4 protein-coding genes (1 of these 4 only partly in view) are annotated in these 57,671 nt (G+C 74.7%); all 4 read left to right on the forward strand.

Features of this window, described 5'->3' with window-relative positions; translation table 11 throughout:
- Positions 1–87 precede the first annotated feature (87 nt).
- Positions 88–13,764, forward strand: coding sequence for a type I polyketide synthase (locus AB0M30_RS29870; RefSeq protein WP_364590238.1), 13,677 nt, complete (start codon positions 88–90; stop codon positions 13,762–13,764).
- A 144-nt stretch (positions 13,765–13,908) separates the two neighbouring features.
- On the forward strand, positions 13,909–38,937 hold the full coding sequence (locus AB0M30_RS29875; protein ID WP_364590241.1) for a type I polyketide synthase: 25,029 nt from the start codon (positions 13,909–13,911) through the stop codon (positions 38,935–38,937).
- Between the two features lie 27 nt (positions 38,938–38,964).
- Complete coding sequence (locus AB0M30_RS29880; protein ID WP_364590244.1) at positions 38,965–48,267, forward strand: type I polyketide synthase; 9,303 nt, start codon at positions 38,965–38,967, stop codon at positions 48,265–48,267.
- 53 nt (positions 48,268–48,320) lie between these two features.
- Positions 48,321–57,671, forward strand: partial view of a type I polyketide synthase gene (locus AB0M30_RS29885; RefSeq protein ID WP_364590247.1) — the 5' portion only. 2,079 nt of this gene lie beyond the right edge of the window; only the first 9,351 of its 11,430 coding nucleotides appear in the window; its start codon is at positions 48,321–48,323; its stop codon lies beyond the right edge, outside the window.

The raw sequence follows: 57,671 nt of genomic DNA on the forward strand, positions 1-57,671 counted from the left end.
ACCGATGCCAATTAAGAATAATGCCCCCCCACCACCATCAAAATTTAAAAAACCGCCACCTCCCCGCGTGCCGATACGGAGAAACCGATGCCGAACCCCGCTGACAAGATCGTCGAGGCGCTGCGTGCTTCGCTCAAGGAGGTCGAGCGGCTGCGCGAACAGAACCGGGAGCTGGTCACCGCCTCGAACGCGCCGATCGCGATCGTCGGGATGAGCTGCCGGTTCCCCGGCGGCATCGGCTCGCCCGAGGACCTGTGGGAGGTGCTCGCCGAGGGCCGCGACGTCATCTCCGGCTTCCCCGCGGACCGCGGCTGGGACCTCGGCTCGCTCTCCGGGCCGGGGCACGCCCAGGGCGGCGGGTTCCTCTACGACGCGGCGGACTTCGACGCCGGGTTCTTCGGGATCGCGCCGCGGGACGCGCTCGCCATGGACCCGCAGCAGCGGCTCCTGCTCGAGGGCGCGTGGGAAGTGCTGGAGCGGGCCGGGATCGACCCGGCGAGCCTGCGCGGCAGCCGGACCGGGGTGTTCGTCGGGCTGATGACCCAGTACTACGCCTACGTCCGGCGGGACTGGGACCAGGACCTGGCGGGCCGGTTCCTCGCGGGCAACGCCTCGTCGGTCGCCTCGGGCCGGCTCTCGTACACCTTCGGCTTCGAGGGCCCCGCGATCACGGTGGACACCGCTTGTTCGTCGTCGCTGGTGGCGCTGCACCTCGCCGCGCAGGCCCTCCGCCAGGGCGAGTGCTCGCTGGCGCTGGCCGGCGGGGTCACGGTGATGGCCACCCCCGGGGCATTCCAGGAGTTCAGCGAGCAGGGCGGGCTCTCGCCGGACGGCCGCTGCCGGGCGTTCGCGGCGGCGGCGAACGGGACGGGCTGGAGCGAGGGCATCGGGATGCTCGCGCTCGAACGGCTCTCCGACGCCCGGCGCAACGGTCATCAGGTGCTCGCCGTCGTCCGCGGTTCGGCGGTGAACCAGGACGGCGCCTCGAACGGCCTCACCGCACCGAGCGGCCCTTCGCAGCGCAGGATGATCACCGCGGCGCTCGACAACGCGGGTCTCAAACCGGCCGACATCGACTTCGTCGAGGCCCACGGCACCGGCACCACGCTCGGCGACCCCATCGAGGCGCACGCGCTGCTGGCCACCTACGGCAAGGACCGGCCGGCGGGCCACCCCCTGCGGCTCGGCGCCGTCAAGTCGAACCTCGGGCACACCCAGGCCGCCGCCGGCGTCGCCGGGGTGATCAAGACCGTGCTCGCGATGCGGCACCGGCAGCTGCCGAAGACGCTGCACGTGGACGAGCCGTCCCCGCAGGTCGACTGGTCGGCGGGGGACGTGCGGCTGCTCACCGAGGCCGAGCCGTGGCCGGAAACGGGCAAGCCGGCCCGGGCCGGGGTGTCGGCGTTCGGCGTCGGCGGCACGAACGCCCACGTCGTGCTGGAAGCGGCGCCGGAGGAGGCAGCGGAGGCCGGGGTGACCACGGTGTCTTCGGTGGTGCCGTGGCTGCTTTCGGCCAAGACCGCGGCCGCCCTGCGTGCGCAAGCCGGTGCTTTGCGGTCCATTGTGGACACGGAAGACGCGGCGGTGGTGGGCTCTGCGCTGGCCTCGGCGCGGGCGCGGCTGGAGCACCGCGCGGTGGTACTGGCCGATGACCGGGCCGCGGCGCTGGCCGCGCTGGCGGACGGCGAGCCGGCTCCCGGTGTGGTGTCGGGTGTGGTGGCGGAGGGGAGTTCGGCGTTTCTCTTCTCCGGTCAGGGTGCGCAGCGGCTGGGTGCGGGCCGGGAGCTGTACGACTCGTTCCCGGTGTTCGCCGGCGTGGTCGATGTCGTGTGTGCGCACGTGGATGGCTTGCGCGCGGTGATGTTCGGCGAGGACGCCGAACTCTTGAACCAGACGAAGTACACGCAGGCAGCGTTGTTCGCCATCGAGGTGGCGTTGTTCCGGCTGGTCGAATCGTGGGGCATCCGGCCGGACTTCCTGGTCGGGCATTCGATCGGTGAGCTGGCGGCGGCGCATGTCGCGGGTGTGTTCTCTCTGGAGGACGCGTGTGCGTTGGTGGCTGCGCGCGGCCGGTTGATGCAAGCGCTGCCCGCCGGTGGGGTGATGGTGGCGGTGCAGGCCACCGAGGCCGAGGTGTTGCCTCTGTTGGTCGAGGGTGTGTCGGTGGCGGCGGTGAACGGTCCGTCGTCGGTGGTGCTCTCCGGCGATGAGGACGCGGTCGCCTCGGTGGTCAAGCAGTTCGAGGGGCGCAAGACTCGTCGGTTGTCGGTGAGTCATGCGTTCCATTCGGCTCGGATGGAGCCGATGCTGGCGGAGTTCCGCCGGGTCGCCGAAGCGCTGACCTATCACGCTCCTTCGATTCCGGTCGTGTCGAACGTGACCGGGACACTGGCCGAGGAGCTGACCTCGCCGGAGTATTGGGTCCGGCACGTGCGGGGAACGGTCCGGTTCCACGACGGCGTGACCTATCTGGCTGAGCAGGGGGTGACCCGGTTCCTGGAACTGGGTCCGGACGGTGTGCTGACGGCGATGGCGGCGGAATCCGTCGAGGGAACGTTGGTCTCGGCGCTGCGCAAGGACCGCGCCGAGGAAGAGAGCCTGCTGACGGCGGTGGCGTCGCTGTACGTCGCCGGGCAAGACGTCGACTGGGCGGCGCTGTTCACCGGCGCCGCCCGAATCGACCTGCCCACCTACGCCTTCCAGCACCAGCGCTACTGGCCGGACGCCGACGACACCGCCGCGCCGGTCGACTTCGCGCCGGGCACCGTCGTCGACGACGCTTTCTGGAGCGCCGTCGACCGCGCCGACCTCGACACCCTCGCCGAAACCCTGGGACTGTCCTCGTCCGAGCAGCGGTCCTCCCTCGCAGCGATGGCCCCCGCGCTCGCGTCGTGGCGCCGGCGCACCCAAACGGCGTCCACAGTGGAATCCTGGAACTACCGGGTCCGGTGGAAGCCGGTGCTCCAGGCGCGCGCCGACAAGGTCGAACTGCCGGGCCGCTGGCTGCTCGTGGTGCCGCCTGCCGAGACAGCCGCGGGCCTCGTCGCCGACGTCGAGGAAGCGCTGCGCGAGCACGGCGCCGAAGTCGTGCGCGTCGAGCAGGTTCCCGGCGAACCGGCCCGCCTCCGCGACGTGGCCGCCGACGCGGCCGGCGTTCTCTCCCTGCTCGCGCTGGACGAAACCCCCACCGGCGACGCCGGGGTCTCCCGCGGGCTCGCGGGCACCCTCACCCTGATCCAGGCGCTCGGCGACGCCGGTGTCACGGCGCCGCTGTGGTGCGCCACGAGCGGCGCGGTCTCCGTCGGCCGGTCGGACCGGCCGGCCCACCCGGAGCAGGCCGCGACGTGGGGCCTCGGCCGCAGCGCGGCGCTGGAGCACCCCGACCGCTGGGGTGGCCTGATCGACCTGCCCGGGACCCTCGGCCGCCGGGACCGCGCCCGGCTCGCGGCGGCCCTGCGCGGCATCGGCGACGAGGACCAGCTCGCCGTCCGGCCCTCGGGCACGCTGGTCCGCCGCCTCGTCCCCGCCACGGACGCGGGCCCGGAGCCGACCGGCGGCTGGCAGCCGGCGGGGACCACGCTGATCACCGGCGGCACCGGCGGTCTCGGCGCACTCCTCGCCCGGTCGCTCGCGGAGCGCGGTGCCGAACACCTCGTGCTGGCCGGCCGCCGCGGTCGCGACGCGGCCGGCGCCGCCGAGCTCGAAGCCGAACTGAGCGCGCTCGGCAGCGACGTCACGATCGCCGCCTGCGACGTGGCGGACCGCGACGCGGTCGCCGAGCTGCTGGCCCGCATCGACACCGAGGACCGGCCGCTGCGCTCGGTGATGCACGCCGCGGGCGCCACCCGGTTCACCGCGCTCGCCGAGACGACCGTGACCGAGCTGGCCGGCCTGCTGGCGGGCAAGGCCGGTGGCGCGCGGCACCTCGACGAGCTCCTCGCCGGCCGGGAGCTGGACGCGTTCGTCCTCTTCTCCTCGATCGCGGGCGTGTGGGGCAGTGGCAACCAGGGCGCCTACGCGGCGGCGAACGCGTTCCTCGACGCACTGGCCACCGACCGCCGCGGCCGTGGCCTCGCCGCGACGTCGATCGCCTGGGGACCGTGGTCGAGCGCCGGCATGGCCGCCGACGACGCGACCGAGGCCGAACTGCGGCGGCGCGGGCTCGCCGCGATGCCGCCGTCGCTCGCCCTCACCGCGCTCCTGAACGCCACCGGCCGCGCCGAGCCCGCGCCGGTCGTCGCCGACGTCGACTGGCCCGCGTTCGTCACCGGCTTCACTTCGGCCCGGCCGAGCGCGCTGCTCGCGGACCTGCCGGCGGCCCGGGAACCCTCGGCCGGCGGCACTCCGGGGCAGCCGTCCTCGTGGCGCGACGAACTGACGGCCCTCCCCGCACCGGAGCGGGAACGGCGGCTGCTCGACCTAGTGTGCGCCGAAGCGGCCGCGGCGCTCGGGCACACCTCGGCGGACGCGGTCGACTCCGCACGCGCGTTCCGCGACCTCGGGTTCGACTCGCTGTCCGCGGTGGAGCTGCGCAACCGGCTCGCCGCGGTCACCGGGCTCGAACTCGGCGTCGGCCTCGTCTTCGACCACCCGACCCCCGCCGAACTGGCCCGGCACCTGCGGGCCGAGCTGGACGGGGCGACCGAGCACCGGCCCATCGCGGCTCCGGTGGCGAAGGCCGGCACGGACGACGAGATCGCCATCGTGTCGATGGCCTGCCGCTTCCCCGGCGGGGTGGGCTCGCCGGAAGACCTCTGGCGGCTGGTGGCCGAGGGAGCCGATGCAGTGGCCGGCTTCCCGGTCGACCGGGGCTGGGACCTGGCGGGGCTCTACGACCCCGATTCCACCAGGCCGGGCACCTCGTACGCGAACACCGGCGGCTTCCTGTACGACGCCGGCGAGTTCGACCCGCTGTTCTTCGGCATCTCGCCGCGCGAGGCACTGGCGATGGACCCGCAGCAGCGGCTGTTGCTCGAAGTGTGCTGGGAGGCGGCCGAGCGGGCCGGCATCCCGCCGGCCACGCTGCGCGGCGGCACCGGCGGGGTGTTCATCGGTGCGTCGTCGTCCGGGTACGCGGCGGGCGCGTGGGACCCTGCCGACGAAGCGACGGCGCACCTGCTCACCGGCACGTCGTCGGCGGCGTTGTCCGGCCGGATCGCCTACACCTTCGGGATGGAGGGGCCGGCCGTCACGGTCGACACGGCGTGCTCCTCCTCGCTGGTGGCGCTGCACCTCGCGGCGCAGGCGCTGCGGCAGGGCGAGTGCTCGCTGGCCGTGGTCGGCGGCGTGACCGTGATGGCGGGGCCGGGCGGGTTCATCGAGTTCAGCCGCCAGGGCGGGCTGGCGAGGGACGGCCGCTGCAAGCCGTTCTCGGCCGCCGCCGACGGCACCGGCTGGGGCGAGGGCGTCGGTGTCCTGCTCGTCGAGCGGCTTTCGGACGCGCGGCGGAACGGGCACCCGGTGCTCGCCGTCGTCAAGGGCTCCGCGGTGAACTCCGACGGCGCGTCCAACGGCCTGACCGCCCCCAACGGGCCATCGCAGCAGCGGGTGATCCGGCAGGCGCTCGCGAACGCGGGCCTCGAACCGTCCGATGTGGACGCTGTCGAGGCGCACGGGACGGGCACCACGCTCGGCGACCCGATCGAGGCGGAGGCGATCCTGGCGGCCTACGGCCGGGACCGGGACGTTCCACAGTGGATCGGCTCCGTCAAATCGAACCTCGGGCACACCCAGTCCGCGGCCGGCGTCGCCGGGATCATCAAGATGGTGCTCGCGATGCGGCACGGGATCCTGCCGAAGTCGCTGCACGCGGAGACGGCGACCCCGCACGTCGACTGGTCCGCCGGCAACGTGCGGCTGCTGACCGAGGCGCGGGACTGGCCCGAGACCGGCCGGCCGCGCCGGGCCGCCGTGTCGTCCTTCGGCCTCAGCGGAACGAACGGCCACGTCGTCCTCGAACAGGCGCCCGAGGAGCCGGCCCGGCCCGAGGCCGCGGCGGTGGGTTCGCTCGTCCCGCTGGTGGTGTCGGGCCGTGGCGATGCGGCTCTGCGTGCGCAGGCGGATCGCCTGCTGTCGTTCGTGGACGGTCGTCCGGAGCTGGGCGTGGCGGAGCTGGGTGCGGCGCTGGTGTCGTCGCGGGCGGTCTTCGAGGACCGCGCGGTGGTGCTGGCGGCCGACCGGTCGGAGGCGTTGGCCGGGCTGGCTTCTCTGGCCGCCGGTGAGTCGGCTGCCGGAGTCGTGTCGGGTGGTCGTTCGGCGTTTCTGTTCTCGGGTCAGGGTGCCCAGCGGTTGGGCGCCGGGCGGGAGTTGTATGACGCGTTCCCGGTGTTCGCGGACGTCGTGGACGCGGTGTGTGCGCATGTGGACGGTGAGCTGGATCGTCCTCTGCGTGAGGTGATGTTCGGTGACGACGCCGAGCTGCTGAACCAGACGGTGTACACCCAGGCGGCGCTGTTCGCCGTCGAGGTGGGTTTGTTCCGCCTGCTCGAGTTCTGGGGGATGACCCCGGATTTCCTGGTGGGGCATTCGATCGGCGAGCTGGCGGCAGCGCACGTTGCGGGCGTGTGGTCGTTGGAAGATGCGTGTGCGTTGGTCGCGGCACGTGGCCGGTTGATGCAAGCCCTGCCCATCGGCGGAGCAATGGTCGCGGTGCAGGCTACCGAGGCCGAGGTGCTGCCTCTGCTGGTCGAGGACGTGTCGGTGGCGGCGGTGAACGGCCCGTCATCGGTGGTGCTGTCCGGTGATGAGGACGCGGTCGACGCGGTCGTCCAACGTTTCGAGGGCCGGAAGACTCGCCGGCTGTCGGTGAGTCACGCGTTCCATTCGGCCCGGATGGAGCCGATGCTGGCGGAGTTCCGCCGGGTGGCGGAATCGTTGACTTATCACGCGCCTTCGATCCCGGTCGTCTCCAATGTGACCGGGACGCTGGCCGAAGAACTTTCCTCGCCGGAGTATTGGGTCCGGCATGTGCGCGGAACGGTCCGGTTCCACGACGGCGTCAGCTATCTGGCCGAGCGCGGGGTGACCCGGTTCCTGGAACTCGGGCCTGATGGTGTGCTGACCGCGATGGCGGCGGAATCCGTCGAGGGCACGGTGGTGTCGGCGCTGCGGAAGGACCGGGCCGAGGAAGAGAACCTGCTGGCGGCGGTGGCTTCGCTGTACGTCGTCGGGCAGGACGTCGACTGGTCGGCGCTGTTCACCGGTACCGCCCGGATCGACCTGCCCACGTATGCCTTCCAGCACCAGCGCTACTGGATCGACGCGGCTCCGGCCGGCCGGGCCGCGATCACCGCGGAATCCACGTACTACGAGGAGCGGTGGCAGCCGGTCGCCGGGCGCACCGCCGAACCCGGGGCGCCGTGGCTGCTCGCCGCCGCCGAGGACGAGGTCGCCCGCCGGATCGCGGAAACCCTGGCCCAGCAGGGCATCGAGGCCAGGACCGTGCCGGTGGGACCGGGTGACGGGCCACTCGCCCTCGCTGAGCGGCTGCGGGACGCGGCCACCGGCGAGCCGGTCGCCGGAATCCTGTCGCTCGCCGCGTTCGACCCCGCGGCCGGGCTCGCGGCGACCACGGTGCTGCTCCGCGCGCTCGACGACGCCGGCCTCGACGCCCCGCTCTGGTGCGCCACCACGGGAGCCGTCTCGGTCGGGGACACCGACGACGTCCGGAACCCCGCGCAGAACGGGATCTGGGGCCTCGGGCGGGTCGCCGCGATGGAGCGGCCGGACCAGTGGGGCGGGCTCGTCGACCTCCCCGCCCGGATCGACACCGGCGCGGTCGCCGTCCTGGCCGGCGTGCTGACCGCCCCCGGCGGCGAGGACCAGTTCGCGATCCGCGACGCGGGGTTGTTCGTGCGCCGGCTCGCCCACGCCGAGCTCGCCGACCCGCCCGAGGCCGGGCCGTGGCGGCCGAGCGGGACGGTCCTCGTCGTCGGCGGCACCGGCGCGCTGGGCGCGCAGACCGCGAAGTGGGCCGCCCGCACGGGCGCCGCACACCTCCTGCTCACCAGCAGGCGCGGGCCCGATGCGCCCGGCGTGCCCGAGCTGACGGCCGAGCTCGAGGAGCTCGGGGCCGAGGTCACCGTCGTCGCCTGCGACGCGGCCGACCGGACCGCGCTCGGCGAGCTGCTGGCCGGCATCCCCGAGCGGCACCCGCTGACCGCGGTCGTCCACGCGGCCGGCGTCGTCGACGACGGCGTGCTCGCGTCGCTGACGCCCGAGCGGCTCGCCGGCGTCCTCGGCCCGAAGGTCGACGCCGCCCGCCACCTCGACGAGCTGACCGACGCCCTCGACCTCGACGCGTTCGTGCTGTTCTCGTCGTTCGCGGGCACGTTCGGCGGGCCGGGGCAGGGCGCCTACGCCGCCGCGAACGCCACCCTCGACGCGCTCGCGCAAGCCCGCCGCGCCCGGGGCCGGCGTGCGACCTCGATCGCCTGGGGACCGTGGGCCGGCGGCGGGATGGCCGCCGAGCAGTCGGCCGCCGAACGGCGGCACCGCACCGGCATGACCCCGCTGACGCCCGAAAAAGCGTTCACCGCCATGCAGCGCGCGGTGACCGACGGCCGGCCGCTGCTCGCCGTCGTCGACGTCGACTGGTCGCGGATCCCGCCGATCCCGCTGGTCGCCGACCTGCCGGAAGTCGCCGCGGCGGCCGAGCGAGCGAAGTCCGCGACCGCCGAGCCGGCGCTGCGCCGCGAACTGGCGGGGCTGCCGGCGAACGAGCGGACCCGCCGGGTCCGCGAGCTGGTCGCCGCGCAGGTCGCGCGGGTGCTCGGCTTCGCGTCCGGAGACGACATCGGCGTGTCGAAGCCGTTCTCCGACCTCGGCTTCGACTCGCTGACCGCGATCGAGCTGCGCAACGCGCTCGGCGCCGCGGCCGGGCTGAGCCTGCCCGCGACGCTGATCTACGACTACCCGACCACCGCGGCCCTCGCGGACCACCTGCGCGACGAGCTCACCGGCACCGCCGCCGAGGAAACCCCGGTCGCGGCGGGCGCCGCCGCCGACGAGCCGATCGCCATCGTCGGGATGAGCTGCCGGTTCCCCGGCGGCGTCGACTCGCCGGAGTCGCTGTGGCGGCTGCTGGCCGAGGGCGCCGACGCGATCGCGCCGTTCCCCGCGGAACGCGGCTGGGACCTCGAATCGCTGTACGACCCGGACCCGGACCACGCCGGCACCTCGTACGTGCGGGAGGGCGGCTTCCTCAGCGGCGTCGCGGACTTCGACCCGGCGTTCTTCGAGATCTCGCCGCGCGAGGCGCTGGCCATGGACCCGCAGCAGCGGCTGCTGCTGGAGACCGCGTGGGAGACGATCGAGCGGGCCGGGATCGACCCGCGGTCGCTCAAGGGCAGCAGCACCGGCGTCTTCGCGGGCACCAACGGCCAGGACTACGGCTCGCTGCTGCACCATTCGGAAGACCGCGTCGACGGCTATCTGGCCACCGGCAGCTCGGCCAGTGTGGTGTCGGGACGGCTCTCCTACACCCTCGGTCTCGAAGGGCCGGCGGTGACGGTGGACACGGCGTGCTCGGCGTCGCTGGTGGCCCTGCACCTCGCCGCGCAGGCGTTGCGCAGCGGCGAGTGCGACCTGGCGCTCGCCGGCGGAGCGACCGTCATGTCGACGCCGTCGGTGTTCATGGAGTTCAGCCGGCAGCGCGGGCTCTCGACGGACGGCCGCTGCAAGCCGTTCTCCGACGACGCCGACGGCACCGCGTGGGGCGAAGGCGTCGGGGTGCTGCTGGTCGAGCGGCTGTCGGACGCCCGCCGCAACGGACACCCGGTGCTGGCCGTCGTCCGCGGTTCGGCGGTGAACCAGGACGGCGCGTCGAACGGCCTGACCGCGCCGAACGGTCCTTCGCAGCGGCGGGTCATCCGCCAGGCCCTCGCGAACGCCGGGCTCGAACCGTCCGATGTGGACGTCGTCGAGGCGCACGGCACCGGGACGACACTGGGGGACCCGATCGAGGCGCAGGCGCTGCTCGCCACCTACGGACAGGACCGGACCGCGCCGCTGTGGCTCGGGTCGATCAAGTCGAACATCGGGCACACCCAGGCCGCCGCCGGCGTGGCGGGCGTGATGAAGATGGTGCTCGCCCTGCACCACGGGACGTTGCCGCGAACGCTGCACGTCACCGAGCCGTCGTCGCACGTGGACTGGTCGGCGGGTTCGGTCGAGCTGCTGACCGGCTCGCGGGAGTGGACACCGGGCGAGCGGGTCCGGCGGGCCGGGATCTCCTCGTTCGGTGTGAGCGGCACGAACGCGCACGTGATCGTGGAGGAACCGCCGGCGGCCGAGGAGCCCGGGAGCGACGGCGGCTCCCGCCCGGTCGTGGCCTGGCCGCTGTCGGCCCGCTCCGGCGAGGCGTTGCGCGCGCTGGCCGGATCGCTGGCTTCGCGGCTCGCCGACCGGCCGGACCGCCCGGTGGACGTGGGCTTCTCGCTGGCGACCGCGCGGTCTTCCTTCGAGCGCCGGGCCGTCGTGGTAGGCGCCGACCCGGCCGGGTTGCTGGCCGGTGTGACGGCGCTCGCCGAGGGCAAGGCGGGCGCGGTGGAAGGCAGCGCGGACGTCGACGGCCGGACGGTCTTCGTGTTCCCGGGCCAGGGTGCGCAGTGGGTCGGAATGGCGCTGGAGCTGGTGGAGTCTTCGCCGGTGTTCGCGGCGCGGATGACGGAATGTGCGGAGGCGCTGGGGGAATTTGTCGATTGGTCGCTTCTCGATGTGCTCGCCGACGCGGAGATGTTGGCGCGGGTCGACGTCGTGCAGCCGGTGTCGTTCGCGGCGATGGTGTCGCTGGCGGCGTTGTGGCGGTCCTACGGGATCGAGCCGGACGCTGTGGTGGGCCATTCGCAGGGCGAGATCGCCGCGGCGTGTGTGTCCGGGGCGCTTTCGCTCGCCGACGCCGCCCGGGTGGTGGCGTTGCGGAGCCGGGCGATCGATGAGTCGTTGTCGGGCAAAGGCGGCATGGTGTCGGTCGCGCTGCCCGAACCGGTGGCGCGGGAGCGGATCGCCCCGTGGGGTTCGCGGATTTCGGTTGCGGTGGTGAACGGTCCGTCGTCAGTCGTGGTGTCGGGCGAAGTCGCGGCGTTGGAAGAGCTGGTGGCCTCGTGTGAGGCCGACGATGTGCGCGTCAAGCGGATCGCGGTGGACTATGCGTCGCATTCGGGGCAGGTGGAGGACCTGAAGGGCCGGTTGCTGGCCGATCTGGCGCCGATCCGGCCGCAGCCGGGGAACGTGCCGTTCTTCTCGACGGTGACGGGGGATTGGCTGGACACGGCCGAGCTGGACGCCGGCTACTGGTTCACGAACCTGCGGGACACGGTGGTGTTCGAGTCGGCTGTTCGTACGTTGTCCGGTGCGGGGTACGCGGCGTTCGTCGAGGTGAGCGCGCATCCGGTGCTGACGATGGCGGTGCAGGAGACCCTGGAAGAGGCCGGGAGCGGCCCGTCGGTGGCCGTCGGCACGTTGCGCCGCGGCGAAGGCGGCCTGGACCGGTTCTTGACCTCGGTGGCCGAGCTGCACGTGCGGGGCATCAGCCCGGATTGGGACGCCGTGTTCGCGGCACACGAGCCGCGACGGGTCGACCTGCCGACGTATCCCTTCCAGCGACAGCGGTACTGGCCGACCATCGCCGTCGGCTCGGCGCCGGTGAAGGCCGGGGAGCCCGCCGACGCCGAGTTCTGGAACGCCGTCGAAAGCGGCGATCTCGCCTCGCTGGCCGGCGAACTGGCCGTCGGCGAGGGCGAGCTCGGCGCGGTGCTGCCCGCGCTGTCGACCTGGCGGCGCAAGCACCGGGAAACCGCCACCATCGACTCCTGGCGGTACCGCATCGCCTGGAAGGCGAAGCCGGAAGGACCCGCCCCGGCGCTCGGCTCGCGGGTGTTCCTGCTCGTGGTCCCCGCGACGCTGCGCGAGCACGAGCAGGTGCGAGGCTGTGTCGACGCGCTCACCGCGGCGGGCGCCGAGGTGACGACGATGGCCGTCACCGGCCGCGAGGCCCTCGACCCCGCCACACTCGCCGGGCACGCCCCCGACGGCGTGCTGTCCCTGCTCGGTCTCGACGAAGAGCCGGACCCGGCGCAGCCGACGCTGTCCCGCGGCCTCACCGCGACCCTGCGCCTGATCCAGGCGCTCGGCGAGGCCGGCGTCACGGCGCCGCTGTGGCTCGCGTCCCAGGGTGCGGTGGCCACGCACCGCGCCGACCACCTCGTCTCGCCGGGCCAAGCGCAGCTCTGGGGGCTCGGCCGGGTGTTCGGCCTCGAACACCCCGACCGCTGGGGCGGGCTCGTCGACCTGCCCGCGTCGTGGGACGCGACCGCGCACCGGCGGTTCGCGGCCGTCCTGTCCGGTGTGGACGGTGAGGATCAGGTCGCCGTGCGCGACTCCGGGGTCTTCCTGCGCCGGCTCGTGCACGACCCGCTCGGCGACCGGGTCCCCGGCCGCGCCTGGGCACCCACCGGCACGGCCCTGGTGACCGGCGGCACCGGCGCCATCGGCGGGCACCTCGCGCGGTGGCTCGCCCAGGCCGGCGCCGAGCACCTGGTGCTGACCTCACGCGCCGGTTCGGCCGCGCCGGGCGCGACCGAGCTCGCGGCGGAACTGGCCGGCCTCGGCGCCCGGGTGACGATCGCGGCGTGCGACGTCGCCGACCGCGACGCGCTGGCGAACCTCCTGGACAAGCTCGCCGCCGACGGCGAGCAGGTTCGCACGGTGATCCACGCCGCCGGTGTCTCGACCCCGGCCGTGCTCGCGTCGACCACCCCGGCCGAGGTCGCGGCCACGATGGCGGCGAAGGTCGCGGGTGCGCGCAACCTCGACGAACTGCTGGCCGACGAACACCTCGACACCCTGGTGTTCCTGTCGTCGAACGCGGGGGTCTGGGGCAGCGGCAGCCAGGGCGCGTACGCGGCGGCCAACGCCTTCCTCGACGCGCTCGCCGAACATCAGCGCTCGCGTGGGGTACGGGCGACCTCGGTCGCCTGGGGCGCTTGGGCCGGCGGCGGGATGGTCTCGGACCAGGCGGACGAGGAGCAGCTGAGCCGGCGCGGTGTCCACGCGATGCCGACCGAGCTGGCGCTGGCCGCGCTGCGGCAGGTGCTCGACCACGACGAGACCTTCGTCGCGGTCGCCGACGTCGACTGGGCCTTGTTCGCCCCCGGCTTCACCATGGCACGGCCGCGGCCGTTGCTCGACGAGCTGCCCGAGGTCCGCGCGGCCCTCGCGGAGGCGGAGCCCGCCGTGGCGGGGGACCGGGGCGCGGCGCTCACCGCCGAGCTCGCCGGCCTCCCGCCCGCCCAGCGGCGCCGGGTCCTGCTCGACCTCGTGCTCGACCACGTCGCCGCGGTGCTCGGCCACGCCGCCGGCAGCGCGCTCGACCCGGACCGGCCGTTCAAGGAGATCGGGTTCGACTCGCTCACCGCGGTCGAGCTCCGCAACCGGCTGACCGGGGCCACCGGGCTGAAACTGCCCGCGTCGCTCGTGTTCGACCGGCCGACGCCGAACGCGCTGGCCGAGTTCGTCGACGGCGAGCTGGGCGGCGGCGGCGAGGTGTCGGTGCTCGCCGAGCTGGAGCGGATCGAGTCCCTGATTTCAAGAATTTCCCCAGATGATGGTGCGCACCCCCTCGTCCTCTCCCGCCTTCGGACCATGCTGTCGGTGTTGGGTGAAGGTCAGGACAGGACGGATGGCGCCACCGTTGCGGAGAAGCTCGACTCAGCCACCGACGACGAGATTTTCGAGTTCATCAACAAGGAGCTCGGCCGGTCTTGACCCCACATGGCGGACATTTCGCCGTGTGGCCAACGACAAGACCCGAGGCGAGCCGGCCGCGATCGCGGTCCCGGCTCGCCCCAGCCGCATGCTTTCGGCCGTTTCGGCATCCACCCGGCGCAGTAGTGCACAGGCGAGGTTCGCATGGTGAACGAGAACAAGCTTCGCGAGTACCTGAAGCTGGTCACGGCGGATCTCCACGAGACCCGCCGCAGGCTCGAAGAGCTGGAGTCCGGCGCGCGCGAGCCGATCGCGATCGTCGGGATGAGCTGCCGGTTCCCCGGCGGGGTGCGTTCGCCGGAAGAGCTGTGGGCCCTGCTGTCCGACGGGGTCGACGCGGTCGGGCCGTTCCCCGCGGACCGCGGCTGGGACCTCGACGCGCTGTACGACCCCGACGGTGCGCGGCCCGGCTCCAGCTACGTCGCTGAGGGCGGTTTCGTCGACGGTGTCGCGGACTTCGACCCGTCGCTGTTCGGGATGTCGCCGCGCGAGGCGACGGCGACCGACCCGCAGCAGCGGCTGCTGCTCGAGGCGTCGTGGGAGCTGTTCGAACGGGCCGGGATCGATCCGCTGTCGGTGAAGGGCAGCCCCTCGGGGGTGTTCATCGGCGCGGGCCCGTCGGGCTACGGCCACGGCGCGCAGGCGCAGGAGGACGTCGAAGGCCACCTGCTGACCGGCAACTCCGGCAGTGTGCTGTCGGGCCGCATCTCCTACACCTTCGGGCTCGAAGGACCGTCGGTCACTGTGGACACCGCGTGCTCGTCTTCGCTGGTGTCGCTGCACATGGCCGCGCAGGCGCTGCGCAACAACGAGTGCTCGCTCGCGCTGGCCGGCGGGGTCATGGTGATGGCGGCCCCCGAAGGGTTCGTGGAGTTCAGCAAGCAGGGCGGGCTCGCGCGGGACGGGCGGTGCAAGCCCTTTTCCGACGACGCCGACGGCACCGGCTGGGCCGAAGGCGTGGGACTGGTGCTGGTCGAGCGGCTTTCGGACGCCCAGCGCCGCGGCCACCGCGTGCTCGCGCTGCTGCGCGGCTCGGCCGTCAACTCCGACGGCGCGTCCAACGGGCTCACCGCCCCCAACGGCCCCTCGCAGCAACGGGTCATCCGGCAGGCGCTCGCCGACGCCCGGCTGAGCATCGCCGACGTCGACGCGGTGGAGGCGCACGGCACGGGCACCAAGCTCGGCGACCCGATCGAGGCGCAGGCGCTGCTCACCACGTACGGGCAGGGGCGCGAGGCCGCCGAACCGCTGTGGCTCGGTTCGGTCAAGTCGAACTTCGGGCACACGCAGACCGCCGCGGGCGTCGCCGGCGTGCTGAAGATGGTGCTGGCGCTCCAGCACGGGATCCTGCCGAAATCGCTGCACGGCGACCGGCCGTCGACGGAGGTGGACTGGACCGCGGGGAACGTCCGGCTGCTCACCGAGGCCCGGCCGTGGCCGGCGACCGGCAGACCGCGGCGCGCCGGCGTCTCCGCCTTCGGGGTGGGCGGCACGAACGCGCACGTCGTTCTCGAACAGGCTCCGGATGAAGAAGCGGAGGCCGGGGTCACCACCGCGTCTCCGGTCGTGCCGTGGCTGGTTTCGGGCAAGACCGCGGACGCCCTGCGCGCACAGGCGCGCGCGTTGCGTTCCACTGTGGACATAGAGGACCCGGTGGCGGTGGGCTTCGCGCTCGCCTCGACGCGGGCGCGGCTGGAGCACCGTGCGGTGGTGCTGGCCGACGATCGCGCCGCGGCGCTGGCCGCGCTGGCTGCTGGTGAGTCGGCCGCCGGTGTGGTCTCGGGTGTCGTTTCGGGCGGTCGCTCGGCGTTTCTCTTCTCCGGTCAGGGTGCGCAGCGGCTTGGTGCGGGCCGGGAGCTGTATGAGTCGTTCCCGGTGTTCGCGGGTGTGGTGGACACGGTGTGTGCGCACGTGGACGGTTTGCGCGAGGTGATGTTCGGCGAGGACGCCGAACTGTTGAACCAGACGGTGTACACCCAGGCGGCGTTGTTCGCCATCGAGGTGGGTTTGTTCCGCCTGCTCGAATCTTGGGGGGTGACCCCGGATTTCCTGGTGGGGCATTCGATCGGTGAGCTGGCGGCAGCACACGTTGCGGGTGTGTTCTCTCTGGAGGACGCGTGTGCGTTGGTGGCTGCGCGTGGCCGGTTGATGCAGGCGCTGCCCGCCGGTGGCGTGATGGTCGCGGTGCAGGCTACGGAAGCTGAAGTGCTGCCGTTGCTGGTCGAGGGTGTGTCGGTGGCGGCGGTGAACGGCCCGTCGTCGGTGGTGCTCTCGGGTGATGAGGACGCGGTTGAGTCGGTCGTGGCCCGTTTCGAGGGCCGGAAGACTCGCCGGTTGTCGGTGAGTCATGCGTTCCACTCGGCCCGGATGGAGCCGATGCTGGCCGAGTTCCGCCGGGTCGCCGAGACGCTGACCTACCACGCGCCGTCGATTCCGGTCGTGTCCAATGTGACCGGAACGCTGGCCGAAGACCTGACCTCGCCGGAGTACTGGGTCCGGCACGTGCGCGGCACTGTGCGGTTCCACAACGGCGTGACTTACCTGGCCGAGCACGGGGTGACCCGGTTCCTGGAGCTGGGTCCCGACGGTGTGCTGACGGCGATGGCGGCGGAATCCGCCGAGGGCACACTGGTCTCGGCACTGCGCAAGGACCGCGCCGACGTCGAAGCCCTGCTGACGGCGGTGGCTTCGCTTTACGTCGTCGGCCAAGACGTCGACTGGACCGCGCTGTTCACCGGCACCGCCCGCGTCGACCTGCCCACCTACGCTTTCCAGCGCCAGCACTACTGGCTCGGCACCGCGCCCGCCGACCGGGGACCGGTCGCGAGCGGGGGCGGCGCTGACGGTGACTTCTGGGACGCCGTCGAACGCCGGGACGTCGACACGCTGACCGCGGAACTCGGGCTCGGCGACGACGGCCGGAGCACCCTGGACCAGCTGCTGCCGGTGCTGTCGTCGTGGCGCCGCAAGCGCGACGAGCAGAGCCTGGTGGACTCCTGGCGCTACCGGGTGACCTGGAAGCCGCTCACCGGCGACCTCCCCGAGCCGGCTCGCGGAACCTGGCTGGTCGTGGCGCCGCCGGGCGAACCCGCCGACCGGCTCGTCGTGGGGATGCGTGACAACGGCCTCGCGGTCGTGCACTTCCACCCCACCGAGACCAGCCGCGAGGCGCTCGCGGCGCAGCTTCGCGAGGTGGTCGAGGACAACAAGGAAACACCGTTCGACGGGGTGCTTTCCCTGCTGGGCCTCGACGAGAGCCCGCATCCGGAGTTCCCCGAACTGGCCATGGGACTGACGCTGAGCGTCACGCTCCCGCAGGCGCTCGGCGACGCCGGGATCGACGCGCCGCTCTGGTGCGCGACCCGCGGCGCGGTCTCGGTCGGCCGCTGGGACGGCGTGCTCCGGCTCGGCCAGGCGACGCTCTGGGGTGTCGGCCGGGTGACCGGGCTCGAGTTCCCCGACCGCTGGGGCGGCCTGCTCGACCTGCCGGCGGAGCTCGACGCCCGCGCGGTGCGCCGGGTGTGCGGCGTGCTGACCGGTGCGGGGGAGAACGACCAGGTCGCGGTCCGGCCCTCGGGCGTCTTCGGGCGGCGGCTCGGCCGGGCCGAACCGGCGGGCGACGAGGTGTGGCGGCCGCACGGGACCGTGGTGATCACCGGGGGCACGGGCGCGCTCGGTGCGCGGGTCGCGCGGTGGGTCGCCGAGGCGGGCGCCGAGCACGTGGTGCTGTCGTCGCGGCGGGGCATGGACGCGCCGGGCGCGGCGGAGCTGAAGGCCGAGCTGGCGGCGACCGGCGTCCGGGTGAGCGTCATGGCCGCCGACGTCGCCGACCGCGCGGCGTGCCGGGCGTTGCTGGTCTCCGCGGGCCTGGACATCCCCGTGTCGGCGATCGTGCACGCGGCGGGGGTGCTGGACGACGGCGTGCTGGACTCCGTGACCCCCGAGCGGCTCGCGGGGGTGGTGCGGGCGAAGGCGCACGCGGCGCGCAACCTGCACGAGCTGTCGGTCGAGCTCGACCTGGAACTGGACGCGTTCGTGCTGTTCTCGTCGTTCGCCGGCACGGTCGGCGCGGCGGGACAGGGCAGCTACGCGGCGGCCAACGCCTACCTCGACGGGCTGGCCGAGTACCGCGCGGCTTCCGGGCTCGCGGCGACGTCGATCGCCTGGGGCCCGTGGGCGGGCAGCGGCATGGCCACCGACGAGAAGGTCGACGCCCGGATGCGGCGCGGCGGCACGCCGCCGATGGCCGCCGAAACGGCGCTGCTGGCGCTCCGGCAAGCGGTCGCGCACGACACGTTCGTCGCCGTCGCCGACGTCGAGTGGGAACGGTTCGCCCCCGGCTTCACCGCGGCCCGCCCGAGCGCGCTCATCGGCGACCTCCCCGAGGCCCGCCGCGTCTTCGCCGACGCGGCCGCCGACGACACCGGGCACGGTCCCTCGTCCGTGCCGGACCGGATCGGCTCGCTACCGCACGCCGAGGCCCGCCGCGCGCTGCTCGACCTCGTGCGCGCCCACGCCGCCGCGGTGCTCGGCCACCCCGGACCCGAACACATCGAGCCGGGCCGGGCGTTCCGCGATCTCGGCTTCGACTCCCTGACCGCCGTCGAGCTGCGCACTTCCCTCGGCGCGGCCACCGGGCTGCGGCTGCCGGCCACGATGGTCTTCGACTACCCGAACGCCACCGTCCTGGCCGGCTACCTCGCCGGCGAACTGCTCGGCTCGCCCGCGGACACCGGCGAGCAGCCGACCGTGCCCGCCGCCCTCGACGCCGACGCCGATCCCATCGTGATCGTCGGGATGGGGTGCCGGTTCCCCGGCGGGGTGCGTTCGCCGGAGGACTTCTGGGGCCTGCTCGAAGCGGGTGCCGACGCGATGAGCCCGTTCCCCGCCGACCGGGGGTGGGACGGCGAGGGCATCGGCGGTTTCCTCGACGGCGCCGCGGAGTTCGACGCGGACTTCTTCGGGGTCTCGCCGCGCGAGGCGGTGGCGATGGACCCGCAGCAGCGGCTGCTGCTCGAGACGTCGTGGGAGGCGCTCGAAGACGCCGGCATCGATCCGCTGTCGCTGCGCGGCGACTCGGTCGGCGTCTTCATGGGGTCGAACGGCCAGGACTACCCGTGGCTGCTGCTGGGCACCGACGCGGACTCCGGCGGCTTCGCGGGCACGGGCAACGCGGCGAGCGTGCTGTCCGGCCGGGTCGCGTACGTGCTGGGTCTCGAAGGACCCGCGGTGACGGTGGACACGGCGTGCTCGTCGTCGCTGGTGGCCCTGCACTGGGGGGTCGAGTCGCTCCGGACCGGCGGCTGTTCGCTCGCGCTGGTCGGCGGGGTGACCGTGATGTCGACGCCGGGCTCGTTCGTGGAGTTCGACCGGCAGGGCGGGCTGGCGCCCGACGGCCGGGTGAAGGCGTTTTCCGAGGACGCGGACGGCACGGCGTGGGCCGAGGGTGTCGGCGTGCTCGTTGTGGAGCGGCTGTCGGATGCGCGGCGCCGTGGGCACTCGGTGCTGGCGGTGGTGCGCGGGTCGGCGGTGAACCAGGATGGTGCGTCGAACGGGCTGACGGCGCCGAACGGCCCGTCGCAGCAGCGGGTGATCCGGGCGGCGCTGGCGTCGGCCGGCGTGACGGCGTCCGAAGTGGACGCTGTCGAGGCGCACGGGACCGGCACGACACTGGGCGATCCGATCGAGGCGCAGGCGTTGCTGGCGACGTACGGGCGCGACCGGGAGCAGCCGTTGTGGCTGGGGTCGGTGAAGTCGAACATCGGGCACACCCAAGCCGCCGCGGGCGTCGCCGGCGTGCTCAAGATGGTGCTCGCACTGCGCCACGGCACGCTGCCGAAAACCCTGCACACCGGCGAAAAGTCGTCGCACGTGGACTGGTCGGCGGGTTCGGTCGAACTGCTGACGGGGGACCGTCCGTGGCCCGCCGGTGACCGGCCTCGCCGGGCCGGCGTGTCGTCGTTCGGGCTCAGCGGAACCAACGCGCACGTGATCCTGGAAGAAGCCCCCGCCGTCGCGGCGGCCGGGCAGCCGGCTCCGGAGCGGCCGGACGGCCTGGTGCCGCTGGTGCTGTCGGGACACGACGACGTGGCGCTGCGGGCCCAGGCCGCCCGGCTCGCCGCGGTGCTGGACGGAGCGGCGCAGCCGCCGCTGGTGGATGCCGGGTGGTCGTTGGCGACGTCGCGGGCCGCGCTCGGCTGCCGTGCCGTGGTGCTGGCGGCCGACCGGGCGGAGGCGTTGGCGGGGCTGGCCGCGCTGGCCGCCGGTGAGCCGGCCGCCGGTGTGGTGTCGGGCGTGGTCGCGGAGGGGAGTTCGGCGTTTCTCTTCTCCGGTCAGGGTGCGCAGCGGCTGGGCGCGGGTCGGGAGTTGTATGAGGCGTTCCCGGTGTTCGCGGACGCGGTGGATGCGGTGTGCGCGCACGTGGACGGTGAGCTGGATCGTCCCCTGCGTGAGGTGATGTTCGGTGACGACGCCGAACTGTTGAATCAGACCGTGTATACGCAGGCGGCGTTGTTCGCTGTCGAGGTGGCGTTGTTCCGGCTCGTCGAATCCTGGGGTGTGAAGCCGGATTTCCTGATCGGGCACTCGATCGGCGAGCTGGCGGCGGCCCATTGTGCGGGCGTGCTGTCGTTGGCGGACGCGTGTGCGCTGGTGGCCGCGCGTGGCCGGCTGATGCAGGCCCTGCCCGCCGGTGGCGTGATGGTCGCGGTGCAGGCCACCGAGGCCGAAGTGTTGCCGTTGTTGGGCGAACGCGTGTCGGTGGCCGCGGTGAACGGCCCCTCATCGGTGGTGCTCTCCGGCGATGAAGACGCAGTCGACTCAGTCGTAGAGCAGTTCGAGGGCCGGAAGACTCGTCGGCTCTCGGTGAGCCACGCGTTCCATTCTGCTCGGATGGAGCCGATGCTGGCGGAGTTCCGCCGGGTCGCGGAAACCCTCACCTACCAAGCCCCTTCGATTCCGGTCGTGTCCAATGTGACCGGAACGCTGGCCGAAGAACTGACGTCGCCGGACTATTGGGTCCGGCACGTGCGCGCAACCGTGCGGTTCCACGATGGCGTGACCTCTCTCGCCGAGCGCGGGGTGACCCGGTTCCTGGAGCTGGGCCCGGACGGTGTGCTGACCGCGATGGCGGCGGAATCCGTGGCGGGCACGCTGGTTTCCGCACTGCGCAAGGACCGGGCCGAGGAGCGGAGCGTGCTGACGGCGGCCGCGGCGCTCGCGGTGTCGGGGCAGCAGGTGGACTGGTCGCCGTTGTTCCCCGGCGCAGCCCGGATCGCCCTGCCCACCTACGCCTTCCAGCGGCGGCGCTACTGGCCGGAGCGGGCGGCGGGCACCACCGCGCCGGTATCCGGCCCGACCGACACCGCGTTCTGGACGGCCGTCGAAAACGCGGACCTCGACGCGCTCGCCGGCACCCTCGACGTCTCGGAAGAAGCCACGCAGGAGTCGCTCCGGACGCTGCTGCCCGCGCTCTCCTCCTGGCGGCGCAAGCAGGACCGGCAGGCGAGCATCGACGGCTGGCGCTACCGGATCGGCTGGCAGCCCGTCACCGGGCTCGAATCGGCCACTGTGGACAGTGAGCTGCCCGTCGTCGTGCCGCCCGGGCGGCACGCCGCCGAACTCGCCACCGCCATCGGCGGCACCGCGATCGAGTTCGGCACCCTGGACTTCGCCGGCCGCCTGCGCGACGCCGTCGAGGCGTACGGCCAGGGCGTCGTGCTCTCGCTGCTCGCCGTCGACGCCGAGCCGCACCCCGGCCGGCCGTCCGTGCCGGCGGGACTCGCGAACACCGTGTCGTTGCTGCGTACCGTCGAGGACGCCGGACTCGACGTGCGCATCTGGTCGGTCACCACGGAGGCCGTCTCGATCGGCCGCTCCGACGCGCCGCCCGTGCCCGCCAAGGCCGCGGTCTGGGGTCTGGGCCGGGTCGCGGCGCTCGAACAGGCCCGGCGCTGGGCCGGGCTCGTCGACCTGCCCGTGCGGCCGGACGAGCGCGCGGTGCGCCGGCTGGCCGCCGTCCTCGCCGGCTCGGCCGAGGACCAGCTGGCCATCCGCGACTCCGGCGTGTTCGCACGCCGGCTCCGGCACGCGAGCTTGCCCGCGACCGGGCCCGGCTGGACGCCGCGCGGAACGGTCCTGATCACCGGCGGCACGGGTGCGCTGGGCGCGCACGTCGCCCGGTGGGCCGCCGCGCACGGTGCCGAACACCTCGTGCTGACCGGACGGCGTGGCCCGGCCGCGCCCGGCGTGGCGGAGCTCGAAGCCGAGCTGACCGGGCTCGGGACGCGGGTGACCGTCGCCGCCTGCGACGTCGCCGACAAGGCCGAACTGACCGCGCTCGTCGAACGCCTCCGCGCCGAGGGCGCGGACATCCGCGCGGTCGTGCACGCGGCGGGCACCACCGAGGGCACCGCGCTCATCGACTCCACCGTGGACGATCTGGCCGCGATGATGCGGGCCAAGGCCGAGGGCGCCGCCCACCTCGACGAGCTGTTCGGCACCACCGCACTGGACGCGTTCGTCCTCTTCTCGTCGATCGCCGGCACCTGGGGCAGCGGCTGGCAGTCCGGCTACGCCGCCGCGAACGCGTTCCTCGACGCGCTCGCCGAACGCCGCCGCGCGGCGGGCCTCGCGGCGACCTCGATCGCCTGGGGTCCGTGGGGCGGCGACGGCATGGCCGCGTCGGCCGACGAACAGCGGCGCCTCGCGCGGCAGGGCCTGACGGTGCTCGACCCCGGGACCGCGCTCGACGCGCTGGCGCAGGCGGCCGGCGCGGACGAGCCCACCTGCGTGGTCGCCGACGTCGACTGGGCGCGCTTCGTGCCCGGGTTCACCGCCGTGCGGACGAGCCCGCTGCTCGACGCGGTCCCCGAAGCCGCCGCGGCCATCGCGGGCACGGCCACCGGGCCGGCCGCGTCGGACGGTTCCGCGCTGCTGGCCAAGCTGCGCTCACGCACCGAACGCGAGCGAGCCGGCCTCGTGCTGGACCTCGTCCGCACCGAGCTCGCCGCCGTGCTCGAGCACGGCGGTGCCGGCACGATCGCCGCCGACCGCGCGTTCCGGGACCTCGGCCTCGACTCGCTCACCGCGGTGGAGCTGCGCGACCGGCTCGCCGCCGAGACCGGGGTCGGCCTGCCCGCCGCGGTGGTGTTCGACTACCCGAACGCCGCCGCCCTCGCCGAGCACCTGCTGAGCGAGCTGATGGGCTCCGCGGACGTGGCCGGCCCCGCGTTGCCGGCCGCCTCGGCGGCCGACGACCCGATCGTCATCGTCGGCATGAGCTGCCGGCTGCCCGGCGGCGTGCTCGGCCCCGACGACCTGTGGCGGCTGGTCGCCGACGGCGCCGAAGGGCTCTCGACGTTCCCCGCCGACCGCGGCTGGGACGTCGATGCGCTCTACGACCCCGAACCGGGCGTCGAGGGCAAGACCTACTCGGTGACCGGTGGTTTCCTCGACGGCGCCGGGGAGTTCGACCCGCTGTTCTTCGGGATGAGCCCCAAGGAGGCGCTGGCCACCGACCCGCAGCACCGGCTGCTGCTGGAGACCGCGTGGGAGCTGTTCGAACGCGCCGGGATCGACCCGCACTCGATGCGCGGCAGCCAGACCGGCGTGTTCGTCGGCGCGGGCGCGTCCGGCTACGGCGCCGGGCTCGCCGAGGTGCCCGAGGGGCTGTCCGGCCACTTCCTCACCGGCAACTCCGGCAGCGTGGCCTCCGGCCGGATCTCCTACACGCTCGGCCTCGAAGGGCCGACGCTGACCGTCGACACCGCGTGCTCCTCGTCGCTGGTGGCCCTGCACCTCGCCGCGCAGGCCCTGCGGGACGGCGAGTGCACGATGGCGATCGCCGGCGGCGTGACCGTGATGGCGACCCCCGCGTCGTTCCTCGAGTTCAGCCGCCAGCGCGGGCTGGCCGCCGACGGGCGCTGCAAGCCGTTCTCCGCCGGCGCCGACGGCACGGGCTGGTCGGAAGGGGCCGGGCTGCTGCTGGTCGAACGGCTTTCGGACGCGCGCCGCCACGGGCACACCGTGCACGCGGTCCTGCGCGGCTCCGCGGTCAACTCCGACGGCGCGTCCAACGGCCTCACCGCGCCGAACGGTCCCGCCCAGCAGCAGGTCATCCGCAGGGCCCTCGCCGACGGCGGCCTCTCGCCCGCGGACGTCGACGCGGTGGAAGCCCACGGCACGGGCACGACGCTCGGCGACCCGATCGAGGCCGGGGCCCTGCTGGCGACCTACGGCCAGGACCGGCAGGAGCCGTTGTGGCTCGGCTCGGTCAAGTCGAACATCGGGCACACCCAGGCCGCTTCCGGTGTCGCGGGCGTCATCAAGATGGTGCTGGCCATGCGGCACGGCGTCCTCCCGCCGAGCCTGCACGCCGCGGAACCGACCCCGCACGTCGACTGGTCCGCCGGCAACGTGCGCCTGCTCGCCGAGGCGACCCCGTGGCCCGAGCACGACCGGCCCCGGCGGGCCGGCATCTCGTCGTTCGGCATCAGCGGCACCAACGCGCACGTCGTCATCGAAGCGCCGGCGGCCGTCCCGGCCGACGCCGAGCCCGCCGAAAGGCCGGTGCCGCCGGTGCTCGCCTGGCCCGTCTCCGGCCGGACCGCCGCGGCCTTGCGTGCGCAGGCGGACCGGCTGCTGTCCGCGCTCGACGGCACGCCGGTGGAGGCGGCCGACCTCGCCTACGCATTGGCCACGACCCGTTCGACGTTCGAGCACCGCGCCGTGGTGCTCGGGCGGGACACGGCGGACCTCGCGGACGGCCTCACGGCGCTGCGTGCCGGTGCGAAGGCGCCCGGCGTGCTCAGCGGGTCCGCGACGGCGGGCGGCCGCACCGCCTTCCTGTTCTCGGGCCAGGGCTCGCAACGCCCCGGCATGGGCCGCGAGCTGGCCGGGGCCTTCCCGGCGTTCGCCGACGCCCTCGACGCGGTCACCGCGCACCTGGACCTGCACCTCGACCGTCCACTGAAGACAGTCATGTTCGCGGAGCCGGGTAGCGAGGACGCGGAACTGCTGAGCCAGACGGCCTATACGCAGCCGGCGCTGTTCGCCATCGAAGTGGCGCTGTTCCGGCTCGTCGAGTCGTGGGGGCTGACCCCGGACCACCTCGTCGGCCACTCCATCGGCGAGCTCGCCGCCGCGCACGTCGCCGGGGTGCTTTCGCTGCCCGACGCGGCGAAGCTGGTCGCCGCGCGGGGCCGGCTGATGCAGGCGCTCCCCGCCGGGGGCGCGATGGTCGCGCTGCAGGCCGCCGAACACGAGATCGTCGCCGCCCTGGACGGCCGCGGTGCCGAGGTGTCCGTCGCCGCGGTCAACGGCCCTTCGGCGGTCGTGATCGCCGGCGACGAGGTGGCGACGCTGGAGGTGGCCGCCGGGTTCGAGGCGATGGGCCGGATGACGAAACGGCTGCGGGTGAGCCACGCGTTCCACTCGCCGCGGATGGCCCCGATGCTCGACGAGTTCCGCGCGGTCGCCGCGTCGCTGACCTACGGCGAACCGGCGATCCCGATCCGCTCGAACGTCACCGGCGAGCCCGCGAGCGCTCGCGAGCTCGGCAGCCCCGAGTACTGGGTGCGGCACGTCCGGGAAGCGGTGCGCTTCCACGACGGGATCCGCGGCCTCGCCGAGGACGGCGTGACCCGGTTCGTCGAACTGGGCCCCGACGCCATCCTCACGCCGATGGCCGAGCAGTGCCTCGACCCGCTGCCGCCGGACACCGTGGTGGTGCCGCTGCTGCGCCGCGATCGCGGCGAGCCGGACGCGCTGCTCACCGCACTCGGCCGGCTGCACGTCAGCGGACCGGCCCCCGACTGGGGCAAGCTGCTCGGCGGCCCGGGAGCCCGGCGCGTGGAGCTGCCGACCTACGCCTTCCAGCACGAGCGGTTCTGGCTCGAAGCCACCGACGGTGGTGGCGATCCGGCCGCGGCCGGGCTGACCGCCTCCGGGCACCCGCTGCTCGGCGTCGTCACGGCCGTCGCGGGTTCCGGGGAGACGCTGTTCAGCAGCAGGCTGTCCGTGCGCTCCCAGCCGTGGCTGGCCGACCACGTCGTCGGCGGCCGGGTGCTGTTCCCCGGCACCGGCTACGTCGAGCTGGCGCTGGGCGCGTGCGAAGTGCTCGGCTGCGACACCGTCGAGGAGTTGGTCCTCGAAGAGCCGCTGACGCTGCCCGAGACGGGCGGGGTCCGGCTGCAGGTCCGGGTCGGAGCCCCCGACCCGGCCGGCGTCCGTTCGTTCGCCGTGTTCTCCCGTCACGAGGACGGCGACGGGACGTGGGCGCGGCACGCGAGCGGCACGCTCCTGCGCGATGGCGCCGGGCGCACCGGGACTTCGCTGGCCGAGTGGCCGCCGCCGGGCGCCGTGGCGATCCCCGTCGACGACCACTACGCCAGCCGCGCCGACGGCGGGTTCGACTACGGCCCCGCCTTCCGTGGGCTGCGGGCGGCGTGGCGGCTCGGCACCGTCGTCTACGCCGAGGTCGCGCTGCCCGAGTCCGCCGGTGCGGCCGGGTTCGGCCTGCACCCGGCGTTGCTCGACGCGGCCTTGCAGGCGCTGGCGTTCCTGCCCGCCGACGCCGGGGCAAGCGGCCCGAGGCTGCCGTTCTCCTGGCGCGGGATCACCCTCGGCGCCGCCGGGGCGAGCGCGCTGCGCGTGCGGCTTTCGCCGTCGGACGGCCCGAGCGGGGTCGCCGTCACGCTCGCCGACCCGGCCGGGCGGTTCCTCGCCTCGGCCGACGAGCTGGTGCTGCGCACCGTCTCGGCCGAACAGCTGGCCGCGTCCGGGGACGCCGGCCGCGGCGCGCTCTACCGGCTGGACTGGCAGGCCGCCGAGGGCGGGCTCACTCCGGTTCTGCTCGACGCCGATCTCGCGACACTGGCTTCGCAGGAGCGAACGGTCCCGGTAGCCGTCGCAGTGTCCACAGTGGATGAAGTGACCCCGCTTGTCGAGGCTTGGCTGGCCGAAGCCGGGTTCGCGGGCGAGACGCTGACGTTCGTCACCACCGGGGCCGGTGCGGACGGCGAGTGGACCGAGGACGGTGCCGCGATCTGGGCGCGCGTCCGCGCTGCCGAGGCGGCGCACCCCGGCCGGTTCGCCGTCGTCGACACCGACGGGACGGCGGTCGTGGTGCCCGGCGAGCCGGAAACCGTGGTGCGGCAGGGTGCAGTGCTCGTCGCACGGCTGGTGCGCGCCGCCGTCGAGGCCGTCGAACCGGGTGGCCCGGTGCTGCTCGCGGACGCCGGTGCCGACGACGTGGCGGCACCGCTCGTACGACGGCTGCTCGGGCTCGGCCACGGGCCCGTGCTGCTCGCCGCGGGCTCGGCGCGACGTGCGGCGGAGCTGGGCGAAGAACTGGACGGCCTCGACGGGGTGTCCGTCGTCGAGACCGATCTAGCGGACGCCGCGTCGGTTTCGGTGCTGGTGACCGAGCACGCCGTGACCACCATCGTCCACACGGGAACGGATTCCGGCACGCTGCGAGCCGTCGAAACGGCGACCCCGGCGTCGGCACGGCTGCTGCTCCTGGCGGCCGGGCCCTCGGCCCCGGTCGACGAACTGGCCCGGCGCCGTCGCACGGACGGCGGGTTCGCGGTCGTGGTCCGCCGCGGCGTGGCGGACCGGCCGTGGCTGCGCCCGCTCACCGCCGGTGACGTGGCGGTGCTCGCCGCCCGTGCCCTCGGGGCGGCCGATTCGCCGGTGCTGCCGATGGACGTCGACCAGAGCGTCCTCAATGGACAGACGGTGCCGGCGCCGCTGCGCGCGCTCGTGCGCCGGGCCCGGGCCGTGCCGGAGACCGTCGTCGGCGACGCCGGGGTCGGCCTGCGCGAGCAGCTCGTCGCCGTGGCCGCCGAAGACCGGCACCCCGTCCTGCTCGACCTCGTGCGCGAGCAGGCCGCGATCGTGCTCGGCTACTCCGGACCCGAGGCGGTGGAGCCCGGCCGCGCGTTCCGCGACCTCGGCTTCACGTCGCTGAGCGCGGTCGAGTTCCGCAACGCGATGAACGAGGTCACCGGGCTCCGGCTCGCCGCGAGCCTCGTGTTCGACTACCCGACCCCGGCCGGGCTCGCCCGGCACCTCGAGGAGGAACTGGTCGGCGCCCCGGCGGGCGCGAGCGGGCCCGCGGTGACCGCGCCGGTCGACGACGAACCGATCGTGATCGTCTCGATGGCCTGCCGCTACCCGGGTGGCATCCGCACCCCCGAACAGCTGTGGGAGGTCGTCGCGGCCGGGTCCGACGAGATCACCGGGTTCCCCACCGACCGCGGCTGGGACCTCGACGCCCTCTACGACCCCGACGGCCAGACCCCGGGCACCTGCTACACCCGCGAAGGCGGCTACCTGCACAACGCGAGCGAGTTCGACGCCGCGTTCTTCGGGATCAGCCCGCGCGAGGCGGTGGCGATGGACCCGCAGCAGCGGCTCCTGCTCGAAATCAGCTGGGAGGCGCTGGAACGCGCGGGACTGACCCAGGAGGCGTTGCGCGGCAGCAAGACCGGCGTCTTCGCCGGCGTGACCTACCAGGACTACGGCTCGCTGCTCATGCACGCGGTGGAAAGCTCCGAAGGCATGCTCGGCACGGGCAACTCGCCGAGCGTGCTCTCCGGCCGGGTCGCCTACACCCTCGGGCTCGAAGGGCCCGCCGTCTCGATCGACACGGCCTGTTCGTCGTCGCTGGTCGCCCTGCACTGGGCTGCGCAGGCGCTGCGGGCGGGTGACTGCTCGCTCGCACTGGCCGGCGGCGTGACCGTGATGTCGAGCCCGGTTTCGCTCATCGAATTCAGCGCGCAGAAGGCACTCGCCCCAGACGGGCGCAGCAAGCCGTTCTCGGCCGACGCCGACGGCGCGAGCTGGGCCGAGGGCGCCGGTGTCCTGCTGCTCGAACGGCTCTCGGACGCGCGGCGCAACGGGCACCGCGTGCTCGCCGTCGTCAAGGGGAGCGCGCTCAACTCCGACGGTGCGTCCAACGGGCTGACCGCGCCCAACGGGCCGTCGCAGCAGCGGGTCATCCGGCACGCGCTCGGCAACGCGGGCCTGACCCCCGCCGACGTCGACGTGCTGGAGGCGCACGGGACGGGCACCGCGCTCGGCGACCCGATCGAGGCGGGCGCCGTGCTCGCGACCTACGGCAAGGACCGGCCGGCGAACCGGCCGCTGTGGCTCGGCTCGCTCAAGTCCAACATCGGGCACTCGCAGGCGGCCGCGGGCGTCGGCGGCGTGATCAAGATGGTGCAGGCGATGCGGCACGGCATCGTCCCGCCGACCCTGCACGCCGAGACACCGACCCCGCACGTCGACTGGTCCTCGGGTGCCGTGGAGCTGGCGACCGAAGCGCGGCCGTGGCCCGAGACGGGCGCGCCGCGGCGCGCGGGCGTCTCGTCGTTCGGGATGAGCGGCACCAACGCGCACGTGATCATCGAGTCGGCCCCGGACGAGCCGGCGCGGCACGTCGAGCCGGCGGGCGGCACGGTCGCGTGGCCGGTCTCGGCGCGGTCGGCCGGTGCCCTGCGGGCGCAGGCCGGGCAACTGTTGTCCATTATGGACGGACAGGACCCGGCCGCGATCGGCAAGGTGCTCGCGACGGGCCGGACGCACTTCGAGCACCGCGCGGTGCTCGTCGGCGACGACCTCACCGGGTTCCGGCGCGCGCTGCGGGCGTTGACCGACGAGCGGGCGGACAGCGGCCTGGTCACCGGGGTCACGGCCGCGCGCGGCAAGGCCGTGTTCGTGTTCCCCGGCCGGCAGGCGGGCCGGCCCGGGGTGGTGTCGCAGCTGCTGACCGAGTCGGCCGTGTTCGCCGACCGCCTCGGCGAGTGCTCGGACGCCATCGCCGAGGCCACCGGCTGGTCGGTCCTCGACGTGCTGCGCGGGGTGGAAGGAGCCCCCTCGCCCGAGCGGATCGACGTGGTGGAGGCGTGCGCGTTCGCCGTATCGGTGGCGCTCGCCGAGTTGTGGCGAGCGCACGGCGTGCGGCCGTCGGCGGTGCTCGGCTACGCCGACGGCGAGCTCGCCGCGGCCTGTGTCGCGGGCGCGCTTTCCCTGCGTGACGCGGTGAAGGTGCTCGTCGCGCGGGGCCGGGTGCTGACCGGCACGGACGCGGCGGCGCTGGTGGTGCTGGCCCGGGCGGAGCTGGACGTGCTGCTCGGCGAGACCGGCGGCCGGGTGCGGCTCGCAGCGTCGCACGGGCCCGCGGAGGCTGTGGTGTCCGGTGCCCCCGGCGCGATCGAGGAGTTCATCGAGGCCTGCCGGGCCCGTGGCGGCCAAGCTCGTTCCGTGGCCGCCGCGCACACGCCGGACTCCGTGGACCCCACCGTGGCCGACCGGCTGCTGGCGGAGCTCGGCGACGCCGGCTTCGAGGCCGCCGAGCCGCGGTTGCCCGTCCTCTCGACGGTGACCGGCGAACCGGCGGGCGTGCTGGACGCCGGGTACTGGGCCCGCGCCCTGGGCGCTCCGGTGCTGCTCGACGCCGCCGTCCTCGCGGCGACACGCGAAGGTGGCGTGTTCGTCGAGGTGAGCGCCGACGCGGTGCTCACGACGGCGGTCGAGGACGTGGCGCGCGGTGCGGGCGAGGACGAGACCGGGCCGCTGGTGGTCGGCACCCTCCGCCGCACGCAGGCCGACCTGAGGCGGTTCCTGCTTTCCCTCGGCGAGCTGCACTGCGGCGGCTTCGCGGTCGACTGGGCCCCGGTGTTCGCCGGGCGCGAGCCGGCTGACGTCGAGTTGCCCACCTATGCCTTCCAGCACCAGCGGTTCTGGCCCACGTTCCCCGAGCCGGGCAGCGCCGCGGGCCCGGACAGCGCGGCCGACCCGGCCGACTCGCGGTTCTGGGACGCCGTCGACCAGGAAGACCTCGGCTCGCTCGCCGAGACGCTCGACCTCGACCGGGCGGCGCTGGAGCCGGTGCTGCCCGCGCTGTCCTCGTGGCGCCGGCGCCGCCGCGACGAGTCCACTTTGGATAACCTGCGCTACCGGGTGAGCTGGCGGCCCGTCGCCGATCCGGCCGCTCCTGAGCTGTCGGGGACCTGGCTGCTCGTCACCGGCACGGACACCGATGCCACGACCGGCGCGTGGGCGACCGCCGCTGCCGAAGCGCTCGTCGCGCACGGCGCCGAGGTCGAACGACTCGCCGCGGGCACCGACCGTGCTGCGCTGGCCGAAGCGGTCCGCGCTGCCGCGGACGGCCGCACCCTCGGCGGCGTGCTTTCGCTGCTGGCGCTGGACGAGACGGCCGAGGACGGCCACCGGGAGCTTCCCGCGGGCCTGGCCTGCACGGCCACGCTCGTGCAGGCGCTCGGCGACGCCGACGTCGACGCGCCGCTGTGGTGCGCGACGCGCGGCGCGGTGTCGACGGGACGCGCGGACTCGCTCGACCACCCGGCGCAGTCGCTCGTGTGGGGCCTCGGCCGGGTCGCCGCGCTCGAACACCCGGAACGCTGGGGCGGTCTCGTCGACCTCCCCGCGCGTCCCGACCGCCGGTCCGCCCGCCGGCTGGCGGCCGCGCTCACCGGCATCGACGGCGAGGACCAGCTCGCGGTGCGGGCGTCCGGCGTCTTCGGGCGGCGGCTCGTCCGGGCGCCGCTCGGCGGCACCGGCACCGACGGCGCCTGGTCGCCGGCCGGCACCGTGCTCGTCACCGGTGGTACCGGTGCGCTCGGCGCGCACCTCGCCCGGTGGCTCGCCCACGAGGGAGCCGAGCACCTGCTGCTGACCAGCCGCCGGGGCGCGGACGCCCCGGGTGCCGCGGAGCTCGAAGCCGAGCTCACCGGACTCGGGGTCGGCGTGACGATCGCCGCGTGCGACGCCGCCGATCGCGACAGCCTCGCGGCGACGTTGTCGCTGGTACCCGCCGAGCACCCGCTGACGGCGGTCGTGCACGCGGCCGGCGTGCTCGACGACGGCATGCTCGACTCGATGACGCCGGACCGGCTGGCCGGCGTGCTGCGGGCGAAGTCGTACGCGGCGCTGAACCTGCACGAGCTGACCCGCACCGCGGATCTGTCGGCCTTCGTGCTGTTCTCCTCGACCGCCGGCGTCTGGGGCGGGCCTGGCCAGTCGAACTACGCCGCCGCCAACGCGTTCCTCGACGCGCTCGCCGACCACCGGCGCGGGCTCGGCCTGACCGCGACGTCGATCGCGTGGGGGCCGTGGGCCGAGAGCGGGATGGCCGACCACGCCGCGCTGCTGCAACGCCAGCGCCGGGGCGGCATCCTCGCGCTGGAGGTCGAGCAGGCGTTCGCCGCGCTGCGGCAGGCGCTCGACCACGACGAGACGTGCGTGACCGTCGCGGGCGTCGACTGGTCGCTCTACGCGCCCGGCTTCGGCACGCTGCGCCCGAGCCGGCTCATCGAGGGCGTGCCCGAGGCGAAGCGCGCGCTGGAGCTGACCGCGGATGCGGCCGGCGATCCGGACGCCGGTGGTTCGGCGCTCTCGGCGCGGCTCGCCGGGCTGTCCGAGGCCGAGCGGGAGCGGGAGCTGCTCGACATCGTGAAGCTGTTCGTGTCCGGCGTCCTCGGGTTCGACGGCGCCGACGAGGTCGACGCCGCGCGGGCCTTCAGCGACATCGGCTTCGACTCGCTGACCGCGGTGGAGCTGCGCAACCGGCTCAGCTCGCTGACCGGCGTCCGGCTCCCGTCGACGCTGATCTTCGACTACCCGACGCCGGCCGCGCTGGCCCGCTACCTGCGGGGCGAACTGGTCGCCGATGACGCACCCGCCGCCGAACCCCCGGCCGCCGCCGTCGTCGCGCAGCCCGCCGACGACCCGATCGTCATCGTCGGCATGAGCTGCCGGTTCCCCGGCGACGTCCGGTCGCCCGAGCAGCTGTGGGACCTGCTCGCCGAGGGCGGCGACGCGATCACGGAGTTCCCCGCCGACCGCGGCTGGGACCTCGACGCCATCTATGACGCGGACGCCGACAACACCGGCACGAGCTACGTGCGCTCCGGCGGTTTCGTCGGCGACGCGACGCAATTCGACGCCGCGTTCTTCGGGATCAACCCGCGCGAGGCGCTCGCGATGGACCCGCAGCACCGGCTGCTGCTCGAAACCTCGTGGGAGGCGCTCGAGCGCACCGGGATCGACCCCACTTCGCTGCGCGGCAGCCGGACGGGCGTCTTCGCCGGGGCCACGGGGCAGGACTACACGCCGCTGCTGGCGATGTCCGACCACGACGTCGAGGGCTACGTCATGACGGGCAACTCGGGCAGCATCCTGTCCGGGCGCATCGCCTACACCCTCGGTCTCGAAGGCCCGGCGGTCACCGTGGACACGGCCTGCTCGTCGTCGCTGGTCGCCCTGCACTGGGCGGCGCAGGCGTTGCGCACCGGTGAATGCGACCTGGCGCTGGCGGGCGGGGTGACCCTGATGTCCACGCCGTCGTCGTTCGTGCAGTTCAGCCGGCAGCGCGGGCTCGCGCTCGACGGGCGGTGCAAGCCGTTCTCGGAGAGCGCCGACGGCACGGGCTGGGCCGAAGGTGCCGGGATCCTCGTGCTGGAGCGGCTTTCCGTCGCCCGGCGGCTCGGCCACCCCGTCCTGGCGGTGGTGAAGGGTTCGGCGATCAACTCCGACGGCGCGTCGAACGGCCTGACCGCGCCGAACGGCCCTTCGCAGCAGCGGGTGATCCGGGACGCGCTGGCCACCGCGGGCCTTCGTCCGTCCGATGTGGACGCCGTCGAAGCGCACGGCACCGGCACGGTCCTCGGCGACCCCATCGAGGCGCAGGCACTGCTCGCGACCTACGGCCGGGACCGGGACCGGCCGCTGTGGCTCGGCTCGGTGAAGTCCAACGTCGGGCACACGCAGGCCGCGGCGGGCGTGGCCGGGGTGATGAAGATGGTGCTGGCGCTGCAGCACGAGCTGCTGCCGCGGACACTGCACGTGACCGAGCCGTCGTCGCACGTGGACTGGTCGGCCGGCGACGTGGCCCTGCTCACCGAGCCGGTGCCGTGGCGGGCGGACGGGACGCCGCGCCGGGCCGGGATCTCCTCGTTCGGGCTCAGCGGCACCAACGCGCACGTGATCGTCGAGCAGGCGCCGGCCGCGGAACCCGCGCCGGTCGTGCCCGAGCGGAAGGCACCCGCGCCCGTGCCGTGGCTCGTGTCCGCGGCGACCGCCGACGGTCTCGCGGCGCAGGCGGCGCGGCTGCGGGCCGCCTGCGAGGAGACCGCTCCGCTGGACGTCGCTTACACCCTGGCCACCGCGCGGTCGTCGTTCGAGCACCGGGCGGCGATCGTGGCCGGCGAGCCGGCGGAGTTCCTGGCCGCGCTGGACGCACTGGTCGGCGGGGAAGCCGCGGACGTCAGCCGGGGCGTGGCCGCGCCGGACGCGCGCTCGGCGTTCCTGTTCTCGGGCCAGGGCGCCCAGCGGCCGGGCATGGGCCGGGAGCTGTACGCGACCTTCGACGTGTTCGCCGACGCCCTCGACGCCGTGTGCGCGCAGCTCGACGCCGAGTTCGACGCCGCCGGCGGTCCGGGGATCGCCGACCGGCCGCTGCGGGAGGTGCTGTTCGCCGAAGCGGACGGTGCCGAGGCGGAGACCGCCGCGTTGCTGGACCAGACGGTCTACACGCAGGCGGCGCTGTTCGCCGTCGAGGTCGCGCTGTTCCGGCTCGTCGAGTCGTGGGGCCTGACCCCGGCCTACCTGGTGGGTCACTCGATCGGCGAGCTGGCGGCGGCCCACGTCGCCGGCGTGCTCTCGCTGCCCGACGCCGCGAAGCTGGTCGCCGCGCGGGGCCGGCTGATGCAGGCGCTCCCGGCCGGCGGCGCGATGATCGCGCTCCAGGCGAGCGAGGACGAAGTCACGCCGCTGCTGACGGAACCGGTGTCGATCGCGGCGGTCAACGGTCCCGCGTCGGTCGTGGTCTCCGGGGAGGAGGCGGCGGTCGAGGCGATCGCGGCGCACTTCCGCGACGCCGGCCGCAAGACCCGCCGGCTCACGGTGAGCCACGCGTTCCATTCGCCGTCGATGGAGCCGATGCTCACCGAGTTCCGCCGGGTCGCCGAGAGCCTGACGTTCGAGCAGCCGCGGCTGCCGGTGGTGTCGAACGTGACGGGGACACTGGCGACGGCCGAGGAGCTGACCTCGCCGGAGTACTGGGTCCGGCACGTCCGCCAGGCCGTCCGCTTCCACGACGGAATGCGGTACCTCGCCGGGCACGGTGTCACGCGGTTCCTCGAACTCGGCCCGGACGCCGTGCTCACCGCGCTGGCCGCCGACTGCGTGGCCGACACCGACGCCGTGCTCGTGCCCGCCCTGCGCCGGGACCGCACCGAGGTCACCGGCATCACGACGGCCGTCGCCACGCTGCACGTCCACGGCACGTCGCCGGACTGGGCCGCGTTCTTCGCGGGCCGGGACGCGCGCCGGGTCGCCTTGCCCACCTACGCCTTCCAGCGCCGCCGGTTCTGGCCGACGGCGTCGGCGCTCGGCTTCGGCGACGTCCGCGCGGCCGGGCTCGGCTCGGCCGGCCACCCGCTGCTCGGGGCGGCCGTGCCGCTCGCGGCCTCGGACGGCCACCTGTTCACGTCCCGGCTGTCGGTGCAGACCCAGCCGTGGCTGGCCGACCACGCCGTGCAGGGCCGGATCCTGCTGCCGGGAACGGCGTTCCTGGAACTGGCGATCCGGGCCGGCGACGAGGTCGGCTGCGCTCGCGTGGCCGAGCTGACGCTGGCCGCTCCGCTGGTGCTCCCCGAGCACGGCGGCGTCCAGCTGCAGGTCGTCGCCGGTGAGCCGGACGAGCACGGCAGCCGGTCGCTCACTGTCCACTCGCGACCCGAGAAGGCGGACGCGGACCAGCCGTGGACGCTGCACGCCACCGGTGTCCTCGACACCGGCGCCGCCGAGCCGGCGGACCGGCTCGGCGCGTGGCCGCCGGCGGGCGCGGAAGCACTCGACGTCGGCGACTTCTACGAGATGTACGCCCGCAGCGGGTTCGCGTACGGCCCGGCGTTCCAGGGCATGCGGGCGGCGTGGCGGATCGGCGACGAGGTCTTCGCGGAGCTGGCGCTGCCCGAGGCGCAGCAGGAGGCGGCGGCCGGCTTCGGCCTGCACCCCGCGCTGCTCGACGCCGCGCTGCACCCGCTGGTGTTCCTCCCGCTCGAAGGTTCCGGCCGCAGCAGGCTCCCGTTCTCCTGGAGCGGGGTGTCACTGCACGCGGGCGGGGCGGCGACGGCCAGGGTGCGGCTCGCGCAGGCCGGTCCCGACGCGCTCGCGCTGACCGTGTGGGACGCGGCCGGCCTGCCCGTCGCGTCGATCGAGTCGCTGGCGATGCGCGAAATGTCGACGGAGGCGCTGCAGAGCGCGCCGTCGGCGCCGGAATCGCTGTACCGCCTCGACTGGAGCCCGATCGAACCCGGCGAGGCGCCGGGCTCGCCGTCGTTCGCCGTGCTCGGCGCGGACGACCTCAAGCTGGCCGCCGAGCTGGCCCACACCGGGGCCGTGGTCGCGGCCTACCCGGACCTGGCCGCGCTCGGCGGGGCCACGGTGCCGGACGCCGTGCTGGTGCCGTGCGTGGCCAACGGCCACGCGACCGGTGACCTGCCCGCGGACGTCCGCACCGCGACCCACGGGCTGCTCGACCTGCTGCAGGACTGGGTTTCCGACGAGCGGTTCGAGGCCTCCACGCTGGTCGTCGTGACCCGGGGTGCCGTCGCGCGCGCCGGCGAGGACGTCCGGGACCTCGCGTACGCGCCGGTCTGGGGCCTCGTGCGTTCGGTGCAGACCGAGCAGCCGGGCCGCATCCTGCTGGTCGACGTCGACGACGAGCCCGCGTCGATCGAGGCGTTGCCGGCGGCCCTGCGCAGCGGTGAGCCGCAGCTGGTGCTGCGGGCGGGCGTCCCCCACGTGGCGAGGCTGGCGAAGCCGGCCCCGGGAGCGCTGGTGCCACCGCCGGACGCGCCGTCCTGGCGGCTGGACATCGGGCAGCGGGGCACGCTGGAGAACCTCCGGCTGCAGCCGGCCCCCGAAGCCGCCGGCGAGCTGCTGCCCGGCCACGTGCGCATCGCCGTTCGCGCTGCGGGCGTCAACTTCCGCGACGTGCTGAACGCCCTCGGGATGTATCCCGGCGAGGTCGGGGCGATGGGGCTCGAAGGCGCCGGCGTGCTCACCGAAGTCGCGCCGGACGTGACCGGGTTCGCCGTCGGCGACCGCGTGCTGGGCATGTTCGGCGGCGCGTTCGGCCCGCTCGTGCTCGCCGATCACCGGATGGTGGCGCGGATCCCGGACGACTGGTCGTTCGTGCAAGCCGCTTCGATCCCGCTGGCCTACCTGACCGCGTACTACGCGCTGGTCGATCTCGGCGGGGTCCGGCCGGGCGACGCGGTGCTCGTGCACGCCGCCGCGGGCGGGGTCGGCATGGCGGCGGTCCAGCTGGCCAGGCACCTCGGGGCGGAGGTCTACGGCACGGCGAGCGCGGGCAAGCACGGCGCGTTGCGCGAACTCGGCCTCGCCGACGACCACATCGCGTCGTCGCGGTCGGTCGGCTTCGCGGCGGACTTCGCGGCGCCCGGCGGACGCGGGATGGACGTGGTGCTGAATTCGCTCGCGGGCGAGTTCGTCGACGCCTCGCTCGGGCTGCTTTCGCCTGGCGGCCGGTTCCTCGAGATGGGCAAGACCGACGTGCGTGCCGGCGACGAGGTCGCCGCCGCCCACGAGGGGGTGCGTTACCAGGCCTTCGACCTCGTCGAGGCGGGCGCGGACCGCATCGGGCGGATGCTCGCCGAACTGGTGGAGCTGCTGCGCGGCGGCGCGCTGCATCCGCTGCCGATCACCACCTGGGACGTGCGGCGCGCGCCCGAGGCGTTCCGGTTCATGAGCCAGGCGAAGCACATCGGCAAGGTCGTGCTGACGATGCCGCGACAGCTCGACCCCGATGGCACGGTCCTGGTCACCGGCGGTACCGGCGGCCTGGGCCGCGAGCTGGCCCGCCACCTCGTCACCGAGCACGGCGTTCGCCGCCTGCTGCTGACCAGCCGGCGCGGGCTCGCTGCCGACGGCGCCCCGGAGCTGGCCGGCGAGCTCGCCGGGCTCGGTGCCGAGGTCGTGATCACGGCCTGCGACGTCGCGGACCGGAAGGCGCTCGCGGCCGTGTTGGCCGGGGTGCCCGCAGAGCACCCGCTGACCGCGGTGGTGCACACGGCGGGCGTCGTCGACGACGGGCTGCTCGCCTCGCTCGACCACGAGCGGATCGACCGGGTGCTGCGGCCGAAGCTCGACGCCGCGGTCCACCTGCACGAGCTCACCAAGGACCAGGAGCTGGCCGCCTTCGTGCTGTTCTCCGGCGCCGCGGGCCTGTTCGGCGGCGCGGGCCAGGGCAACTACGCGGCGGCGAACGTCTTCCTCGACGCCTTCGCCGCGCACCGGTACCACCACGGCCTGCCCGCCACGGCGCTCGCGTGGGGGCCGTGGGGCCAGGGCGCCGGGATGACGAGCCGGCTCACCGAAGCCGACCTCGCCCGGATGGCGCGCGGCGGGATGCGGCCGCTCACGGTGGAGCTGGGCCTGTCGTTGTTCGACGCGGCCCTCGGGACGGACGAACCGGCGCTGCTGCCGATGGACCTCGACACGGCCGCGTTGCGGGAGCAGGGCGAGGCGCTGGCACCGCTCTACCGGGGCGTGGTCAAGGCGCCGTCGAGGCGCAGCGCGCAGTCCGCGGGCCAGGCGGACGTCGCCGGCTCGCTGGCGAAGGCGCTGGGCGGGATGGCCGAAGCGGAGCGGGCCGAGGCGCTGGTCGAGCTGGTGTGCGGCCAGGTCGCCGCGGTGCTCGGGCACGCCTCGGCCGGGGACATCGAGCCGGAGCGGTCGTTCAACGAGCTCGGCTTCGACTCGCTGACCTCGGTCGAGCTGCGGAACCGGCTCGGCGTCGCCGCCGGGCTCCGGCTGCCGGCGACCCTCGTGTTCGACTACCCGACCCCGACCGCGCTCGCGGGCTACCTGCTCGGCGAGATCGTGCCGGAGGAGGAACCGGCCGCCGAGCGCGCGCTCGGCGAGCTGGACCAGCTGGGCGGCCTGCTTTCCCGGGTCGCCGCGGACGACGGGCTGCGCTCGGCGATCACGCGCAAGCTCGAAGACCTGCTCGGCCGGTGGAGCGGCACGCCCGCGGCCGGTAGCGGAGACGGCGACGTGGCGGCCGCGAGCGCCGACGAGCTGTTCGACCTGATCGACAAGGAGTTCGGGTCCTGACGGTGCCCGGCGAGGAAGGTGACGAACGTGGCGGACGAGGACAAGCTGCTCGGCTACCTCAAGAAGGTGACCGCTGATCTGCGGCAGGCCCATCGACAGCTGCGTGAGGCCGAGGAGAAGGAGTCGGAGCCGATCGCCATCGTGGCGATGAGCTGCCGCTACCCCGGTGGTGTTCGCACGCCGGAGGAGCTGTGGCGGCTGCTCGCCGCCGGCGGCGACGGCATCTCCTCGTTCCCGCTGGACCGCAACTGGCCCGCCGCGCTGTTCGACGAGGACCCGGACCGGTCCGGCACGACCTACGCCCGCGAGGGCGGGTTCGTGTACGACGCGGCGCAGTTCGACCCCGCGTTCTTCGGGATGAGCCCGCGCGAGGCGCTCGCCACCGACCCGCAGCAGCGCATCCTGCTGGAGATGTCGTGGGAGGCGTTCGAGCGGGCGGGGATCGATCCGCTGACGCTGAAGAACAGCCGGACCGGGGTGTTCGTCGGCGCCGCGTCGACCGGGTACGGCTCCGGGCTGACCAGCCTGCCCGACGGCGTCGAGGGGCACCTGCTGACCGGCACCTCGACCGCCATCGCGTCGGGCCGGGTCGCCTACGTGCTCGGCCTGAAGGGACCGGCGATCACGGTGGACACCGCGTGCTCGTCGTCGCTGGTCGCGCTGCACTGGGCGGCGCAGTCGCTGCGCCGCGGCGAATGCTCGCTGGCGCTCGCGGGCGGCGTGACGGTGATGTCGACGCCGGGCATGTTCCTCGAGTTCAGCCGGCAGCGCGGGCTCGCGGCGGACGGGCGCTGCAAGCCGTTCGCCGAGGCCGCCGACGGCACGGGCTGGGCCGAAGGGGCCGGGCTGCTGCTGGTGGAACGCCTGTCGGACGCGCGCCGCAACGGGCACCCGGTGCTGGCCGTCGTCACGGGCTCGGCGGTGAACTCCGACGGCGCGTCGAACGGCTTGACCGCCCCGAACGGCCCTTCCCAGCAGCAGGTCATCCGCGAGGCACTGGACGGCGCGGGACTCGAACCGTCCGATGTGGACGCCGTCGAGGCGCACGGGACCGGCACCGCGCTCGGGGACCCGATCGAGGCGCACGCGCTGCTGACGACCTACGGCCGCAACCGCGCGGAACCGCTGCGGCTGGGCTCGATCAAGTCGAACATCGGGCACACCCAGGCGGCCGCCGGCGTCGCGGGCGTGATGAAGATGGTGCTGGCGCTGCAGAACGAGCTGCTGCCCGGCACGCTGCACGTGGACGAGCCGACGTCGCACGTGGACTGGTCCGCCGGTGCGGTCGAGCTGCTCACCGAGGCGCGGCCGTGGCCCGGCGGAGAGCGGGTCCGCCGCGCCGGGGTCTCGTCGTTCGGCATCAGCGGCACGAACGCCCACGTGATCGTCGAGGAACCGCCCGCGGCGGACGCCGCCGAGCCTGAGCACGAGCCGGCCCGGGTGGGGACGGCGGTCGTGCCGGTGGTGCTGTCCGCCCGCGGCGAGGAAGCGCTGGCCGGCCAGGCCGCGCGTCTGCTGTCCTATGTGGACGAGAACGCCGACATTGCCCTCGCCGACGTGGCCTATTCGCTGGCCACCGCGCGGGCGGCGTTCGAGCACCGGGCCGTGCTCGTCTGCGCCGCCCGCGGTTCGCTGCGTGCGGAGCTCGCGGCGCTGGCCGAGCGTCGCCAGTCGCCCGGCCAGGTCCGTGGTGTCGTGCCGGGCAAGGGAAAAGCGGGCAAGACGGCGTTTCTCTTCTCGGGTCAGGGTGCGCAGCGCCTTGGTGCCGGTCGCGAGTTGTCCGAGTCTTTCCCGGTCTTCGCGGACGTGGTGGACACGGTGTGCGCGCACGTGGCCGGATTGCGTGAGGTGATGTTCGGCGAGGACGCCGAGCTGCTGAACCGGACGATGTATGCGCAGGCGGCGTTGTTCGCTGTCGAGGTGGGTTTGTTCCGGCTGCTCGAATCGTGGGGCATGACCCCGGATTTCATGGTCGGTCATTCGATCGGCGAGCTGGCGGCGGCGCACGTCGCCGGCGTTCTCTCCCTGGAGGACGCGTGCGTCTTGGTGTCGGCGCGCGGCCGGTTGATGCAGGCCCTGCCCGACGGCGGGGTGATGGTGGCGGTGCAGGCCGCCGAGGCCGAAGTGCTGCCCCTGCTGGTCGAGGGCGTGTCGGTGGCCGCGGTGAACGGCCCGTCCTCGGTGGTGCTCTCCGGTGACGGTGACGCGGTCGACGCGGTCGTCAAGCATTTCGAGGACCGGAAGACCCGCCGGTTGCCGGTGAGCCACGCCTTCCATTCGGCGTTGATGGAGCCGATGCTGGCGGAGTTCCGCGAGGTTGCGGAGACGCTGACCTATCACGCGCCGTCGATTCCGGTCATCTCCAATGTGACGGGGACATTGGCCGAAGACCTGACTTCGCCGGAGTATTGGGTCCGGCACGTGCGGGAAACGGTCCGGTTCCACGACGGCGTGACCTACCTGGCCGAGCACGGCGTGACCCGGTTCCTGGAGCTGGGCCCGGACGGCGTGCTGACGGCGATGGCGGCGGAATCCGTCGAAGGCACGCTGGTTTCCGCGCTGCGCAAGGACCGCGCCGACGTCGAGTCGGTCACGGCCGCCGTCGGCCGGCTGCACGTGAGCGGGCTGTCCCCGGACTGGGAGCGGTTCTTCGCCGGCCGCGCGGCGGTGCGCGTCCCGCTGCCGACCTACGCGTTCCAGCGCGAACGCTTCTGGCTGGACCCGGGAGATGCCGCCGGCGACGGTTTCGACGCGGCGTTCTGGGAGACCGTGGACCGGGCCGACCTCGGCGCGCTGTCCCACGAGCTCGGCGTGGCCCGCGAGGACCTCGCCGAGGTGCTTCCCGCGCTGTCGGCGTGGCGCCGCCGGACGACCGAGAAGTCCGTGGTGGACCAGTGGTGCTACCGGGCCACCTGGAAGCCGTTGCCCGCCGGGCCCGGAAGGCTCGCCGGCACCTGGCTGGCCGTCGTGCCCGCCGGGGCGTCCGGTCTCGACGCGGTGCTTCGCGCTCTGGCCGACGGCGGTGCCGAGGTCACCACGATCGCGGTCGACCTCGACGCGGCCGACCGCGTCTCGCTCGTGCGGTCCTTCCCGGAGACCGGGTACGCGGGCGTGGTGTCGTTGCTCGCGCTCGACGACGCCCCCGATCCCGACCGGTCCCGCGCGGTGGCGGGCACGCTCGCGCTGATCCAGGCGCTCGGCGACGCCGGTGTCACGGCGCCGCTGTGGTGCGTGACGCGCGGAGCCGTGCCGGCGCGGCCCGGCGACACCGTCCCCGAGCCCGCGCAGGCCCAGCTCTGGGGGCTCGGCCGGGTCGCGGCCCTCGAGTTCCCCGATCGGTGGGGCGGTCTCGTCGACGTGCCGGCGGAGTTCGACGACCGCTCGGCGCGGCACCTGGCCGCCGCTCTGTCCGCTGTGGACGGTGAGGACCAGCTCGCGGTCCGCGACTCCGGGCTGCTCGGCCGCCGGCTGATCCGGACGGCACCGGCGAAGGACGGCGCGTGGCGCCCGCGCGGGACCGTGGTGATCACCGGGGGCACGGGCGCGCTGGGCGCGCGGGTCGCGCGGTGGGCCGCCGAGGCGGGCGCCGAGCACGTGGCTCTCGTGTCACGCCGGGGACCGGACGCGCCCGGCGCCGCGGACCTGGCGGCGGAACTGACGGACCTCGGCGTCGCGGTCAGTGTGCTCGCCGCCGACGTCGCCGACCCCGATCAGTGCCGGGTCGCGGTGAAGTCGGCGGGCAGCGACGTCGCGGTGTCGGCGATCGTGCACGCGGCGGGGGTGCTGGACGACGGCGTGCTGGACGCCGTGACCCCCGAGCGGCTCGCGGGCGTGGTGCAGGCGAAGGGCGTGGCCGCGCGGAACCTGCACGAGGTCTCGGTCGAGCTCGGGCTCGGGCTGGACGCGTTCGTGCTGTTCTCGTCGTTCGCCGGCACGGTCGGCGCGGCGGGACAGGGCAGCTACGCGGCGGCCAACGCCTACCTGGACGCGCTGGCGGAACACCGGCGCGGCGCGGGCCTGGCCGCCACCTCGATCGCCTGGGGCCCCTGGGCCGAGGCGGGCATGGCCGCCGAGGGGGCCGAGCGGATGCGCCGCGGCGGCCTCACCCCGTTGCCGCCCGCGGTGGCCACGCCGGCGCTCGGGCAGGTCACCGGCGCCGTCACGGTGACGGTCGCCGACGTCGACTGGGCACGGTTCGCGCCCGGCTTCGCCGCCGCCCGGCCGAGCCCGCTGCTGGCCGAACTCCCCGAAGTGCGCCGCGTCGCCGGCCGCCGGTCGGTCACGAGCCCGGTGCCGGCCGAGCTGCCCGGAGCCGACCGGCCGGGCGCCGTGCTCGAACTCGTGCGCGCCCAGGCCGCGGCCGTGCTCGGCCACCGGGGCCCCGAGCAGGTCGATCCCGCCCGCGCCTTCCGGGAGCTCGGGTTCGACTCGCTGACCGCCGTCGAGTTCCGCAACGCGCTCGGCGCGGCCACCGGCCTCTCGCTGCCGTCGACGCTGGTCTTCGACTACCCGACGGCCCAGGCGCTGGCCGGCTACCTGCACGCCGAACTGTTCGGGGACACGCCGGAGCCGGTCCGCCCCGCGCGGACCGTCGCGCTCGACGAGCCGATCGCGATCATCGGGATGAGCTGCCGGTTCCCCGGCGGCGTCGACTCGCCCGAAGCCCTGTGGCGGCTGCTGGACCTCGGCGTGGACGCGATGACGCCGTTCCCCGAGGACCGCGGCTGGGACGTCGAGGGGCTGTACGACCCCGACGGCGAGCGGCCCGGCACGTCGTACACCCGGCACGGCGGTTTCCTCGCCGGTGCCGCGGAGTTCGACGCGGGCTTCTTCGGGGTGTCACCCCGGGAAGCGGTGGCGATGGACCCGCAGCAGCGGCTGCTGCTCGAAGCGTCCTGGGAGGCGCTCGAAGACGCCGGGATCGACCCCCGGTCGGTGCAGGGCAGCCCGGTCGGCGTGTTCATCGGGACCAACGGGCAGGACTACCCGATGCTGCTCGCGTACGCCGACCAGGACTCCGCCGGGCACGCGGGCACCGGCAACGCGGCGAGCATCGTGTCCGGTCGCGTGGCGTACACGCTGGGCCTGGAAGGCCCCGCGGTCACGGTCGACACGGCGTGCTCGTCGTCGCTGGTCGCCCTGCACTGGGCGAGTGAGTCGCTGCGCCGCGGCGAGTGCACGCTCGCGCTGGCGGGCGGCGTGACGGTGATGTCGACGCCGGGCTCGTTCATCGAGTTCAGCCGCCAGCGGGGGCTGGCCCCCGACGGCCGGGTGAAGGCGTTCTCCGCGGACGCGGACGGCACCGCCTGGGGCGAAGGCGCCGGCGTGCTGCTGGTCGAGCGCCTGTCCGACGCGCGGCGCAACGGGCACCCGGTGCTGGCCGTCGTCAAGGGTTCGGCGGTGAACTCCGACGGCGCGTCGAACGGCTTGACCGCCCCGAACGGCCCGTCGCAGCAGCGGGTGATCCGCGACGCGCTGGCCGCCGCCGGGCTCGAAGCGTCCGATGTGGACGCCGTCGAGGCGCACGGGACGGGCACCACGCTGGGCGACCCGATCGAGGCGCAGGCGCTGCTCGCCACCTACGGGAAGGACCGGGACCGGCCGTTGTGGCTGGGCTCGGTCAAGTCGAACCTGGGGCACACGCAGGCGGCCGCGGGTGTCGCGGGCGTGCTGAAGATGGTGCTGGCCCTGCGCCACGGCGTCCTGCCGCGGACGCTGCACGTCGGCTCGCCGACGTCGCACGTGGACTGGACCGCGGGAAACGTCGCGCTGGCGACCGAACCGGTGCCGTGGGACGGGGGCGATCGTCCCCGCCGCGCCGGCATCTCGTCCTTCGGCCTCAGCGGCACGAACGCCCACGTCATCATCGAGGAGGACACCGAGCCGGCGCCGGCGAGGGACGCCGGGCCCGTCGTCTCCGGTGGCACGGTGCCCCTCGTGCTCTCCGCGCGCGGTGCCGACGCGCTGCGCGCCCAGGCGCGGGCGCTCGCCGCCGTCGTGGCGTCCCGTCCGGAAACGGAGCTCGCCGACCTCGGCTGGTCGCTGCTCACGGGCCGGGCGTCGCTCGAACACCGGGCCGTGGTGCTCGCCGGCGACCGGGCCGCCGCGCTGGCCGGGCTGACGGCGCTCGCCGAGGGCGGCCGGGGCGGCGTCACGGGCGTGGTCGCCGAAGGCCGCTCGGCGTTCCTGTTCTCGGGACAGGGCGCGCAGCGGGCCGGCGCGGGCCGGGAGCTGGCCGAGACGTTCCCCGCGTTCGCCGAGGCGCTGGCCGCGGTCTGCGCGCACCTGGACGCCGAACTGGACCACCCGCTGCGGGAGGTGATGTTTGGCGACGCCGGGCTGCTCGACCAGACCCGGTACACGCAGGCCGCGCTGTTCGCGCTCGAAGTCGCGCTGTTCCGGTTGCTGGAGTCGTGGGGTGTCACGCCGGACTACCTCGCCGGCCACTCGATCGGCGAGCTGGCGGCGGCCCACGTGGCCGGCGTGCTTTCGCTGGCCGACGCCTGCCGGCTCGTCGGCGCGCGGGGCCGGCTGATGCAGGCACTGCCGCCGGGCGGGGCGATGGTGGCGATCCAGGCGAGCGAGGCCGAAATCGCCCCGCTGCTCACCGGCGGCGTGTCGATCGCGGCGGTGAACGGGCCCGCCTCGGTCGTGGTTTCGGGCGACGAGGACGCCGTCGAGGCGATCGCCGCCCGGTTCCGGGACGACCGCAAGACCCGCCGGCTGACCGTCAGCCACGCGTTCCATTCACCGCTGATGGAGCCGATGCTCGCCGAGTTCCGGCGCGTCGCGGCCGGGCTGACCTACCACGAGCCGTCGATCCCGGTCGTGTCCAACGTGACCGGAACCCTGGCCGCGGAGGGTGAACTGACCTCGCCGGACTACTGGGTCCGGCACGTCCGGCAGGCGGTGCGGTTCCACGACGGGATCACCTGCCTCGCCGCGAAGGGGGTCACCCGGTTCCTCGAACTCGGCCCCGACGGCGTGCTCGCGGCGATGGCCGCCGAGTCGGCCGACGCCACCATGGCCGCGGTCCTGCGCAAGAACGGCGGGCCCGAGCCGGAGAGCGTGCTGACGGCCCTCGCGGCGCTCCACGTCACCGGGCAGCGAGTCGGCTGGACGCGGCTGTTCACCGGCGCGCGGCGGGTCGCACTGCCCGGCTACGCCTTCCAGCGCCGGCACTACTGGCCCCGGTTCGACGCGGCGCGGGCCGCCGCGGCCGGCCCGGCGAACGACGTCGACGCGCAGTTCTGGGCGGCCGTCGAGCGGGAGGACCTCGGCGCGCTCGCCGAGACCCTGTCCGTCGACGGCGAAACCACGCTCGGGTCGCTGCTGCCCGCGCTGTCGGCCTGGCGGCGCGAGCGGACCGATAAGTCCACTGTGGACTCCTGGAACTACCGGATCGGGTGGCGGCGGATCGAGGCGACGGCCCGGCCCGCGCCGGCCGGAACCTGGCTGCTGGTGCTGCCGGTGCGGGCCGGCGACTGGCACACGACCGTCCGGAAGGCCCTCGAACAGCGGCTCGGCCGCTGCGTGCCGGTCGAGATCGAGACGGGCGCGGACCTCGACCGCACCTCGCTCGCGGAGCGGTTGCGTGCGGCCGCCGCGGCGGAACCCGGCCTCACTGGTGTGGTCTCCCTGTCCCCATCGGCCGAGCCGGCCGAGACGGGCGAACCGGCGGTGACGCTGGCGCTCGTGCAGGCACTCGGCGACGCCGGCGTCGCGGCGCCGCTCTGGTGCCTGACGACGGGCGCGGTGTCGGTCGACCCGGCGGAACCGGTCCGCAGCCGGATGGGGGCCGCGGCCTGCGGCCTCGGCCGGGTCGCGGCGCAGGAGGCGCCGGACCGCTGGGGCGGCGCCGTGGACCTGCCCGAGGTGCTCGACGAACGCGGCGCCGACCAGCTCGTCGCGGTGCTGGCCGGCCTCGGCGGCGAGGACCAGGTCGCGATCCGGGCGACCGGCGTCTTCGGCAGGCGGCTCCTGCGCGCCGCTCCCGTGGACACGGCGGCCGCGTGGCCGGTGGCGGGCACCACGCTCATCACGGGCGGCACGGGCGCGCTCGGCGCGGAGGTCGCCCGCTGGGCGGCGGGCCAGGGCGCGGAGCACATCGTGCTCGCGAGCAGGAGCGGCGAGAACGCGCCCCACGCGGCGGAGCTCGCCGCCGAACTGGCCGGGCAGGGCACGCGGGTCAGCGTCGTCGCGTGCGATGTCGCCGACCGGGACGCGGTGCGGCGCCTGCTCGCGGAGATCCCGGCGGAACACCCGCTGACGGCGGTGGTGCACGCCGCGGGCGTGCTCGACGACGGCGTGCTCGACTCGATGACCCCGGACCGGCTCGCCGCCGTGCTCGAGGCCAAAGTGGACTCCGCCGTGCACCTGCACGAGCTGACCCGTGACCACGAGCTCAAGGCCTTCGTGCTGTTCTCCTCCTTCGCGGGCACGATCGGCGCGGCCGGGCAGGGCAACTACGTGGCCGCGAACAGCGCGCTCGACGCGCTGGCCGAGCAGCGCCGGGCGGCCGGCCTCCCCGCCACCTCCATCGCGTGGGGGCCGTGGGCCGAGGCGGGCATGGCCGCGGGCGAGACGGTGGCGAGCCGGCAGCGCCGGGGCGGCGTGCGCGCGCTCCCGCCGCGGCTGGCCGTGGCCGCGATGGCGCGCGCCGCCGAGCGTCCCGGCGCGTGCCTGGTGGTGACCGACGTGGACTGGGCGGCCTTCGCGCCCGGGTTCACGGCGCTGCGGCCGAGCCGGCTGTTCGACGAGATCCCGGAAGCCCGGCGCGCTGCCGCCGCGGAACCCGAGAGCTCACCGGCGGACTTCACGGCCCGGCTCGCGGCCTTGCCGGAAGGCGACCGGGCCAACGCCGTGCTCGAGCTCGTGCGGGGGCAAGCCGCGGCGGTGCTCGGCCACGAGGGCGCGAGCGCGATCGAACCGGGGAAGGCGTTCTCGGACCTCGGCTTCGACTCGCTCACCGCGGTCGAGCTGCGCAACGTGCTCGGCGCGATCACCGGCCTCGCGCTGCCGGCGACCGTCGTGTTCGACCACGCGAACCCCGCGGCGCTGGCGCAGCGGCTGCGCAGCGAGCTGTTCGCCGGCGGCGAGGCCGAGGTCGTGCCGGTGCTGGCCGAGCTGGACCGGCTGGAGAGCGCCGTGGCCGCGCTGCCGGTCGAGCAGCTCGCGGGCACCCGCCTCGCGGCGCGCCTGCAGGCCCTCGTGAAACAGCTCGGCGACGCCCAGCACGGCGAGCGCGGCAACGAAGTCGCGGAGCAGCTGCAGACGGCGACCTCGGACGAGGTCTTCGACTTCATCGACAAGGAGCTCGGCCTCGGCTGAGGCCGGTCCGAAGCGCCACCCAGCCAGCGAGACGACGAACCGGAGAGACCAGGATGGCGGACCAGGACAAGCTCCTCGACTACCTCAAGCGGGTGACGGCCGACCTCCACCAGACCAGGCAGCGGCTCAGCGAAGCCGAGGCCGGCCTGCCGGAGCCGATCGCCATCGTCGGGATGAGCTGCCGCTTCCCGCACGGCGCCGACACCCCGGAACGGCTGTGGGACCTGCTGTCCGGCGGCGTCGACGTGATGTCGGAGTTCCCCGCCGACCGCGGCTGGGACCTCGACTCGCTCTACGACCCCGATCCGGACGAGCCGGGGACGAGCTACGTCGCCGAAGGCGGCTTCCTCGACGCGGCCGGCGAGTTCGACCCGGCGTTCTTCGGCATCTCGCCGCGCGAGGCGCTGGCGATGGACCCGCAGCAGCGGCTGCTGCTGGAGACGTCGTGGGAAGCGATCGAACGCGGCGGCCTCGATCCCGCCTCCCTGCGCGGCGGCCAGGTCGGGGTCTTCGCCGGGACCAACGGCCAGGACTACGGCGGGCTCGCGGCGCTGGCGCCCGGCACCGAGGCCTACCTCGGCACCGGGAGCTCGGCCAGCGTGCTGTCCGGGCGCATCGCGTACGCGCTCGGGCTCGAAGGCCCCACGCTGACCGTCGACACGGCGTGCTCGTCGTCGCTGGTCTCGGTGCACCTCGCGGCCCAGGCCCTCCGGGCCGGCGAGTGCCGGCTCGCGCTGGCCGGCGGCGTGACGGTGATGGCGACGCCGGGCGCGTTCGTCGCGTTCAGCCGTCAGCGCGGGCTCGCCGCCGACGGCCGCTGCAAGGCGTTCTCCGACCGGGCCGACGGCGTCGGCTGGAGCGAGGGCGCCGGGATGCTGCTGCTCGAACGGCTCTCCGACGCCCGGCGCAACGGCCACCCCGTGCTCGCGGTCGTGCGCGGTTCGGCGATCAACTCCGACGGTGCCTCGAACGGGCTCACCGCCCCGAACGGCCCGTCGCAGCAACGGGTCATCCGGCAGGCGCTCGCTGACGCGGGGCTTTCCCCGTCCGATGTGGACGCCGTCGAGGCGCACGGGACGGGCACCTCGCTCGGCGACCCGATCGAGGCGCAGGCGCTGCTCGCCACCTACGGGAAGGACCGCGACCGGCCGCTGTGGCTCGGCTCGGTCAAGTCGAACCTCGGCCACACGCAGGCGGCCGCGGGCGTCGCGGGCGTGCTGAAGGTCGTGCTGGCGCTCCAGCACGGCGAACTGCCCAAGACGCTGCACGTCGACCGGCCGTCGAGCCGGGTCGACTGGACGGCGGGCGACGTGCGCCTGCTGACCGAGCCGCAGCCGTGGACCGGTGACACGCGCCGGGCCGGGGTCTCGGCGTTCGGGGTCAGCGGCACGAACGCGCACCTGATCATCGAAGAGGCACCCCGGACCGACGAGACCACACCGGAGCCGGCGGAGGTGCACGCGCCGACGCCGTGGCCGCTGTCGGGCCGCACCGAAGCGGCGCTGCGGGCCCAGGCCCGGCGGCTGCGCGAGCTGCTCCGGTCGGCCCCGGAGCCGGCGCCCGTCGACGTCGCCTACTCGCTGGCTACCTCCCGCTCCGCGTTCGAGCATCGTGCCGTCCTGCTCGCCGACGACCGCGAAACCGCGCTGCGCGGCCTCGACGCGCTCGCCGCGGGCGAGCGGGCGCCCGGCGTGCTCACCGGGGTGGCCGCCGAAGGGCGCACGGCGTTCCTGTTCTCCGGGCAAGGTGCCCAGCGAACGGGGATGGCCGCCGGTCTCGCCGCGGCGTTCCCCGCGTTCGCCGAGGAACTCGACCGGGTGTGCGCCGAACTCGACCGCCACCTCGACCGGCCGCTGCGCGAGCTGCTGGACGCCGAGGCCGACGTGCTGGACCGGACCGAGTACACCCAGCCCGCGCTGTTCGCCGTCGAGGTCGCGCTGTACCGGTTCCTCGGGCGCTGGGGGCTGGCCCCCGATCTGGTCGCGGGCCACTCGATCGGCGAGCTCGCCGCCGCGCACGTCGCCGGGGTCCTCTCGCTCGAAGACGCCGCCGTGCTCGTCGCCGCGCGCGGCCGGCTCATGCAGCGGCTGCCCGCCGGGGGCGCGATGGTGGCCGTCGCGGCCACCGAGGCGGAGGTGGTGCCGCTGCTCACCGCCGGTGTCGAGCTCGCGGCGATCAACGGGCCGGCTTCGGTCGTGCTGTCCGGTGACGAGCCGGCGGTGCTCGACGTCGTTGCCCAGTTCGAGCGGCAGGGCCGCAAGACCCGGCGGCTGCGGGTCAGCCACGCGTTCCACTCGCCGCGGATGGACCCGATGCTCGCCGAGTACGCCGCTGTCGCGGACGGACTGTCCTATCGGGACCCGTCGATCACGGTCGTCTCGACGGTGACGGGCGAAGCGGCGAAACCGGGCGAGCTGAGCACCGCCGAATACTGGGTCCGGCAGGTGCGCCGCGAGGTGCGCTTCCACGACGCCGTCCGGTCGCTGCGCGAACTGGGCGCCACCCGGTTCGCCGAGCTCGGTCCGGACGCCGTGCTCACGCCGATGGTCGAGGAGAGCCTGGCCGGGGACTCCGGCGAAGGCGTGGTGGTCCCGGTCCTGCGCCGCGACCGTGACGAGGCCGAGGCGCTGACCACCGCGGTGGGCGTCCTGCATACCGCCGGTGTCTCGCCGGACTGGGCCGCGGTCTTCGCCGGGCGGGGCGCGCGCCGGGCCGACCTGCCCACCTACCCGTTCCAGCGCAGCCGCTACTGGCCGGACGTCGTGTTGCCCGGCGGGAGTGACGGGATGCGCTACGCCGGGCTGAGCGGCGCGTCCCATCCGCTGCTCGGCGCGGTGGTCGGGCTCGCGGGGGCCGGTGGTGCGGTGTTCACCGGCCGGCTGTCGACGCGCACCCAGCCCTGGCTGGCCGACCACGTCGTCGCCGGAACGATCCTGGTGCCCGGCACGGCGTTCCTCGAACTGGCGGTGCGGGCGGGCGACGAGTTCGGCTGCGCCTGCGTGGAAGAGCTCACCCTCGCCGTGCCGCTGGCGCTGCCCGAACGCGGCGGTGTCCGGCTGCAGGTCGTCGTCGGCGACGCCGACGACTCGGGCGCGCGGGCGATCAGCGTCCATTCCCAGCGCGAGGACGAGGGCGCTGAAGCACCGTGGACCCTGCACGCGACCGGCGTGCTCGGCACCGGTGCGCCGGCCGAGAGCGAGCAGGACACCGCGTGGCCGCCGGACGGCGCGAGCGCGGTGGACCTGACCGATGCGTACGGCAAGCTGGCCGCCGCGGGACTGGCTTACGGCCCGGTGTTCCAGGGACTGACCGCCGTGTGGCGGCGCGGCGACGAGCTCTTCGCCGAAGTCGCCCTGCCCGAGGACGCGGCCGGGGAGGCCGCCCGCTTCGGGCTGCACCCGGCGTTGCTCGACGCCGGTCTCCACGCCCTCGGCGCCGGCTCCGGCGCGGCGCTGCCGGGAGCGGCGTCCGGGACCACCGTGCTGCCGTTCTCCTGGACCGGGGTCGTGCTGCACGCGACCGGCGCGGCCTCCTTGCGCGTCCGGCTGAGTCCTGCCGCCACCGAGGACGCGGTCGTGCTGCACGTGACGGACCCGGCGGGCGCGCCCGTGCTGACCGTGGAGTCGCTGACGTTGCGCGCGGCGCCCGCGGACCCGGAGACGGCCGGCACGACCGAGTCGCTGTTCGAGCTCGCCTGGCCGGAGGTGCCGGCCGGGGCGAAGACCGGCTGGACCGAACTGGCCGGGTCCGAGCTGGCCGAGCTGGCCGCGCGGATCGACGACGGTGCCACCGTGCCCGAGCACGTGCTGGTGTCCCCGGTGGCCGAGGGCGGACTGCCGGAGCGGGCGCACGCGCTGGCCGGGCAGGCGCTCGGTCTCGTCCAGGCGTGGCTCGCCGACGCGCGGTTCGCCGCGTCCCGGCTCGTCTTCCGCACCCGGGGAGCCGTCGCGGCCGGCGCCGGCTCCGACGTCACCGATCCCGCCGCCGCGACGGTCTGGGGACTGGTGCGCTCGGCGCAGGCGGAGAACCCCGGCCGGTTCGTGCTCCTCGACACCGACGGCAGCGAGGACTCCGGCGATGCCGTGCTGGCGGCCGCGCTCGGCTCCGGCGAGCCCCAGCTGGCCGTGCGCTCCGGCGTGCTGCGCGCGCCGCGGTTCGCCCGTGCCGCACCGGCCCCGGACTCCACTGTGGACTGGGGTGACGGGACCGTGCTCCTCACCGGGGGAACCGGCGCGCTCGGCGGGATCTTCGCCCGGCACCTCGTGACGGCGCACGGCGTCCGCCGGCTCCTGCTGGCGGCCCGGCGCGGCATGGCCGCCGAGGGGGCGGCCGAGCTCGTCGCCGAGCTCACCGGCCTCGGCTGCCACGCCGAGGTCGTCGCCTGTGACGTAGCCGATCCGGACGCGCTGGCCGAGCTGCTGGCCGGCCTGCCCGCGTCCGCCCCGCTCAGCTCCGTCGTGCACCTGGCCGGGGTGCTCGACGACGGCATCATCGCCTCGCTGACCCCGGACCGGCTCGGCACCGTGCTGCGCCCGAAGGTCGACGCCGCGTGGCGGCTGCACGAGCTGACCCGCGAGGCGGACCTGCGCCAGTTCGTGGTGTTCTCCTCGATCTCCGGCGTCGTCGGCGCCGCCGGCCAGGGCAACTACGCCGCCGCGAACGCGTTCCTCGACGCGCTGATGGCGCAGCGCGCGGCCATGGGCCTGCCCGGCCGGTCGCTCGCGTGGGGACTGTGGGACGAGGCCGGCGCGATGACCGGCGGGCTCGACGACGCGGACCGGTCGCGGATCGCCCGCGGCGGGGTGCTGCCGCTGTCCGCCGAGGAGGGCCGCGCGCTGTTCGACACGGCCCTCTCGACGCCGGGTGCGCTGCACGTGCCGATGCGGCTCGATCTGCCCGCGCTGCGCGGGATCGGCGAAGCGCTCGCGCCGATCTGGCGGACGTTGGTGCCCGCCGTCCGCCGCCGCAGCGCCGGCGCCGCGGCACCGCGCGGATCCGCCACCGCGCTCGGTGAACGCCTCGCCGAGCTGGCCCCGGACAAGCGGCAGGACGCGGTCGTCGAGCTGGTCCGCGCGCAGGCCGCCGCCGTGCTCGGGCACCCGGACGGCACCGGGGTCGACCCCGGCCGCGCGTTCCGCGAGCTCGGCTTCGACTCGTTGACGGCGCTCGAACTCCGCAACGGGCTCGCCGCGGCGACCGGGCTGCGCCTGCCCGCCACCCTGATCTTCGACTACCCGAACTCGGCCGTGCTCGCCGAGCACCTGCTCGAACGCGTCTTCGGGCCGGGAGAGGCCCGGGCGCGGACGCGGACGGTCCGGCGGTCCGGCGACGAGTCGATCGCGATCATCGGGATGAGCTGCCGCTATCCCGGCGGCGTGCGCAACCCCGATGACCTGTGGTCGCTCGTCGAGGCCGGCGGCGACGGGATCTCGCCGATGCCGCTGGACCGGGGCTGGAACCTGGAGGCGCTGTTCGCCGGCGACCCGGACCAGGCCGGCTCCAGCTACGTGCGGGAGGGCGGGTTCCTCCACGACGCCGCGGAGTTCGACGCCGCGTTCTTCGGCATCAGCCCGCGCGAGGCCCTCGCCATGGACCCGCAGCAGCGGCTGCTGCTGGAGGGCTGCTGGGAGGCGGTCGAGTCGGCGGGGATCGACCCGACGTCGTTGAAGGGCAGCGAAACGGGCGTCTACACCGGCGTGATGTACCACGACTACGGCGCCCAGCTGTTCATGCTCCCCGACGGCGCCGAGGGCTACGTCGGAACCGGCACCTCGGGCAGCGTCGCCTCCGGCCGGGTGTCCTACGTGCTCGGCCTGGAAGGCCCCGCCGTCACCATCGACACGGCGTGCTCGTCGTCGCTGGTCACCCTGCACCTCGCCGCGCAGGCGCTGCGCCGCGGCGAATGTTCGCTCGCGCTCGCCGGGGGCGTGACGGTCATGTCGACGCCCAGCACCTTCATCGACTACAGCCGGCAGCGCGCGCTCTCGGCCAGCGGCCGGTCGAAGTCGTTCGCGGCCTCGGCCGACGGCACCGGCTGGGGCGAGGGGCTCGGCATGCTGCTCGTCGCGCGGCTCTCGGACGCGATCGAGGCGGGCTACCCCGTCCTGGCGATCGTGCGCGGCACGGCGGTCAACCAGGACGGCGCGTCGAACGGGCTGACCGCCCCGAACGGCCCGTCCCAACAGCGGGTCATCCGGCGGGCGCTCGCCGACGCCGACCTCGACGGCGCCGAGGTCGACGTCGTGGAGGCCCACGGGACCGGCACGCGGCTCGGCGACCCGATCGAGGCGCAGGCGCTGCTGGCCACCTACGGGCAGGACCACCCCGACGACCGGCCGCTCTGGCTCGGCTCGGTCAAGTCCAACCTCGGCCACACCCAGGCCGCGGCCGGCGCGGCGGGCGTCATCAAGATGATCCTCGCCATGCGGCACGGGCTGCTGCCGAAGACCATGCACGTCGACGCCCCGACGCCGCAGGTCGACTGGTCCGCGGGCAACGTCCGCCTGCTGACCGAACCCGTGCCCTGGGAACGTCGCGACCGGCCTCGCCGCGCGGCGGTGTCGTCCTTCGGCATCAGCGGCACCAACGCGCACGTGATCCTCGAAGAGCCCGAACCGGGCGAGCCCGCGGTCCGCGAACCGCGTACCGGCCCGGCGCTGCCGTGGGTGCTTTCGGCCAGGACCGCGGATTCCCTGCGCGGGCAGGCCGCCCGGCTGTTGTCCTATGTGGACGAACACGGTCAGGTCGACCTCGCCGACGTCGGCTTCACCCTGGCGACGCGGCGCGCGGCGTTCCAGCACCGCGCCGCGGTGACGGCCGGCGATGTCGCCGGGTTCCGGGCCGGGCTGGCCGCCCTCGCCGACGGGACGGTGGCGAGCAACCTCGTGCGCGCGGAGGCCGTGCCGGCCGGCAAGACCGCGTTCGTGTTCCCCGGCCAGGGCGCGCAGTGGGCCGGGATGGGCGCCGAGCTGCTCGACGCCTCGCCCGTCTTCGCCGAGCGGATCTCGGAGTGCGCGCTCGCCTTCGAAGGACTCGTCGACTGGTCGCTCGTCGACGTCCTGCGCGGCGAGCCGGGCGCGCCCTCGCTCGAGCGGGTCGACGTCGTCCAGCCGGTCTCGTTCGCCGTCATGGTCTCGCTCGCCGCCCTGTGGCGCGCGGCCGGCGTCGAGCCGGACGCCGTCGCCGGGCACTCGCAGGGCGAGATCGCCGCCGCCTGCGTCGCCGGTGCGCTGTCCCTCGAGGACGCCGCGACGATCGTCGTGCGCCGCAGCCAGGCCATCGAAGCCGGCCTGTCCGGGCACGGCGGCATGGCGTCGGTCGGTCTTCCCGAGGAGGAGGCGCGGCGCCGCATCGGCCCGTGGGAACCGCGGGTGTCCGTCGCGGTGGTCAACGGCCCTTCGGCGGTCGTGGTGGCGGGGGAGCGGGACGCGATCGACGAGCTGGTCGCGACGTTGGACGCCGACGGGGTGCGCGCCAAGCGGATCGCCGTCGACTACGCCTCGCATTCGGCGCACGTGGAACGGATCGAGTCCGTGCTCGCCGAGGTGCTGGCCGGGGTGCGGCCGCGCGAGAGTGCGATCCCGATGCTGTCCAGCGTCACCGGAGACTGGATCGGCGGCGCGGAGCTCGACGCCGCGTACTGGTACACGAACCTGCGGGAGCCGGTGCGGTTCGCGACGTCCGTGCGCGGGCTCGCGGAGGCGGGCTACACGGCGTTCGTCGAGGTCAGCCCGCACCCGGTGCTGTCGACGGCGATCCAGGAGACGCTGGCCGGCGCGGGCCGCGGTGGCGCGGTGACGGGCACGCTGCGCCGCGACGACGGCGGCCTCGGCCGGTTCCACGCTTCGCTGGCCGAGTGGCACACCCACGGCGGAGCCGTGCAGTGGCAGCGTTTCTTCGCCCCGTACGACGCGCGGCCGGTGGAGCTGCCGACCTACGCCTTCCGGTCCGAGCGGTTCTGGCCGAAGGCCCCCGACTTCGGCGGCGACCCCGTCTCGCTCGGGTTGGCGGCCGCGAAGCACCCGCTGCTCGGCGCCGGGGTGTCGCTGGCCGGCTCCGAGGCGCACCTGTTCACCGGCCGGCTCTCGGCGAACACCCAGTCCTGGCTCGCCGATCACGTCGTCGCCGGCACGAACCTGGTGCCGGCCACGGTGTTCGTGGAACTGGCGATCCGGGCGGGCGACGAGGCCGGCTGCAACACCGTGGACGAGCTCGTGCTCGAAGCGCCGCTCGTGCTGCCCGCGCGCGGCGGGGTGGCGCTGCAGGTGCGCGTCGAACCGGCCGACGGGTCCGGCCGCCGGCCGGTGACCGTCCATTCGCGACCGGACGGGGCTCCGGACGAGCAACCCTGGACGAGGCACGTGAGCGGCCTGCTGGCGGCCGGAGCCACCGCCGCCCCGGCGGAGCCGTTCGGAGGCGAGTGGCCGCCGGCCGGCGCCGAACCGATTCCGCTCGAGGGCTTCTACGGCGACGACGGCTTCTACGACTACGGGCCCGCGTTCCACGGCCTGCGCGCCGCGTGGCGGCACGGCGACGAGGTTTTCGCCGAGGTCAGGCTGCCCGAGGGCGGCGAGGCCGACCGGTACGGCCTGCACCCCGCGCTGCTCGACGCCGCGTTGCACACGCTCGGCCTCGGTGTCGTCCGGATCGGCGAGGGCGGCGCGGCCATGTTCCCGTTCTCGTGGTCGGGCGTGACCCTGCACGCCGCCGGCGCCTCGGTGCTGCGCGTGCGGGTGGCGTCCGCCGGTGCCGGCAGCGTCGCGATCGACGCGGCCGACGAGGCGGGCGCGGCGGTGCTGACCGTCGGCTCGCTCGCGTTCCGGCCGATGCCGGCCGACGCGATCGCGGCGGCGAGCGCGGTCCACCACGAATCGCTGTTCCGGCTGGAGTGGGCGCCGGCCGCCGTCGCCGACGCGGCCGGCGACGGGATCTGGGTGGTGCTCGGCGACGACGAGCCGGCCCTGCGCGACCGCCTCGACGAGGCCGGGCGGGGACAGCGGACGATCGAGTCCTATCCGGACGTCCAGGCGCTCGGCGAGGTCGTCGAGTCCGGTGTCGCGGGCGTGCGGACCGTGGTGCTGCCGGTCGTGACCGGTTCGACGGCCGAGGCGGTCCGGGCGGCGGCGAACCGGGCGCTGGCGGTGCTCCAGGACTGGCTCGCCGACGATCGGCTGGCCTCGACCCGGCTCGTCGTCGTCACGTCGGGCGCGGTCACCACCGCGGGCGAAGCCGTCACGAACCTCGCGGGCGCGGCCGTCTGGGGGCTCGCCCGGACGGCGCAGTGGGAGAACCCCGGCCGCATCGTCCTGATCGACCACGACGACGACCCCGCTTCGCTCGCCGCGCTGCCCGCGGCCGCGTCGGCGGGCGAACCCCAGCTGGCGGTGCGCGCGGGTGTCCCGAGC

The sequence above is a fragment of the Amycolatopsis sp. NPDC051716 genome (assembly GCF_040681595.1).
GTDB lineage: Bacteria > Actinomycetota > Actinomycetes > Mycobacteriales > Pseudonocardiaceae > Amycolatopsis.

Excerpts from the sequence above, each read along its gene's own strand:
- AB0M30_RS29870 (WP_364590238.1), top strand. The coding sequence starts at position 88 with ATGCCGAACCCCGCTGACAAGATCGTCGAGGCGCTGCGTGCTTCGCTC.
- AB0M30_RS29875 (WP_364590241.1), top strand. The coding sequence starts at position 13,909 with ATGGTGAACGAGAACAAGCTTCGCGAGTACCTGAAGCTGGTCACGGCG.